The sequence below is a fragment of the Pseudomonas sp. ME-P-057 genome, assembly GCF_030208975.1.
Lineage (GTDB): Bacteria > Pseudomonadota > Gammaproteobacteria > Pseudomonadales > Pseudomonadaceae > Aquipseudomonas > Aquipseudomonas lutea.
Map to the genome: position 1 here is coordinate 1 of NZ_JARVSX010000046.1, position 57,671 is coordinate 57,671.

The 57,671-nt window shown below is 62.1% G+C and carries 45 protein-coding genes and 2 pseudogenes (1 of these 47 running past the window's edge); 27 read left to right on the forward strand and 20 right to left on the reverse strand.

The window, feature by feature from the left end:
* The first annotated feature begins 255 nt into the window (after positions 1-255).
* Entirely contained in the window at positions 256-1,035 is a 780-nt protein-coding gene (locus QRN48_RS23305) for a YkgJ family cysteine cluster protein (protein WP_285353588.1), read from the forward strand.
* A 72-nt stretch (positions 1,036-1,107) separates the two neighbouring features.
* On the opposite strand, the gene QRN48_RS23310 is transcribed toward QRN48_RS23305, so the two are convergent.
* The gene (locus QRN48_RS23310) at positions 1,108-2,064 is read right to left on the reverse strand and encodes a threonine dehydratase (protein WP_191943133.1); all 957 of its coding nucleotides are present in this window, start codon (positions 2,062-2,064) and stop codon (positions 1,108-1,110) included.
* A gap of 97 nt (positions 2,065-2,161) precedes the next feature.
* Here QRN48_RS23310 and QRN48_RS23315 point away from each other — a divergent pair, with 97 nt between their 5' ends.
* Entirely contained in the window at positions 2,162-2,977 is an 816-nt protein-coding gene (locus tag QRN48_RS23315; RefSeq protein ID WP_285353591.1) for a helix-turn-helix transcriptional regulator, read from the forward strand.
* 21 nt (positions 2,978-2,998) lie between these two features.
* On the opposite strand, the gene QRN48_RS23320 is transcribed toward QRN48_RS23315, so the two are convergent.
* Positions 2,999-3,625: a glutathione S-transferase family protein gene (locus tag QRN48_RS23320; protein WP_285353592.1), complete on the reverse strand. Its 627-nt coding sequence runs from the start codon at positions 3,623-3,625 to the stop codon at positions 2,999-3,001.
* Positions 3,626-3,636: 11 nt separating this feature from the next.
* On the reverse strand, positions 3,637-3,867 hold the full coding sequence (locus QRN48_RS23325; RefSeq protein ID WP_285353594.1) for a DUF6434 domain-containing protein: 231 nt from the start codon (positions 3,865-3,867) through the stop codon (positions 3,637-3,639).
* A 260-nt stretch (positions 3,868-4,127) separates the two neighbouring features.
* Between QRN48_RS23325 and QRN48_RS23330 the strand changes: the two genes are divergently transcribed.
* Positions 4,128-4,415, forward strand: a complete 288-nt coding sequence (locus tag QRN48_RS23330) for a hypothetical protein (protein WP_191943129.1) — start codon at positions 4,128-4,130, stop codon at positions 4,413-4,415.
* A gap of 64 nt (positions 4,416-4,479) precedes the next feature.
* Here QRN48_RS23330 and QRN48_RS23335 read toward each other — a convergent pair whose 3' ends face one another.
* The 3 genes from QRN48_RS23335 to gcvA all read right to left on the reverse strand — a co-directional run bounded on the left by QRN48_RS23335 (position 4,480) and on the right by gcvA (position 7,146).
* Positions 4,480-5,241: an SDR family oxidoreductase gene (locus tag QRN48_RS23335; RefSeq protein WP_285353597.1), complete on the reverse strand. Its 762-nt coding sequence runs from the start codon at positions 5,239-5,241 to the stop codon at positions 4,480-4,482.
* 68 nt (positions 5,242-5,309) lie between these two features.
* On the reverse strand, positions 5,310-6,137 hold the full coding sequence (locus tag QRN48_RS23340; RefSeq protein ID WP_285353599.1) for an EamA family transporter: 828 nt from the start codon (positions 6,135-6,137) through the stop codon (positions 5,310-5,312).
* A 103-nt stretch (positions 6,138-6,240) separates the two neighbouring features.
* A complete protein-coding gene (gcvA, locus tag QRN48_RS23345) occupies positions 6,241-7,146 on the reverse strand; it encodes a transcriptional regulator GcvA (protein ID WP_285353601.1) in 906 nt (301 codons plus the stop codon).
* Between the two features lie 1,518 nt (positions 7,147-8,664).
* On the opposite strand from gcvA, the gene QRN48_RS23350 reads away from it, so the two are divergent.
* From QRN48_RS23350 to QRN48_RS23380, 7 genes are all read left to right on the forward strand, one after another.
* Entirely contained in the window at positions 8,665-9,870 is a 1,206-nt protein-coding gene (locus QRN48_RS23350) for a transporter substrate-binding protein (RefSeq protein ID WP_285353603.1), read from the forward strand.
* Positions 9,867-10,451 carry an ANTAR domain-containing response regulator gene (locus QRN48_RS23355; protein WP_285353604.1) on the forward strand — a complete coding sequence of 195 codons (585 nt, stop codon included), beginning with the start codon at positions 9,867-9,869 and terminating at the stop codon, positions 10,449-10,451. The genes QRN48_RS23350 and QRN48_RS23355 overlap by 4 nt, the downstream gene beginning before the upstream one ends.
* Positions 10,448-11,296: an ABC transporter permease gene (locus QRN48_RS23360; RefSeq protein WP_037010048.1), complete on the forward strand. Its 849-nt coding sequence runs from the start codon at positions 10,448-10,450 to the stop codon at positions 11,294-11,296. The genes QRN48_RS23355 and QRN48_RS23360 overlap by 4 nt, the downstream gene beginning before the upstream one ends.
* Complete coding sequence (locus tag QRN48_RS23365) at positions 11,296-12,222, forward strand: ABC transporter permease (protein ID WP_285353607.1); 927 nt, start codon at positions 11,296-11,298, stop codon at positions 12,220-12,222. Before QRN48_RS23360 ends, QRN48_RS23365 begins: the two co-directional genes overlap by 1 nt.
* A gap of 26 nt (positions 12,223-12,248) precedes the next feature.
* On the forward strand, positions 12,249-13,856 hold the full coding sequence (locus tag QRN48_RS23370; protein ID WP_285353610.1) for an ABC transporter substrate-binding protein: 1,608 nt from the start codon (positions 12,249-12,251) through the stop codon (positions 13,854-13,856).
* A gap of 85 nt (positions 13,857-13,941) precedes the next feature.
* Positions 13,942-14,889 (forward strand): acetamidase/formamidase family protein, encoded by a 948-nt coding sequence (locus QRN48_RS23375; protein ID WP_285353612.1) that lies wholly within the window; start codon positions 13,942-13,944, stop codon positions 14,887-14,889.
* A complete protein-coding gene (locus tag QRN48_RS23380) occupies positions 14,886-16,628 on the forward strand; it encodes an ABC transporter ATP-binding protein (protein ID WP_285353615.1) in 1,743 nt (580 codons plus the stop codon). Before QRN48_RS23375 ends, QRN48_RS23380 begins: the two co-directional genes overlap by 4 nt.
* Positions 16,629-17,487: 859 nt before the next feature.
* Here the strand turns inward: QRN48_RS23380 and QRN48_RS25490 are convergent.
* Both QRN48_RS25490 and QRN48_RS25495 read right to left on the reverse strand, forming a co-directional pair.
* A complete protein-coding gene (locus QRN48_RS25490) occupies positions 17,488-18,342 on the reverse strand; it encodes a methyl-accepting chemotaxis protein (RefSeq protein ID WP_476239830.1) in 855 nt (284 codons plus the stop codon).
* Between the two features lie 6 nt (positions 18,343-18,348).
* Positions 18,349-19,431, reverse strand: a pseudogene (locus QRN48_RS25495) (cache domain-containing protein); the annotation flags it as partial.
* 273 nt (positions 19,432-19,704) lie between these two features.
* Between QRN48_RS25495 and QRN48_RS23390 the strand changes: the two are divergent.
* Entirely contained in the window at positions 19,705-19,944 is a 240-nt protein-coding gene (locus QRN48_RS23390) for a hypothetical protein (RefSeq protein WP_285353619.1), read from the forward strand.
* Between the two features lie 19 nt (positions 19,945-19,963).
* On the opposite strand, the gene QRN48_RS23395 is transcribed toward QRN48_RS23390, so the two are convergent.
* The 8 genes from QRN48_RS23395 to QRN48_RS23430 form a co-directional block, all read right to left on the reverse strand.
* Positions 19,964-21,118: a P-loop NTPase family protein gene (locus QRN48_RS23395; RefSeq protein ID WP_285353621.1), complete on the reverse strand. Its 1,155-nt coding sequence runs from the start codon at positions 21,116-21,118 to the stop codon at positions 19,964-19,966.
* Between the two features lie 498 nt (positions 21,119-21,616).
* A complete protein-coding gene (locus QRN48_RS23400; RefSeq protein ID WP_285353623.1) occupies positions 21,617-22,453 on the reverse strand; it encodes a phosphodiesterase in 837 nt (278 codons plus the stop codon).
* Between the two features lie 18 nt (positions 22,454-22,471).
* Complete coding sequence (locus QRN48_RS23405) at positions 22,472-23,503, reverse strand: ABC transporter ATP-binding protein (RefSeq protein WP_285353625.1); 1,032 nt, start codon at positions 23,501-23,503, stop codon at positions 22,472-22,474.
* Positions 23,500-24,294 (reverse strand): ABC transporter permease, encoded by a 795-nt coding sequence (locus QRN48_RS23410; protein WP_285353627.1) that lies wholly within the window; start codon positions 24,292-24,294, stop codon positions 23,500-23,502. Before QRN48_RS23410 ends, QRN48_RS23405 begins: the two co-directional genes overlap by 4 nt.
* The gene (locus QRN48_RS23415) at positions 24,291-25,145 is read right to left on the reverse strand and encodes an ABC transporter permease (protein WP_285353698.1); all 855 of its coding nucleotides are present in this window, start codon (positions 25,143-25,145) and stop codon (positions 24,291-24,293) included. Before QRN48_RS23415 ends, QRN48_RS23410 begins: the two co-directional genes overlap by 4 nt.
* A 15-nt stretch (positions 25,146-25,160) precedes the next feature.
* Positions 25,161-26,165 (reverse strand): ABC transporter substrate-binding protein, encoded by a 1,005-nt coding sequence (locus QRN48_RS23420; protein WP_285353629.1) that lies wholly within the window; start codon positions 26,163-26,165, stop codon positions 25,161-25,163.
* Positions 26,152-27,180, reverse strand: coding sequence for a LacI family DNA-binding transcriptional regulator (locus QRN48_RS23425; RefSeq protein ID WP_285353630.1), 1,029 nt, complete (start codon positions 27,178-27,180; stop codon positions 26,152-26,154). The genes QRN48_RS23420 and QRN48_RS23425 overlap by 14 nt, the downstream gene beginning before the upstream one ends.
* 1,256 nt (positions 27,181-28,436) lie before the next feature.
* Positions 28,437-31,019, reverse strand: a complete 2,583-nt coding sequence (locus tag QRN48_RS23430) for a M10 family metallopeptidase C-terminal domain-containing protein (protein WP_285353632.1) — start codon at positions 31,017-31,019, stop codon at positions 28,437-28,439.
* A gap of 519 nt (positions 31,020-31,538) precedes the next feature.
* Here QRN48_RS23430 and QRN48_RS23435 point away from each other — a divergent pair.
* Complete coding sequence (locus QRN48_RS23435) at positions 31,539-32,027, forward strand: hypothetical protein (RefSeq protein ID WP_037010025.1); 489 nt, start codon at positions 31,539-31,541, stop codon at positions 32,025-32,027.
* Between the two features lie 122 nt (positions 32,028-32,149).
* On the opposite strand, the gene QRN48_RS23440 is transcribed toward QRN48_RS23435, so the two are convergent.
* Positions 32,150-32,464: an RcnB family protein gene (locus QRN48_RS23440; protein ID WP_052075043.1), complete on the reverse strand. Its 315-nt coding sequence runs from the start codon at positions 32,462-32,464 to the stop codon at positions 32,150-32,152.
* Between the two features lie 488 nt (positions 32,465-32,952).
* Between QRN48_RS23440 and QRN48_RS23445 the strand changes: the two genes are divergently transcribed.
* On the forward strand, positions 32,953-35,403 hold the full coding sequence (locus tag QRN48_RS23445; RefSeq protein ID WP_476239832.1) for a PAS domain-containing protein: 2,451 nt from the start codon (positions 32,953-32,955) through the stop codon (positions 35,401-35,403).
* Positions 35,404-35,406: 3 nt separating this feature from the next.
* Here QRN48_RS23445 and QRN48_RS23450 read toward each other — a convergent pair whose 3' ends face one another.
* Positions 35,407-36,459 carry a GGDEF domain-containing protein gene (locus QRN48_RS23450; protein ID WP_285353637.1) on the reverse strand — a complete coding sequence of 351 codons (1,053 nt, stop codon included), beginning with the start codon at positions 36,457-36,459 and terminating at the stop codon, positions 35,407-35,409.
* Positions 36,460-36,722: 263 nt separating this feature from the next.
* On the opposite strand from QRN48_RS23450, the gene QRN48_RS23455 reads away from it, so the two are divergent.
* The gene (locus QRN48_RS23455; RefSeq protein WP_285353639.1) at positions 36,723-37,748 is read left to right on the forward strand and encodes a hypothetical protein; all 1,026 of its coding nucleotides are present in this window, start codon (positions 36,723-36,725) and stop codon (positions 37,746-37,748) included.
* A gap of 130 nt (positions 37,749-37,878) precedes the next feature.
* Here QRN48_RS23455 and QRN48_RS23460 read toward each other — a convergent pair whose 3' ends face one another.
* The gene (locus QRN48_RS23460; protein WP_037012886.1) at positions 37,879-38,178 is read right to left on the reverse strand and encodes an ArsR/SmtB family transcription factor; all 300 of its coding nucleotides are present in this window, start codon (positions 38,176-38,178) and stop codon (positions 37,879-37,881) included.
* Between the two features lie 84 nt (positions 38,179-38,262).
* Here QRN48_RS23460 and QRN48_RS23465 point away from each other — a divergent pair, with 84 nt between their 5' ends.
* Both QRN48_RS23465 and QRN48_RS23470 read left to right on the forward strand, forming a co-directional pair.
* On the forward strand, positions 38,263-39,354 hold the full coding sequence (locus QRN48_RS23465) for an NADH:flavin oxidoreductase/NADH oxidase (protein WP_285353641.1): 1,092 nt from the start codon (positions 38,263-38,265) through the stop codon (positions 39,352-39,354).
* 140 nt (positions 39,355-39,494) lie between these two features.
* On the forward strand, positions 39,495-40,373 hold the full coding sequence (locus QRN48_RS23470; RefSeq protein WP_191944030.1) for a LysR family transcriptional regulator: 879 nt from the start codon (positions 39,495-39,497) through the stop codon (positions 40,371-40,373).
* Between the two features lie 31 nt (positions 40,374-40,404).
* Here QRN48_RS23470 and QRN48_RS23475 read toward each other — a convergent pair whose 3' ends face one another.
* The gene (locus QRN48_RS23475; protein ID WP_037010021.1) at positions 40,405-40,830 is read right to left on the reverse strand and encodes a VOC family protein; all 426 of its coding nucleotides are present in this window, start codon (positions 40,828-40,830) and stop codon (positions 40,405-40,407) included.
* 308 nt (positions 40,831-41,138) lie between these two features.
* On the opposite strand from QRN48_RS23475, the gene QRN48_RS23480 reads away from it, so the two are divergent.
* The 11 genes and pseudogenes from QRN48_RS23480 to ligD all read left to right on the forward strand — a co-directional run.
* The gene (locus QRN48_RS23480; RefSeq protein ID WP_037010019.1) at positions 41,139-41,651 is read left to right on the forward strand and encodes an acyloxyacyl hydrolase; all 513 of its coding nucleotides are present in this window, start codon (positions 41,139-41,141) and stop codon (positions 41,649-41,651) included.
* 239 nt (positions 41,652-41,890) lie between these two features.
* Positions 41,891-42,925: pseudogene (locus QRN48_RS25500) on the forward strand (HAMP domain-containing protein); the annotation flags it as partial.
* Positions 42,926-43,015: 90 nt separating this feature from the next.
* A complete protein-coding gene (locus QRN48_RS25505; RefSeq protein WP_502944668.1) occupies positions 43,016-43,780 on the forward strand; it encodes a methyl-accepting chemotaxis protein in 765 nt (254 codons plus the stop codon).
* 126 nt (positions 43,781-43,906) lie between these two features.
* On the forward strand, positions 43,907-45,118 hold the full coding sequence (locus QRN48_RS23490) for a GGDEF domain-containing protein (protein ID WP_191943993.1): 1,212 nt from the start codon (positions 43,907-43,909) through the stop codon (positions 45,116-45,118).
* A 730-nt stretch (positions 45,119-45,848) separates the two neighbouring features.
* Positions 45,849-51,464 carry a putative Ig domain-containing protein gene (locus QRN48_RS23495; protein WP_285353646.1) on the forward strand — a complete coding sequence of 1,872 codons (5,616 nt, stop codon included), beginning with the start codon at positions 45,849-45,851 and terminating at the stop codon, positions 51,462-51,464.
* Positions 51,465-51,847: 383 nt separating this feature from the next.
* Positions 51,848-53,203 (forward strand): iron-containing redox enzyme family protein, encoded by a 1,356-nt coding sequence (locus QRN48_RS23500; RefSeq protein ID WP_285353648.1) that lies wholly within the window; start codon positions 51,848-51,850, stop codon positions 53,201-53,203.
* Entirely contained in the window at positions 53,200-54,198 is a 999-nt protein-coding gene (locus QRN48_RS23505) for a methyltransferase (RefSeq protein ID WP_285353650.1), read from the forward strand. Before QRN48_RS23500 ends, QRN48_RS23505 begins: the two co-directional genes overlap by 4 nt.
* Positions 54,195-54,524, forward strand: coding sequence for a hypothetical protein (locus QRN48_RS23510; protein WP_191943989.1), 330 nt, complete (start codon positions 54,195-54,197; stop codon positions 54,522-54,524). Before QRN48_RS23505 ends, QRN48_RS23510 begins: the two co-directional genes overlap by 4 nt.
* 164 nt (positions 54,525-54,688) lie before the next feature.
* Complete coding sequence (locus tag QRN48_RS23515) at positions 54,689-55,204, forward strand: DUF4142 domain-containing protein (RefSeq protein WP_191943988.1); 516 nt, start codon at positions 54,689-54,691, stop codon at positions 55,202-55,204.
* Positions 55,205-55,344: 140 nt separating this feature from the next.
* Positions 55,345-55,578, forward strand: coding sequence for a hypothetical protein (locus QRN48_RS23520; RefSeq protein ID WP_052075041.1), 234 nt, complete (start codon positions 55,345-55,347; stop codon positions 55,576-55,578).
* 18 nt (positions 55,579-55,596) lie between these two features.
* Positions 55,597-57,671, forward strand: the 5' portion of a protein-coding gene (gene ligD, locus QRN48_RS23525) for a DNA ligase D (protein WP_285353653.1). 616 nt of this gene lie beyond the right edge of the window; 2,075 of the gene's 2,691 nt are visible here — the first part of the coding sequence; it begins with the start codon at positions 55,597-55,599; its stop codon lies beyond the right edge, outside the window.

The window sequence follows — 57,671 nt, forward strand, 5'->3', positions numbered from 1 at the left end:
CCACAGGGTTCGCGCGGTGTTAGTAGGACTGGCTTCAGCCGGGAAGAGGCCAACACGGACACCTTCAGTTCCATGGCGTAACAACCGACGTCTTCCCGGCTAAAACCGGTCCCACAGGGTTCGCGTGGGGCTGTTTTAGGTGGCCAGGGGCGGTGTCGGCAGGGCTGGCAGGATGTCCGGGATGTGCCGTTAAGTTAACGGCATCCGGCCAAGACCCGTATGATCTCTTTTTGAAGAACAGATGGCAGCGGCCCCATGAGTAGCGATAGATCAGGCGAGTCCTCCACTCACTCCAGTGCAGGTGTGGACAGCAACGAGCGATTCGCCTGCGTCGGCTGTGGAGCATGTTGTCGGGGGCGCTTTGTGCCGTTGACCCTGAATGAGGCCGTGACGTGGCTCAAGCGTGGCCATGGGGTGGCGGTCATGCTTGAAGCATTCGACGAATCGCTCTGGCCAGCCGGCTCCCCCGAATTCACCTACAACGCCGGGCGCTCTGCGGCGGTGCCTTGTGCATCGGGAACACTGCGAGTGACGGTGATTCTCGCGGCGAACGCGCTGCCCGAATGCCCGAACCTTCAGCAGGATGGGCTTTGCGGCATCTATCTTGAGCGGCCGCTGGTGTGCCGCATTTATCCGATGGAGATCAATCCGTTCATTCGCCTTGAACCCGCAGCCAAGGACTGCCCGCCCGAAAGTTGGGAGCAAGGCACGTTGCTGGCCTCGGATCAGGGGCTGGCCACCCTCGTTCAGCAGTCGCGACAGGCTGACCGTGACGATGCCCTGCGCAAAGTCGCATTGTGTGAAAGCCTGGGGCTGATGGTTGCGGGCTGGAAAGGCAACGGCCTGGTGATCCACCAGCCCTCGGTCGAGGATCTTCTCGCCGCCTGCGAGAACATCGATGAGAACGCCGTGCCTGCCTCCTCGGCATGGCAAATCAGAGCCGACGATGCTTCATTGGTGCAATACCTCAAAGACCACGCCCTGCCCCTTGCCGACCCGGCAACCGACAGCTACATCTTTCACTCCACCCGCTGAGCCAACCCAGGCTGGGCAGCTCTCAGCTCTCAGCTCTCGGCTCACAGCTTTCCGCTAGCGCATGGCCCCTCCTCAACCCATCACCCGCGCATACACTGCCCGATCCACATTCCCGCCGGATAGAATCACGCCGACCGTTTTACCCGCCATGGCCGGGCGCTCCTGCATAAGCCCCGCCAGTGCGGCTGCACCCGCCCCCTCAGCCAGGTTATGGGTGTCGGTGTAATAGACGCGCATGGCATCGGCGATCTCGGCGTCGCTGACGGCAATGATCCGTGCAGCCCCCGTGCGGTAAATCGCAAAAGCTGAGGGGATGGGCCGGCGCACCGCCAGGCCATCTGCAAAGGTATCGGCTGACGGGGTTTGGAGCACGGCTCCGGCTTCAAACGACCATTTGGCCGCCGCCGCTTCAGTGGACACCACACCGACCACCTGGGTGCTCAAGCCCAGCGCATCGCGGGCGGCAATCACCGCGCAGATACCGGACCCGCAACCGATCGGTACATAGACGGTGTGCAGATCCGGCACGGCGGTAAACAGTTCCAGGGCATAACTGGCGATACCTTTAAGCATCTCCACATGAAACGGCGGGACCAGATAGTGCCCGTGCACGTCAGCCAGCCGCGCCGCCTCTTCACGCGCCTCGTCGAAATCCCGACCGCATTCGATCACCGTGCCACCGAGCGCGCGCATGGCGTTGTTCTTCTCCACCGAATTGCCTTGTGGCACCACGATCAGTGCACTCAGGCCCGCAGCGCTGGCTGCCAGAGCCAGGCTTTGCCCGTGATTGCCCCGCGTCGCCGTGACAATGCCCTGGACGCCAGGGTAAGTGCGTTTCAACCAGTGAATGAACGTGATCCCGCCGCGCACCTTGAACGCGCCGGTGGGCGTATGGTTTTCGTGCTTGACCCACACCGCACAGTTCAGCCGCTCGGACAGCAGCGGCCAAGCGTATTGAGGGGTGGCGGGCATGGCCTGGTAAACCAGACGCGCGGCCTCGGTGATGGTTTCGCGGGTCAGTCCGTGCATGGCGGGTCTCCAAAGAATTTCCGCCCAGTCTAGGCACGGGCCCGCCGAGCAGGCTTTCAGAAAACTGACCTGACTTTTCGCCCCGCGCTTGATTACCATGCAGACCATGAGCCCGACCAAATCCGTGTTGAATCCACCGCCCACTGAACCGGTACGCCGGGTCGAGGCAGGGCCGTGGATCCTCGAATTGCTGCCCGCCAGCCGCTATGCGACGCGATACGTCGCTGAGGCGTCGGCGATCGGCTTTGCCTTCGCCAGCCAGCGCGGGCTGCACGCCATCGGCAGCGACCGCGTGCAGCCCTTCGACGCCGTGCCCAACGGTCTGGCATTCGTCCCGGCGGGCTGCGATGTGTTGTCCGAATCACCCACGGGTGGGGAGTATCTACGCGTGTTGCGCACCGATGGGCTGACGCTGAAAGGTGAGCGCGCATTCAACAACCGCATCGATGCACGCGCGATCGTCCTGGCGATGAAGATCCGCGCCGCGCTGCTGCAGGGCTCGACTGAGGACGACTGGGAGGGCTGGGGGCTGGCGCTGGCTGAGCGGATCGATGACAAGCATAGACGGGATGCGCCGATGCACGGCTCAATCGATGCCCGGCGGATGCGCAGGCTTGACGAATTCATCGACGCTGGCCTCGACGGGCCGCTGGGCGTGCAGGCCATGGCCGACCTGCTGGAATTGTCCGAAGGATATTTCATGCGGGCCTTCAAGCACACCACCGGCCAGAGCCCGCACCGCTACCTCATTGACCGCCGGGTCGCCAAGGCCCGTGCGCTGATGCGCGACCCCACGGCACGGCTGGCCGCGATCGCCCATGACTGCGGATTCAGCTCGCAGGCGCACATGGCCACGGCGTTCAGGCTGCGCATGGGCATCAGCCCGGCGAAACTGCGCCAGGCGCTGCCCTAGCTCGTGCCGGCACGGCGACGCTCACCAGCCGTGGCGCTCCAGCACCAAAGCGATGCGCGGATGGCGGTCGACTTCCTCAAGCGACGCGTACCATTCCGGCCGGCAGACACGAAGATGCTCACGCGCCCCGCTCCACTGGCTCACCACACTGGCGAGAATTTCCACGGCGCCCGGCGCTTCCGGGTGCCAGGCCACCGGGTTGTGGAAGACATCGCTGAACACCTCCCATTGGCTGTGCAGCTTGCCTGTTGCCCCGGCGACCAGGCGGTCTAATTGCTGCTGATCGGCACCGGGCAGCCAGCGCTCCGGGTAGTCGATGAGGCCGATGGTCGCGTAGCAATTGGTGGTGATGTAAGCCAACGCCCTGAGTTGCTGGGCCCGCTCCAGTGAGTCGCCGGATAAAAGGCCGGACTGCGGAAATTCAAGCGCCAGGTGGGTAAGAATCGCCGCGCTTTCGGTGAGTACGGCATTGCCGGGCGCCACCAGCGTAGGCACCTGCATCAAAGGATTGAGCCGTTTAAGCTCGTCCTGCCCGACGCCTTCATTCCACGAACTCGCGGCCACCAGGCGAAAGTCCGCCCCGCACAGCCCAAGGGCCATTTCAATCGCCGCCGAGCCGGACCTGTCCGAACCGAATAACGTGTACATGTGGCCTCCAATCATGCCGTGGTCTTGTGAATAGCCTCGCAATGGCGCCGTTGCCACTCATCAACAACATCGCCCAGGGTTTTGGGAGTGTCGTTGCGTATCCAGGCCATGAAGTCCCGGTCGAACTTGAAGGCAGCGCCACACTGCCCGGTCAAGAAGCGCCGCACGTTCTGGGTATTGCGGTAGTCCTGAGTGACGGGAGTGTCTCTGCGCAGAGGCTCGCTGTGCCAGTCAAACGCCATGGAAGGCTCCTTTAAACGCTTACGATGGGCCAATTAATCGGCGGTTGCCGGCCCCCGCCCATGCGCCGAACGAGGGACCTGAACCGGCCTCCCGGGAATGATAGCCGCAGAACACGGCAATGCGATGGACTCATGGTTTTAGCGAACAACGCTGTGCTGCCGGCAACCAACGGCGCTGAGGCGGGTCAACCGAAACAGCAACGCTTGCAGTGCCAACCGGTCACCGCAGGGATCACCCGACTATTTCTCCTGGAGACCTCATGAATCCGGACATCACCCTGAGCGATGAGGACGGTTCCCCACCGCGGCCGGACTGGTTTTCAAGCGAACATCGCGCCCGGATCGACGAGTTGATCGGCAAGCTCAAGACCAGCGACACCCGGGAAGGTGTCTCGCGCTATCACGCGATGGCCGAGGGGTATCTGCTGGGGCTGTTGGACAGCAACCACGTCAGCGTCGAGCATCACGACGCCGTCCGGCAATACCTGCACACGCTAGCGATTGCGCGGTTGAAGGTGATCAAGCCAAAGGCGCGTCGACAGTGGTGATGAGATCGCGGTCGAAAGACTTCGTCCCTGGTCGCTCGCGGCAGCGGCAAGGGAACGGCAACCCTCATTTTCCGCCCGTGACGTCCAGAAACGTACCGGTGATGAACGATGCTTCCTCGCTCGCCAGCCAGAGAATGGCTCTGGCCACCTCGACCGGCTGTCCGCCGCGGCCCATGGGTATCGAGTCTTTTACACGGTTGACGCGATCCGGCTCGCCACCGCTGGCATGCATGTCGGTGTAGATGTGCCCGGGGCGTATGCAGTTGACACGGATGCCCTCCCGCGCGACCTCCTTGGACAAACCGATGGTGAAGGTTTCAAGGGCGCCCTTGGACGCGGCGTAGTCGACATATTCGTTCGGGCTGCCCAGTCTCGCGGAGGCTGAAGAAATGTTGATGATCGAGCCGCCGTGGCCGTTGTATCGATGCGCCATGCGCCGGATGGCCTGCTGCGCGCAGAGCATCGGCCCGATGGCGTTGACCGCAAAGATGCGCTGCATGCGCTCGAACCCCAGGTCTTCCAGCCTGGATTGGGGCCCAAGTACGCCTGCATTATTGACCAGCACATCGATGCGCCCGAACGTCTGGTCGATGGCACTGAACATCTGCGTGACCTGTTCCGGGTCGGCGTTGTCGGCACGGATGGCCAGGCCACGGCGTCCAAGCGCTTCGACCTCAGTCACCACTGCGAGGGCTGCGGACTCGTCGGCCACATAGCTGATTGCAACGTCATAGCCACTCGCTGCCGCCAACCGTGCCGTCGCGGCGCCGACCCCGCGGCTTCCGCCGGTGATCAGCATCACTGGAGCTTGCGAAACGTCTTCCATTGAAAAGTCTCCTTTCTGGCGCTGTGAAAAGGAACAGATGTGTCGTCAATCGGCGCTGTCCTGCGCAGTCAGCCAATCAGCAGAATGCCGGTCGCAATCACCGCGCACGCTATCAGCTTGCGCGCCGTCAGTGATTCGCCAAGGAAGAAATAGCCGATCAGCGCGGCAAACAGCACGCTGGTTTCGCGCAAGGCCGATACCGCGCCCATGGGCGCTTCGCTCATCGCGTAAATCACAATGCCGTAGGCCAGCAGTGACACCAGGCCGCCGCAAAAAGCCGTGAAGAAGCCAGGCCGGATAGTCACCAGACTGCGGGCGTCGCGCAGCAGCACATACGTCATCGGCATCAGCACGCCCCAAGACGCGCACATCCAGGCCGTGTAGGCCATGGGCGCGCCGGACAACCGCCCGCCGATGCCGTCCGTCACGCTGTAGGCCGCGATGAAACAACCGGTGCCCAGCGCGTATGGCAAACCGGGGATTTCCAGCTTGCGCCCCTTGAAGGCCAGCGAAATGATCCCCGCCGAAACCAGCGCAATGCCGATCATCGCCGTTGCGCCCACCACTTCGCCTGCAAACAGCGACGCACACACGGTAATCAACACCGGGGAGGAACCTCGGGAAACCGGGTACGTCTGGCCCAGATCGCCGCTGCGGTAGGTGCGCACCAGAAACAGGTTGTAACCCACGTGCAGCGACGCCGACAGCGCTGCATACGTCCAGCTTTCCGGCGCCGGCGCGACCATGAATAGCGCGCCCACGCTGCTGACGATGGCCACGGCCACGCACATGATTGTCATCGACCAGAGCTTGTCATCGCCGCCACGCAGCAACGCGTTCCAGCTGGCATGCAGCAGCGCGGCAAAGAGTATCAACAGGATGATGTGAGTAGGCATGGGCCATGTTAGGCAGCCCGCTTGCGCAAAAAGAAGCAAATTCTCCTCATCCGAAGATGAGTGAATGCTCATGCCCTACGTATCATACCTTGCGCATCTTGCCTCAGCCGTAAGCGAGACCGGCAGCCACTCCTTCTTCAATGAGCCAGGCGCGGAAACTGGCCACGTGCCGTTGGCGCTCGATGCCTTTCGGGCAAACGAAGTAATAGGCCACCGGCGACGGAAACGGTACATCGAACAGACGCAGCAAGCTGACGTCTTGCAATTCTTTCTCCACATGCCCGCTGCGCGCCAGCGCTATGCCTTGGCCCAGCAGCGCCGCTTCGACGGTCATGTTGGAGTCGGCAAAGCGCACGCTTTCCTTCAACGAAGTCACGCTGACCCCGACCTGCTGGAACCACACTTCCCATTTGGGCACCAGATCCGACCCGTCCCGGGTCAGCAGCGGATAGCGCAGCAGCTCCGCCGGCTCGCGGGGAGTGCCAAAGCGCCTGAGCAGATCGGGGCTGGCCACGGGAAAAATGTGCTCCCTGAACATGAATTCAGAATGCAACGCCGGGTAGTGACCGCCGCCCAGCCGGATCGCTACGTCAGCCTCGCCGCTGGCAAAGTTGACCGGCGTGTCGGTGCTGTCCAGCGTGACGAGGATTTCCGGGTGCAGTTCGGCCAACTTGGGCAGGCGCGGCAGCAGCCATTTGAGCGCGAAGGAATAGGTCGTGCTGACTTTCAGCCTGAAGCGTCCCTTCTCTTCCCGAAGGTCGGCGAGCGTTGCTTCCAGGTTCATGAAAAACGTCCGCACGATGGGCGCCAGCGCCGCACCGGCAGGCGTCAGGCTGAGGGTCTTGCCCCGCTGAAACAGCTGCACGCCCCAGATGTCTTCGAGATTCTTCAACTGATGACTGACCGCGCTTTGTGTGACGTGCAGTTCCTCGGAAGCTGAAGTAAACGTGGCGTGACGTGTGGCGACTTCAAACGCGCGCAGGGTGGCGGTGGGTGGCAAATCTCTCATCGCAGCGGGCCTCGTCGGGCACCAGCGACGCTGCCCTGAGTATGAATGTGGGCTCATGGTATAGCACTTGAGGTGTGATACGCGGATGCCGATCGCTTCCCGGCCAATTCGCAACGAGTGAAACCCACCGTAGAAGCGCTTGGTCTGGAACGCCTCCGGCCCCGCCAGGAACCCGAAAGCGAAATTGATCGCCTGTAGGAGCACGCTTGCCCGCGAAATGCATTTTGCCAGGCCCTGATGCATTGACGGACCCAATGCATTCGCGAGCAAGCTCACTCCCACAACGGTGTGAAGGCAACCGGAACCGTTCCCCCCCGCCACCCCCGCAGGCGGCCGATAGCGATCCATGTTTGCCACTGCTGCGGGCGCCCATCCAGGACGCCAGATCGCCGAGCACCCGCCTGGAGCCCCGAAGCGCAATTGATCGCCTGTAGGAGCGCGCTTGCGCGCGAAATGCATTTCTGCCAGGCACTGATGCATTGACTGACCCAGCGCATTCGCGGGCAAGCGCGCTCCTACAACGGTGTGAAGGCAACTGGAACCGTTCACCCCCCGCCACCCCCGTAGGCGGCCGATAGCGATCCATGTTTGCCACTGCAGCAGGCGCCCATCCAAGACGCCAGATGACCTGGCACCCGCCAGGAACCCTGAAGCGCGATTGATCGCCTGTAGGAGCGCGCTTGCCCGCGAAATGCATTTCTGCCAGGCACTGATGCATTGACTGACCCAATGCATTCGCTGGCAAGCGCGCTCCTACAACGGTGACGGCAACCGGAACCGTTCACCCCCGGCACCCCCGCAGGCGGCCGATAACGATCCATGCTTGCCACCGCTGCAGGCGTCTCTTCAACAGGCGCCAAATGACCGCGCACCCGCCTGGAGCCCCGAAGCGCAATTGATCGCCTGTAGGAGCGCGCTTGCCCGCGAAATGCATTTTGCCAGGCCCTGATGCATTGGCTGACCCAGCGCATTCGCGGGTAAGCTCACTCCTACAACGGTGTGAAGGCAATCGGAACCGTTCACCCCCCGGCACCCCGCAGGCGGCCAATAACAATCCATGCTTGCCACCGCTGCAGGCGTCTCTTCAACAGGCGCCAAATGACCGCGCACCCGCCAGAAACCCGAAAGCGCAGTTGATCGCCTGTAGGAGCGCGCTTGCCCGCGAAATGCATTTTGCCAGGCCCTGATGCATTGGCTGAACCAGCGCATTCGCGGGTAAGCTCACTCCCACAGGTGCGCCGCCTTCTGCCCGCTCATGCGCTGTAAAGGCTGCCCCTGTTTAAAGCACCATCGGGCGTAATCGCCCCACGCAAGAGCACAACCGGCAGCCAACCGACTGGAAAAAGCTGATTCAAGCGCTACAGTCTGGTTGGCATGTTTATTTCATACCCCCAAAACACACGACAAGCCGGACTCTGGTCCTTAAGTCTCGTCCACATACGCGCCTCGAATGCGCCAGGTATCGAAGCCTGATCGACCCCTACCGGGTTGATCGGGCTTTTTTTATGGATGCTTTTCATGCCGGACTTCTTCAGACCGAAGCCTTCACTGTCAGGGGTCGCCACCCAGGCGCCCTCTGCGCCAGACCAGCGTCCCACGGTAACGGTTGGCTTTTTGCTCTCGACCGAAGGCACCTATCGGCGCATGGGGCGCAGTGCCCTGCTCGGCCTGCAGGATGCGCTCGCCGACATCAACGCCGATGCGCAACGCAGCGTGCGGCTCGAAGCCATCTGCAGCGACCCGCAGGGCGACCCGGCGCGCTACAGCAGCGGTGTCGCCGAGCTGTTGGGCGCAGGGGTCCGGCACATCCTCGGCACCACGCTCTCGGCCAGTCGCAAGGAAATCATTCCTGATCTGGATCAGCACGGCGCCCTACTCTGGTATTCCAGCCCCTATGAAGGCTACGAGAGCAGCGAAAGCGTCTTGTACCTCGGCGGCTGCCCGAACCAGACGCTGCTGCCACTGCTGGGTTACGCACTGGGCGAGTTTGGTCATCGGGCGTTTCTGCTCGGCTCGAACTATGTCTGGGGATGGGAAAGCAACCGCATTGCCCGGGAAGTGCTGGAAGCCAACGGCGCTGAGGTGATGGGCGAAAAGTACGCTCACTTGGGCGCAACCGGATTTGAGGTGCTGATTGAAACGCTCATCCAGGACCCGCCGGCATTCGTCCTCAACAACCTGGTTGGCGAATCTTCCTACGGGTTTTTGCAGCAGCTGGACCTTGCCTGCAGCCGACAGGGTCTGCGCCTGCCGGTGCTTAGTTGCAATTTGACCGAAGCGGAGCTGGACGCGGTCGGGCCGATGCAAGCGCTGCGTCTGCTGTCCTGCGGTCCGTTCTTTGAAACCGTCGACCCGGCGTTTTGCCAAGCGCAGCAGCGCCATGGTCCACGGGTCTGTTCGCATTACTACACCAGCGCCTACACCGCGCTGCGGGTATTTGCCGACGCCCTGCAGGCCAGCAACGACGCGTCGCCCACGGCCATCTGCGAATACCTTTATGGCCACCCGGTCGCCAGCGTGCTCGGCACCGTAAGCCTGTCGTCGCGCAATCACCACAGCGCACTGGCCAGCCACATCGCCGAGCTGCGCGACGGCCGCTTTGAAGTGGTGCAGTCGGCGCATCAGCCGATTGCCGCCGACCCTTATCTCACCCATACGGATGTACACGCCGGCGTTGCCAGCCGACACGCCGCCCCGGCGCCGCGCCTGAGGATCGTCAAATGAAAACACGCGCTTTTCCTGCCCTCGATCAGGGCCTCCTGCTGTTGATCGACTGCGACGAACGCAGTCAGGCCAATCTGGGCAAAAGCCTTCATAGACTCGGCATTCACTCGCAAGCGCTGGCCCACGATGCGCCGTGTGAGACAGAGGGCTGCTTTGCGGCGATCCTGGAAATCGAGCACTTCGCCAGCCCGGTCGCGGTGCAGGCGTTGAACGCCGCCGGGGTTCCCATCATCGCGCTGACCGCCCACGAGACGCTGTCGCAAATCCAGCGCGCGTTGCAGCTGGGTGCCACAGCGCTGCTCAACAAACCCATCAGCCAGGGCTCGGTGTACACGACGTTGATGATGGCGGTGGGGCTGCGCGAACGGCAGCGCGCCGACGCCGAACGGCTCTGCGAGCTGCAGCAGCGGCTGGCCATGCGTCCGCTGATGGCCCAGGCGCTGGCGCGCTTGATGGTCACCCAGAACATCAACGAGGCGACTGCCTTTGAACGCTTGCGCAGCCTGTCGATGCAGCTCAACCGGCCGATTGAGGCGCTGTGCGTCGACCTGCTCGCCGTGCGCAACGAGGACCGCGCATGAGCACGTTGAAGGCCCTGCTGCGTCGTCCCGCTGTCGCTGTTTCGCTGTTGTTTATTGCCATGGTGGTGCTGCTCGCGGTGCTGGCGCCGTGGCTGAGTCCATTCGACCCGGACGAGCAGTTCGTCGAAGGCCTGTCGATGGAAGGTGCGCCTCTGGCACCGGCCACGCCGTACTGGATGGGCACTGACTTGCTGGGCCGTGACCTGCTGTCGCGGTTGATCTTTGGCGCGCGCACTTCACTGTTCATAGGTTTGCTGGCTAATGGCATGGCCGTGCTGATCGGCACGCTGGTCGGGCTGACCGCAGGCTTTGTGCGCGGGTGGCTGGGCAGCGTGTTGATGCGCGTGACTGACCTGATGATGGCCTTCCCCGCGCTGCTGCTGGCCATCGCCCTGTCGGCGATTTTCCAGCCCAGCGTGTGGATCGTCGCCATGGTCATCGCGATGGTCAACTGGGTGCAGATTGCCCGGGTCATCTACGCCGAAACCGTGGCGCTGAGTGCGCGGGACTTCGTAGCGGTAGAACGTACGCTGGGCGCCAGTTCGCTACGGATTCTGTTTTCACACCTGCTGCCGCATTTGCTGCCAACCATTCTGGTGTGGGCGACGCTGGGCATTTCCACCACGGTGCTGCTGGAAGCCACGTTGTCGTACCTGGGCGTGGGGGTGCAGCCGCCCACCCCGAGCTGGGGCAATATCATTTTCGAGAGCCAGACGTACTTCACCTCGGCGCCATGGCTCGTGTTCATTCCCGGGGCCGCGATCATCCTGCTGTCGCTGGCATTCAATCTGGTCGGTGACGCCCTGCGCGACGAACTCGACCCCACACTCAAGGGGCGTCGCTGATGCTGCCGTTCATTTGCCGCCGGGTCGGTTACGCGCTGTTGATCCTGCTCGGCGTGACCTTCATCACTTACCTGCTGCTGTTCCTGCTGCCTGCCGACCCCGCGCGACAAATTGCCGGGCGCAGCGCGACGCCGGAAGTCGTGGCCACCATCCGCGCGCAATTGGGGCTGGATTTGCCGTTCTACCAGCAATACCTGAATTACCTCGGCAACCTGCTGCATTTCGACCTTGGCCGCTCGTACATCCAGCGCACGGCGGTCAGCGAGCTGATCGGCGCACGACTCCGACCGTCCCTGGAACTGATGGCGGCCGGTATCGGTTTCGAGCTGTTGATCGGCATCAGCCTGGGCATGCTCGCCGCGCTCAAACGCGACAGCTTCGCTGACAAGTTGCTGATGGCGTTTTCCTTCGTGGGCGTGTCAGCCCCGCAATTCATTGCCGCGATGCTGTTTCTGTACTTCTTCGCGGTGCAGCTGGGCTGGTTTCCGCTGGGCGGTTACGGCGGCGCGAGCCATTTGATGCTGCCCGCATTGACGCTGGGGTTGCTGGGCAGCGGCTGGTATTCGCGCATGGTCCGCTCCTCAATGATCGAGGTGCTGCATCAGGACTTCATTCGCACCGCCCGGGCCAAGGGCCTGAGCCGGGCGCGGGTGGTGTTCGTGCACGTACTGCCCAATGCCATCGTCCCGGTGATCCCGATGATCGGCATCGACATCGGCGTATTCATGGGCGGGCTGGTGGTGGTCGAGTCGGTGTTCGGCTGGCCGGGCATCGGCCAACTGGCCTGGCAATCAATCCAGCAAGTCGACATTCCGGTCATCGTCGGCGTGACCACGCTGTCGGCAGTGGCCATCGTGCTCGGCAACCTGCTGGCGGATCTGGTGATCCCGCTGGTGGACCCGCGCATCGACATCAAGCAGCACTGAATTCATCAACACAACGGGGCATAACAATGAAGATCAACGCGCTGACCCTGGCCGTGGCGGCCACGCTGTTTACCACGCCACTGTGGGCTGATACGCCGAAAAGCGGCGGCGATGTGGTGGTGACTTACCAGAACGATGTAGCGACGCTGGACCCGGCGATTGGCTACGACTGGCAGAACTGGTCGATGATCAAAAGCCTGTTCGTGCGCCTGATGGACTACAAGCCCGGCACCACCGAACTGGTGAAAAGCCTGGCCGAGGACTACAGCATTTCGCCTGACGGTCTGGTCTACAGCTTTACTCTGGTCAAGGGCGTGAAGTTCCAGAATGGCCGCGAGCTGGTGGCCAGCGACGTCAAGTATTCACTGGAGCGCACGGTCAACCCGAAAACCCAGAGCCCGGGCGCAGGCTTCTTCAGCTCCATCGTCGGCTACGAAGACATGACCGCCGGCAAGAGCACCAGCCTTGACGGCGTCAAGGTGGTCGACGATCAGCACCTGACCATCACGCTCAGCGCGCCAAACGCCACCTTCCTGCACATCATGGCCATCAACTTTGCCTCGGTGGTGCCCAAGGAAGCCGTGGAGCAATGGGGTGCGGACTTCGGCAAGCACCCGGTCGGCAGCGGTGCGTTCAGGCTGGCCGACTGGAAACTGGGGCAAAAGCTTGAGCTGGTGAAGAACCCCGATTACTTCCAGAAAGGCTTGCCCTACGTCGACAAGATCACCTTCGAGATCGGCCAGGACCCGACCGTCGCGCTGCTGCGCCTGAACAAGGGCGAGGTGGATATCGCCGGCGACGGCGTGCCGCCTGCGCAATTCCTGCAATTCAAGAACGATCCGGCGTCCAAACCGCTGCTGGTCACCGGCAACCAGTTGCAGACCGGCTACGTGACGCTGAAAACCACCCTGCCGCCGTTCGACAACCTCAAGGTGCGCCAGGCCATCAACATGGCCATCAGCAAGGAACGCATCGTGCGTATCATCAATGGCCGCGCGGTGCCGGCGAACCAGCCATTGCCGCCGGCCATGCCCGGTTATGACACCCAGTACAAAGGCCTGCCGTACGACGTCGAAGGGGCGAAAAAGCTGCTCGCCGACGCCGGGCTGGCCAAGGGTTTCGACACCGAACTGTACGTGATGAACACCGATCCGCAGCCGCGCATTGCCCAGTCTATCCAGCAGGACCTGGCCAAAGTCGGCATCCGCGTGCAGATCAAATCCCTCGCGCAAGCCAACGTGATCGCGGCCGGCAGCTCAAAGGATCAGGCGCCGATGGTGTGGTCCGGCGGCATGGCGTGGATCGCGGACTTCCCGGACCCGTCGAACTTCTACGGCCCGATTCTCGGTTGCACGGGCGCAGTGGAAGGCGGCTGGAACTGGTCGTTGTACTGCAACAAGGCGCTGGATGAGCGTGCCGCCAAAGCCGACGCCATGGCGCGGCCGGAGCAGCAGGCCGAGCGCACCGAGGCGTGGAAAAAGATTTTCACTGACGCCATGGCCGACGCACCGTGGGTGCCGGTCTTCAACGAACAGCGCTTCACCGTGCGCTCCAAGCGCATGGGTGGCGACGACGCACTGTACGTCGATCCGGTCCATGTGCCGGTCAACTATGACTATATCTGGGTGAAGTGATTGCCCGTGGCCCGCTCCCGGCAACGCTGGAGAATGGGCCACTGCTCCCCTCACCCATCGCCTTTTTGCACCGAGGACCTTACTCATGTGCCAGAACTGCCTGGTCAAGACCATTCACAGCGTCAACAGCCACTTCGGTTGGGACCACAGCTTCACCCCTGTCGAGCGCGTGGCGCCCGGCACCACGCTGCAGATGAACTGCCGCGACTCGTCCAACGGTTATTTCACTGCGCACTCTCAAGTGGCCGACGTCAGCGTCATGCCCTTCGATCAGATCAACCCGGTGACGGGCCCTATCTATGTCAAGGGCGCAGAACCCGGCGACGTGTTGAAAATCACCCTGGACAGCTTCAAGCCGGGCGGTTTCGGCTGGACCGCGAACATTCCCGGTTTCGGCCTGCTCGCCGATCAGTTCCAGGCGCCGGCCCTGGCGTTGTGGCACTACGACACGCAGAGCCTGGCGCCTGCTGCGTTTGGTGACTTTGCCAAGGTGCCGCTCAAACCGTTCGCCGGCACCGTCGGGGTTGCCCCGGCCGAGGCGGGCCTGCATTCGATCGTGCCGCCGCGTCGGGTGGGCGGCAATCTGGACATCCGCGATCTGGCGGCCGGCAGCATTTTGTACCTGCCGGTGGAGGTTGCCGGTGCGTTGTTTTCGATTGGCGACACCCACGCGGCCCAAGGCGACGGCGAGGTCTGCGGCACGGCCATCGAGAGCGCCATGGACGTGGTCGTCAAGCTCGATCTGATCAAGCAGACGCCGCTGGCCACGCCACGTTTCAGCACCCCGGGCCCGGTGACACGCCACCTCGACAGTGCCGGTTACGAGGCCTTCACCGGCATCGGTCCGGATTTGATGCAGGCCGCCCGCCAGGCGGTGGCCAACACCATCGACTGGCTGTGCCGCGAGCATCACATGCCTGCTGAACAGGCGTACATGTTGTGCTCGGTGTGCGGCGATCTGCGCATCAGCGAAATCGTCGACCTGCCCAACTGGGTGGTGTCGTTCTACTTTCCGAAGGTGGTGTTCCAGTGAAACCCAACGACCAGCCCAGTCTGTCCGTAGAGCGGCTGAGCATCGATGTCGGCGGCGGTGCCTCGCGCCGGCGGGTGGTCGAGGAGCTGAGTTTCGCCTTGTACCCGCGCCGCACCCTGTGCATCGCCGGTGAGTCGGGCAGCGGCAAATCGCTGTCGTCGCTGGCGATCATGGGCCTGCTGCCCAAGGCAGCCAGTGTCCCCAGCGGCGCGATCCTGTTCGACAACCGCGATTTGCTGGGCCTGCCGGAGCGCGAAAAGCAACAGCTGCGCGGCAAGCGCATCGGCATGATTTTCCAGGAGCCGATGACCTCGCTGAACCCGCTGCTGACCGTCGGCCAGCAATTAGGGGAGACGTTGCGCCGGCATGAGGCATTGAGCCGGGACGAGATCCGCCAGCGCTGCAGGGCGATGCTGGATGCGGTGCGGATGCCGCAAGTGGACAAGCGCCTGACCCAGTACCCGCACGAACTGTCGGGCGGCATGCGTCAGCGGGTGATGATCGCGATGGCGATGCTGTGCCAGCCGGAAATCCTCATCGCCGACGAACCGACCACGGCGCTGGATGTGACCATTCAGGCGCAAATCCTTGAGCTGATGCGGGAATTGCAGCAGCAGTTTTCCACCAGTTTGTTGCTTATCACTCACGACATGGGCGTCGTGGCTGAGATGGCCGATGAAGTGGTAGTGATGAATCAGGGGCGCATGGAAGAGCGTGGCTCCCTGCATCAAGTCTTCACCAACGCCCAGGCGCCCTATACGCGCAAGCTGCTTGGCGCCGTGCCGGTTTTGGGCAGCGCGCCGCCGCCCGAAGTTTTGACCGGGCAGCCGGTGGTGTTGGCGGTGCAGGACCTGTGCGTGCGCTTTGCGTTGCGCCACGGCTGGTTCGAGGCACCGCGCACGGTGCATGCGGTCGAGGGCGTGAGTTTCGAGCTGCGTCAGGGCGAAACCCTGGGGCTGGTGGGTGAAAGCGGCTGCGGTAAATCCACCACCGGCAAGGCGTTGATGAACATGCTGGACTATCAGGGCAGCGTGAAATTGCTCGGCCAGGAGCTCAACGGTCTGCAGGGCGATGCCTTGCAACGGGTGCGCCGGGACGTGCAAATGGTGTTTCAGGACCCCTACGCCGCGCTCAATCCGCGCAAAACGGTGTTCGATCTGGTCGGCGAGCCCTTGTTGATTCACGACAAGATGCCTGAACCGCAGCGACGCGAACGCGTAGCCGAGCTTCTGCAGCAAGTCGATCTGCCCCGGGAAACACTGGAACGCTATCCGCATCAGTTCTCCGGTGGTCAACGGCAACGCATCTGCATCGCCCGGGCATTGGCGCTGAACCCCAAAGTGATCATCGCCGACGAATCGGTCTCGGCGCTGGACGTGTCGGTTCAAGCGCAAGTGCTGGAACTGCTGGAGCGGCTGCGTGGCGAGCATGGCTTGAGCTATCTGTTCATTTCCCATGACATGGCGGTGGTCGAGCGCATCTGCCATCGGGTGGCGGTAATGTACGGCGGGCGCATCGTCGAAATCGGTGCCCGCGATCAGGTGCTGCACAACCCGCAGCATCCTTACACCCGACGCCTGCTCGCCGCGGTGCCCGTCCCTGAAGTCGGCCGCCGTCGCGATTTCAAAAGCCTGCTGAAAGAACTGGAACGTCCCGACCCGATCAAACAGGCAGGCTTCATCGCCCCGGCGCAACGTTTTGCGGCGGTGGCAACGGATCATTGGGTGGCGGTGGAGTGACCAGCGGGCGGTCAGCGCTTAGGGGGTGTCGTCAACCGCCCAGTAATTCGTATGGCCGTGGAGGAACGCGAGAGGCTGCGGGAGCCGGCTTGCTGGCGAACCCGATGGATCAGCACCGGACCTGTTGACTGACCCAACGCCTTCGCCAGCAAGCCGGCTCCTACAGTCGTGTAAGCCGCAGGTTAAGCGGCGGGCGTGCAGTTTGATGTTCGCCGCGCATTGGTGGGGTTGCCACAGTTTGATGTATCCATACATCGATGGGTGCCACGGTCTGGGATACCCATACATTGATGGGTGCCACCGTTTTATGCATGCCACACATCGGTGGGTTGCCGCCGGTCATTGTAGGAGCGCGCTTGCCCGCGAAAGCGTCGGTAGGGGCGATAGAAATGCGTCAAATTCGCCGACCAATTCGCGGGCAAGCGCGCTCCTACAGTTTGGTGCAGGCCGTAGATTGAGCGGTCGCCACCGTTTGGTGCAGGTCACGGGCTTGAGCGGCGGGCGTGCCGTTTGATGTTCGCCGCGCATTGGTGGGGTTGCCACAGTTTGATGTACCCATCATCGATGGATACCACGGTTTGAGATACCCATACATCAATGGGTGCCACCGTTTTATGCATGCCACACATCGGTGGGTCGCCACCCGTCATTGTAGGAGCGCGCTTGCCCGCGAAAGCGTCGGCGGGGACGATAGGGATGCGTCAAATTCGCCGACCAATTCGCGGGCAAGCGCGCTCCTACGGTTCGGTGTCAGCCGCAGGTTGAGCGGTGCTCCTGCAGTTTGGTGTTGGCCGCGCGTTGGGGGCAGTCTGGATCTAACGCGGGTCGCGGCCATCCCTGGCCTGCTTCGTGTCCGCTGTCAGAACTTGAAGCGTCCCACCAGGCCGTTGAGCTGACCGGAGATGTCGGTCAGGCGACCCGAGCCTGCCTGCGCGGTGTGGGCGAATTCTTCGACCAGCTGGGCGTCGGTGTGGATCTGCGAGATGTGGCGGTTGATCTCTTCGGCCACTTGATGCTGCTCTTCAGCGGCCGTCGCGATCTGGGTGTTCTGATCGCGGATCGAATCCACGGACGAGCGAATCTTGTCGAAGCTGTCGCGCGCCTGCTGGATGCACTCGACGCTGCTGTGGGACACCTCCAGGCTGCCGCGCATCTGCACCGTCACCTCTTGAGTACGCCTGGCCAGGTTACCCAGCAGGCTGTCGATTTCCCCGGTGGAGTCGGCGGTGCGGCGTGCCAGCGCGCGAACCTCATCCGCCACCACTGCAAAGCCCCGACCCTGATCCCCGGCACGGGCTGCTTCGATCGCGGCGTTTAGCGCCAGCAGGTTGGTCTGCTCGGCGATCGAGCGGATGGTGTCCAGAATGCCGTTGATGTTCTTGCTGTCCTGCTCAAGCAACTGCATGGTTTCGGTTGACTGTTGCAGCTCCTTGCTCAGTTTCAGCACGCTGCCGTTGGCCTCGCTGATGTGTTGCTGACCGGCATGCACGTCGCGATAACCCGCATCGGCGCTGGACGCCGCGTTGCTGCACGAGCGCGCCACTTCGTTGGCCGTGGCGACCATCTCGTTGAACGCGGTGCTGACCAGTTCGACTGCCTCGCGCTGACGCCCGGCGGCCTCGTCCATGTTGCGCGCCACTTCACTGGTGTCTGCAGCTGCACGCTGCAAATCCGAAGACGCCCCGCCAATGCGCTGCATCAATTGCGCGATCATGCCCAGGAACTGGTTGAACCAGCCGGCCAGGGTCGCGGTTTCATCGTTGCCACGCACCTTGAGCTGGCGCGTCAGGTCGCCCTCGCCTTCGGCGATTTCCTGCAAGCCATCGGCCACGCCGCTGATAGGCCGGACAATGACGCCGGCAAAAGTGGCGCCGACGATGGCAAAAATGATCGCCAGCACAGCGGCAATTCCAGCGATCAGCCACGTCAGGCTGGACGCCTGCGCCATCACTTCGTCACGCTCGATCAGGCCGATGAAGCGCCAGCCCAGCCCTTTGGAGGTGATGACATTGGCCATGTAGACCTTGCCGTCGATCTCGATCTGCGTCGAGCCATCCCCGCCCTTGGCGAGTTCGGCGTAATTAGTACCTAAATCGGCCAGCGGTTTGAAGTTGTGTTTGGCATCGCTGGGGTCAACCAGCACGTTGCCATTGGCCTCCACCAGCATCAGGTAACCGCTGTGGCCCAGCTTGATGTTCTTTACCAGCTCGGTGAGCTGCTTGAGCGATACGTCCAGGCCCACCACTCCGACCACGGCGCCACTGGCATCGGCAACGGTATGCACGGTGCCGATCAACGACACGTCATCCGGCGCCCAGTAATAAGCGCCGGTGCGTACGGTAGTGCCCGGTGCGGCAATGGCGGCTTTGTACCAGGGACGCTGGCGCGGATCGTAGTTGCTGATTTTCGGGTCATCCGGCCAGCTCGCATAGCCGCCGTCGCTCAGACCGACCGACAGGTACGCGGTGGTCGGGTGGGTTTTGGCGAAACCGTCGAAAATCTCCAGCATGCGGACGTTACTGTCGGTCAGGGGAAGCTTCGCGGCGTCGGCGCTGGTGTAATTTTTTAGGTCCTTGACTGCGACGATCCGGGGATCACGGGCCAGGTAGTCGACGTTCTGACTGATGGCGTCGAAGAACTGCGTCATGCCGTTATCGATCTGGCGGATCTCGCGGCCGCTGCTGTCAACGAAGTTGGCCTCAGCGGAGTCCCGCGCGTTAAACACCACCAGCCCCGCTACCACCAGCACCGGAACGCACGCGATGGCCGCGAACCCCCACGTCAGCTTCTGTTTGATGTTCATGAGACCTTCCGCATAGGTTGTAAGAGTTGTGGGCAGAATGGGTGACGACGCGTGGTGTTCTATTTGTGAAAGCGTCCACGGTGACCTCGATTTTATCGGCCGATGGCGGCCGAACCTGAGGCGATAATCTTCGCGAAAGACAATGGATACGGGGCTTTGCCGACTGTCGGCGCGTTACCAGCGGTCTAGAGGGTCGCGACACCGTCCAGTTGTTGGCACACTGTGCGGCATTCCCCTCAGGTGCAACGCGCCTAACCCTTCTCCGGACGTCACATGACACCCAACGCAGAACGCTATAGCCCTTCGACCGAATATGCCGACAAGCTGATTTCGCAGATAGGACAAACACCGTCGTGGATCGCCAAGCGGATCGGTGTGACGGACAAGCGCATCCGCTACATCCTGGATGGCGAACGGACCGTCAAGGGAGAAACCACGCCCATCCAGATGACCTACACAGAGCAGTTCGCCCTTGAGTGCCTAGTCGCAGAGGCCAAGGCCCTGAAGCGATAAGGATCCGGGCTGCTGCGGGTTACAAGCCCTCAAGCAGCCCGTCGGCACGCAGCAGATCGACGATCACGTGCTCGTCCACCGCATAAACCCCCCGAGACGCCTTCCACACCAGATTCTTTTCCTGCAGGGCGATCAGCGCCTGTTGCACGCCTGGCACCTCCACTTTGATGGTAGTTTGCGCAATGCCTGCCTGCTTCATTGCTGCGGCGTACAAGTCCATGGTCGGTGCCTCGAACGGGGCGTAGCTGTCGCCCATGCTGCCCATGACGCGGATCACGGCAGACTGGATCGGCGTGAGGCTGTGGAGCACCTTCTTCAGATTCGCATTGAGTTCATCCGCCTGGGCGCGAACCAGCTCTGCAAACCGCTCACGGACGTTTTCAGGGTCGATAAAGAAGTCAAAGCGGATGGCATCCGCCGCGGCACCGAGCATTTCGGGGCGATAGCCGCTCTCTCTGAACAGCTCGTATACCTCAGCCGGGTCAAGCGGGGTTGGCAGGTCAATATGCTCGCACAGCCAGTCGATGTAGTTTCGATCCAAGGTCGGGAACGGCACCATTGAAGCGCCGAAGAACGCCTGATCCTTGCTGTTGCGCAGCATGGCCAGCTTGTCCCGGTTCGAGCCGGTGCAGACGACACGAAGGCCATGGTGCCGTGAGCTGTTGAGCTCGTCCCTCGCCGCCTTAAGTGCGAACAGCGCCGCGACGCCTGCCTCGGTGGTGATCGCATGCTGCGCTTCGTCGATCATCAGCACGATCAGCTTCTGCGATTCGTCGGAGAGGGCCACCAGCGCGGTGGAGAGATCGATGTCTTTGCCCAGACCGATTTTATCCAGGCTGAAATTTAGGCCGCCCACGGCAACTTTCTCTATTCCCGAGGCCTTGGCCAGCCGCGTAATGAAACCATCGTTGCGTCCCACCGCTTCGCGGATGGCTTCGACGATGACAAGGCCCGGGTCTTTGGTCAGGTCTTGCCAGAGGTCGGCGTACAGCACGATCGCCCCTGCGTTCTCCAGTGCCGGACGCAGGTCTTCACGCGCAAATGTGGACTTGCCCGTGCGCCGTGGCGCTGCCAGGAAGACGCCGGAGCTGGCCGAACTGCCCACAGCGACCTGCATGATCAGTTTGGCGAGTCGGGCAGCCAACTCGGGGCGGTGGTAGACGACTTCGTTCATGGGCAAACCTCAATACGGCTTTATAGCGGATTATAGACCGACTATAGACCAATTATAGGCAGCGCGGGATTGTCATTTATAGCAAATTATAGAACGACTATAGACCGATTATAGATTCGCCTTGATGCAACCTCGCGTTGCCCGCCAGGGCGTGCGTCTTAAACAAACCCCAGGGGTCACCGCTTGATTTGCGGCTGCTCCCGGTTTGTAGGAGCGCGCTTGCCCGCGAACTGGCCGGCGAATTTCACGGATTTCTATCTTCAGCACCGATGCCTTCGCGAGCAAGCTCACTCCCACAGTCATCATCGGCCGATGCCTTTGCGGCGTAGCGATGGTCGATGAGCGCGCTTGGCCGCGAACTGGCCGTCGAATTGACGGATCTCCATCGTCAGCACCGAAGCCTTCGCGGGCAAGCGCGCTCCTGCAATTTTCCGTTGCCTATCGTTGCGCCACGGCGAAACGCATTTAAACGCCGGTCTAGCACCCGCCGCACGGGCTCTAATCGATCAGTCCCTGGTCGTCATAAAACGGATACGGCCCCGGGTAATCGCCAAACACGCCGTTATGGGTCACCAGCCCCTGGCCGGGCTCCCAGCGATGCAGCAAATACCCAGGCGGTTCAAGATTGAAATGCGCGGGTGCGTCTGGGCGCAGATCGAGCACGATCTGGTGCGAGGTGCCTGGGCAGGTGCAACTGATGCTCCCGCTGAAACGTTGCTGCATCGGCCGATGCAGATGCCCGCAGAGCAGACGCTCCACTTGCGGATGGCGCCTGATGACCTGTTCCAGGGCTGCGCCGTTGATAAAGGCTTCGCGGTCCATGTGACCGATCCCGGTCACGAACGGCGGATGGTGCATGACCACCAGCGTCGGCACCTCGGGCCGGCGGCCCAGCACGTCGTCCAGCCAGACCATCTGGCTGTCCAGCACCCGGCCGCCATGAGCCCCCGGGATCGTCGTATCCAGACCGATCAGGCGTAGCGGGTGCTCTTCCACCACCCAGTCCAGTGGCGCTTCAGGGCAGAGCGGCAAATACACGTGATCGGCGAACTCGGCCAGCAGGTGCTCGCGCACGTCGTGGTTTCCGGGCACGAGGTAATACGGCATGTTCAGGCGCGCCAGTTCTGGATGCAGAACCGCGTATTCGTCCGGCCGGCCGAAGTCCACAAGGTCACCGCTGATGACCACGATGTCCGGGCGCGGCTGGCTGGCGTTCAAATGATCGATCGCGCGGCGCAGCGCACCGAGGGTGTCAACCACGCCGTAGGTCAGCTTGTTGCCGGCTTTGAGGTGCAGATCGCTGATCTGCGCAATGAGAAACGGAAGACTCGACATGAACTCGCTCGATAATGCTCAGGGATGCAGGGCAAACAGCGCCTGTGGCGCAACGGACAGGGCAATCAGGTCGCCCGGGGTATGGACGGTGCCGTCGGGGCTGTCCACCAGCAGCGGTTGCGCGGCGCCGACCTCAATCAACAGTCGACTTTGCGCGCCCTGAAAGAACTGCCCCAACAGACGCCCGCGCACATGCCCCGCGCCGCTCACCACCCGCAGATGCTCGGGCCGGCAGTACACCGTCGCCGGCGCATCGACCTGCGACCACGGCAGCTCGCCCCCGCTGACAGTCAGCCCGCCGGCCGTTCGGCCAGACACCGTAAACGCATTCAAATTGCCGACGAAGCCCGCCACAAACGCGTTGGCGGGCCGCTGATAAATCTCGCGCGGAGTGCCGAGCTGGGCGATGCGCCCCTCCTGCATCACCAGAATCCGGTCGCCCAGAGCCATGGCTTCGCCCTGATCGTGGGTAACGAACACCGAGGTGATGCCCAACCCGCGCAGCAGTTGATCCAACTCACTGCGCAAGCGCTCGCGCAACTGCGCATCCAGCGCTGCCAGGGGTTCGTCGAGCAGCAAGACCTTGGGCCTTGGCGCAAGGGCGCGCGCCAGGGCCACTCGCTGCCGCTGCCCACCCGAGAGTTCATGGATGCCGCGTTTGGCGTGTTCCTGCAGGCCGACCAGTTCCAGCAGCTCGGCGCAACGCCGGGAGCGCTCGGCCGCCGGCATGCCCCTGACCTTTAGTCCGTAAACGACGTTGCCCTCCACACTGAGGTTGGGGAACAGCGCGTAGTTCTGGAACACCATGCCGACATCGCGGCGCTCGATGGGCAGACGGGTGACGTCCTGATCGCCGAACCACACCTGACCGACGTCGGGCTGCTCCAGCCCGGCAATCATCCGCAGCGTGGTGGTTTTGCCGCAGCCGGACGGGCCGAGGATGGCCAGGGTCTCCCCCGCTTCAATGGTCAGATTGAGGTCGTGAACAGCGACGGTGCCATCGGCAAAGGCCTTGCGGCAACCGATCAGGCGCAGCGTGGTTCCAGTCATCTTTGTGCTCCACGGGACAGGCGTGTGCTGATGGCCTGCAACGCCACCAGCAGCGGCACGATCATCAACAGAAATATGAGGGTGTAGGCGCTGGCGACTTCCAGCCGCGCCGAGGCGTAACTGTCGGCCAGGCCCACCGGCAGGGTTTTGGTCATTGGCGTGTGCAGCATCCAGGTCAGGTTGAATTCGCCCAGCGAGAGCGTCACCACCATCAGTACACCGGCAAGAATGCCGGCCCGACAGTTGGGCACCACGATGCCGAAAAACCGTCGCAGGGGTTCGGCGCCGAGGCTGGCGGCGGCTTCTTCCAGCACGGGCAGGTGCTGGCGCTGCATCACTGCCATCACCGGCCGCACCAGAAACGGCAGCGTGAACAGCACGTGGCCCACCAGAATGAACAGCCAGCTGCTGCGAAAGCTGCCGAACTGGCCGTAGGTCAGCAACAGCGCCAGCGCACTGGCCAGGCCCGGCATGGCCACCGGCAAGACCATCAACTCTTCAAAGGCACGGCTGAAGCGGTTGTTCATTCGGACCAACGCATAGGCCGCAGGCACGCCGATCACGCAGACGCACACGGCGCAGGCCGCGGCCAGTTGCAGAGACAGCCACACGGTCGGCGCATACGCCTCCCACACCTGCACGATCCAGTCGAAGGTCAGTCCGCTGGACAGGCCTTGAAAGTAATTGCGGGTCAACCCGGCGAGCAGTGACATCACCACCGGCACCAGCATGAACGCGCAGACCAGCAGCGTGAACAGCAGTTGCGCGCCGAACAACCAGGGACGCTTCACAGGACTGTCCCCGACTGTCTGACCATGCGCCGTGCGAGCAACAGCACGGCCCACGTCAGCGCACCGAGCACCACCGACAACGCAGCAGCGACGGTGAAATTGGCGTAATTGGTGAACACGTTATAGATCGCCACCGGCGTGACGTTCAGCTGCGTGCCGAGGGTGAATGCGGTGCCGAAGGCGCCCATAGACGTGGCGAAGCAAATCGCGCCGCAAGACACCAGCGCTGGCGCGAGCCCGGGAATGATCACGTCGTTTACCACTCGCCATGGGCTCGCACCCAAAGATTGAGCGGCTTCTTCAAGGCTTCGGTCGAGGCTTTCGCACGCCGCCATCACGGTCAGAATGACCCGCGGAATCGAGAAATACAGATAGCCCAGAAACAGCCCCGCCAGCGAGTAAGCAAACACCCAGCGTTCGCCCGCGATTTTAAGGCCGAGCATGGCGAACAGACCCTGTCGCCCCGCCAGCAGAATCACCAGAAATCCGACAACCACGCCGGGGAATGCCAGCGGGAAGGTCAGCAGTGCCACCAGCGTCGAGCGACCGAAAAAACGCTGGCGCGCCAGGAACACGCCGGTGATGCCACCCACCAGCAAGGAAGCCATTGTGACGACGGCGGCGAGCAGACAGGTTTGCGCCAGGCTCCCCAGGTACTGGGCACTGCCCAGCACCTGCCAATAGCCGCTGCCGGCGGCATCGCGTGCCTGCCCGCCGAGCACGATCAAGTGCGCCAGCGGCAGCAACCAAAACGCGGCCAGCACCGCTGCCGCAGGTGCCAGCGCCCATGCCGCCGTCGGGCGCAACCGCCAGCGCGGTGCTCTACTTCCTTCCAGCCCTCGGGCTGGCAATACACGGCTGCTCACTTACTTGACCTCGCTCAGGTAACGCGCGGCAAAGGCTTCCTGCACATCGGCCATGTGCTGATAATCCACCACGCCAGCCCGGGCGTAATCGCTGTCCGGCAAAAACTGCGCAGCCACCTCGGCGGGCATCTGCATGGCGCGTACCGGACGCAGATACGCCTTGGCCCACAGCGCCTGGCCCTGCTCGGAAAGCACGAAATCCAGGACTTTCTCGGCGTTGGCCGGATGCGGCGCGTTGGCGACCAGGCTCATCACGTAAGGGACGCTGATGCTGCCCTCTTTCGGGATGACGAACGCGACGTTGGCCTTGTCCTTGTAGCGGGCGCGGTAGGCGTTGAAGTCGTAGTCCACCAGAATCGGCAGCTCGCCGGACAGTACTCGGGCGTAAGCGGTTTGCTTGGGCACGATGGGCGCATTTTTCGCCAGCTTCTGGAAGTAGTCGATGGCCGGTGCGAAGTTATCCAGCGTGCCGCCCATGGCCTGATTGATCGCCACGGCCGAGACGTAGCCGACGAAGGCGCTGGAGGGATCGAGGTAGCCGACCATGCCTTTGTATTCCGGCTTGAGCAGGTCCGCCCAGCTCTGCGGAACCGGCAACCCGCCCAGGGCATCGACGTTGACCATGATGCCCAGGGTTCCGGAATGAATGGCGAACCAGTGACCGTCCGGGTCCTTGAGCCCTGCGGGAATCTGTTCCCAGCCTTTGGGTTTGTAGGTGCCGACCACGCCGGCTTTCTGCGCCTGCAGCCCGAACGTCACCCCGTAATACACCACGTCGGCCACCGGCGCGGCTTTCTCGGCCACCAGTTGCGCCAGCGCCTGACCGGAGTTCTTGTTGTCCAGCGGCACCTGCACGCCGGTTTGGTCGGCGATGGCCTTGAGCTGGGTGCCCCAGTCTGCCCATTCCGGCGGGCAGTTGTAGCAAATCGCGCTGTCGGCGGCCTGGGCGAGGCTGGCAACGCCGCACAGCAGCAGTGCCGCCAGGGTTTTACTAAAGCGGATCATGGAGCGTCTCCTCGTAGGGCTGATTGTAGGGCTGAGTACTTTCGCCCGGCCGGATGTGGCACGGCAGGCAGTGGGATGTCGGGGCGCCGCCGGCAATCTGCGCCAGCAGTTGATCGATGACCGTGGTCGCCAGCGCGGCAATCGGCTGGACCACGCTGCACAGCGTCGGGTGCATCTGCGCGCCGATGGCGATGCCGTCGAAGCCGATGATCGACAGCCGCTGTGGCACAGGCCAGCCGTGGCGGCGCAGTTCGGCGATCAGGCTGATGGCGAGCAAGTCGTTGGAACACACCAGGGCGCTGGGCGCCTCTACACCGTTCAACCACGGCGCGAGTGCCGAGAATTCGGCCTGGGTGTGGCTGGGCATTTCGATAATCGGCATGGCGGGCAGTTGTTGTTCGCCCATGGCATCGCAATAACCGGCGTAGCGCTGGCGCGCCCGGTCGGACTGCAAGGTCGGGCCGGCGACCATGCCGATGCGGCGGTGTCCGGCGTCGAGCAGGTAGCGCGTGGCGAGTGCCATGCCGGCGCGATTGTCCACCGACACCGCGCTGTACTCGGTGCTGTCGGGCTGGTGATAGGCGAGCACGAATGGGGTGTCTTCCGAGCCGAGGTCTTGCAGCACGCGATTGCTCTGGGCGTCGGTCACGGTGAGGACGAGGCCGTCTACGCGCTGACGCAGCAACTCCTCCACCACGGCGCTTTCGCGCTCGGCGCTGTAATCGGTAGTGGCCAGCAGCAAGCTGTAACCGCGTAACCGTGCAGCGCGCTCCATGGCCTGAAGCTGTTCGGCGAACACAGGGTTAAGCAGGCTGGGCACGACCACGCCAATCAACTGCGTGGTTTGCAGTCGCAGCTGGCGGCCCAGCAGGTTGGGGCGGAAACCGAGCTCCCGGGCAGCAGCAAACACTTGGTCGCGGGTGCCGGGACGTACCACTTCAGGGGAGGAAAAACAGCGCGCGGCGGTGGCTCTTGATACACCGGCCACCCGCGCGACTTCTTTCAGGTCACTCATGTTCACTCGCTTGAGATCGATCTCATTGGCGAGGACATTACGGAGTCAATATGGCATTTGAACGGCGGGGGTGTGACAGATTGAAGACGGGTTGGCGAGGGTCGTGGCGACTGGCAGGAATGGATTCAGCCGGGAAAGGGTCTTGCGACACCCCGAGCAATGGAAATGGTCACACCGGCCTCTTCCCGGCTGAAGCCGGTCCCACTGGGTAGCGTTCGCCTTGAGAGCGCCGTCAATGTGGGACTGGCTTTAGCCGGGAAGGCGTCATGAGACACACCGAGCGATTGAGGAGATCACACCGGGCCCCTTCCCGGCTTAAGCCGGTCCCACTGGATAGCGTTCGCCTTGAGAGCGCCGTCAATGTGGGACTGGCTTTAGCCGGGAAGGCGTCATGAGACACACCGAGCGATTGAGGTGATCACACCGGCCCCTTCCCGGCTGAAGCCGGTCCCACTGGATAGCGTTTGCTTTGAGAGCGCCGTCAATGTGGGACTGGCTTTAGCCGGGAAGGCGTCATGAGACACACCGAGCGATTGAGGTGATCACACCGGCCCCTTCCCGGCTGAAGCCGGTCCCACTGGATAGCGTTTGCTTTGAGAGCGCCGTCAATGTGGGACTGGCTTTAGCCGGGAAAGCGTCATGAGGCACACCGAGCGATTGAAATGATCACCCCGGCCCCTTCCCGGCTGAAGCCGGTCCCACTGGGTAGCGTTCGGCTTGAGAGCGCCGTCAATGTGGGACTGGCTTTAGCCGGGAAAGCGTCATGAGACACACCGAGCGATTGAAATGGTCACACCGGCCTCTTCCCGGCTGAAGCCGGCCCCCCTGGCTAGCGTTCGCTTTGAGAGCGCCGTCAATGTGGGACTGGCTTTAGCCGGGAAGGCGTCATAAGACACACCGAGCGATTGAGGTGATCACACCGGCCCCCTTCCCGGCTGAAGCCGGTCCCACTGGGTAGCGTTCGCCTTGAGAGCGCCGTCAATGTGGGACTGGCTTTAGCCGGGAAGGCGTCATAAGACACACCGAGCGATTGAGGTGATCACACCGGCCCCTTCCCGGCTGAAGCCGGTCCCACTGGCTAGCGTTCGCTTTGAGAGCGCCGTCAATGGGAGACTGGGTTTAGCCGGGAAAGCGTCGTGAGACACACCGAGCGATTGAGGAGATCACACCGGCCCCTCCCCGCTGAAGCCGGTCCCACTGAGTAGCGTTCGCCTTAAGAGCGCTATCGATTGTGGGGCCGGCTTGGAGCTTGGGGATCAGGCGTGGGTGATGACCGCAGGGTCCGTCGCTGTAGCCACACCCACCACCGTGATTTCACCTGCGCCTGCGCCAGCGCTGAACACGAACGCATCGGAATTCAAGGTGTGGCTGTAATCGCCGGCCAGGGTGACCTGGAACTTGTGCCCGGCGCTGTCGGCGTCGTCGCTGCGCACGTAAGTGCGGTCGTTGCCGGCGTTGTAGCTGACTTTCAACGTGCCGTCGTGACCGTCGCCCAGCCCGGTGAAGCCGAGGGCCGAGACGTCCAGTGTGTCGTGACCGGTGGTGAAGTCAGTGATCAGATCTGCGGCACCGAGGTAGCTGTCGCTGATCTGATCGAAACGGAACGTGTCTGCACCCGAGCCGCCGGTCAGACGGTCACCGCCGCCGCCGCCCACCAGCAGGTCATCACCGACACCGCCGCCCAGCACATCGTTGCCGGCCAGACCGTACAGCGAGTCGTTGCCCCAGTTGCCATACAGCGTATCCACGCCTGCGGTGCCGGTTGCGTTCACCGATGTCAGCGGCTGCGACGAATCGGTGCGTGCGTCGTCGGGGTTGGCGAACAGCACGTTGGTCGCGGTCAGGTCGTACAGGTGATTGCCGTTGAGCAGAATTTCAAAGCGGTTGCCGTCGGCGTCCGGCTCCAGCGATTTGAGCGCCGTTTGATCGCCCGCCAGGTTCAGCACCACCTTGAGCGTGCCGTCATAGCCGTTGCCCAGGCCCTTGAAGTTCAGCGCGGTCAGGTCCAGACGGTCATGGCCGTTGCTGTTGAAATCCATGATCAGGTCGCGTTGCGCGTAGCTGCCGCTGGCGTCGTTGCGCAGGCTGTCGCTGACGCTGGTGTAGACAAAGGTGTCGGCGCCAGCCCCGCCGATCAGCGTATCGCCGCCGCTGCCGCCCAGCAGCCGGTCCGCGCCGCCGTCACCGGACAGCGTGTCGCGCCCTGCACCGCCCATCAATACGTCATCGGCCAGGGTGCCCAGCAGCTTGTCGTCGCTGGCGGTGCCCGTGATGGCCGAGAAAAAGTTGTCGGCACCCAGAGTGCTCAGGTGATCGCCGTCGAGTGCCAATTGAAAGCGATTGCCACTGGCATCAGCGTCCAGACTCGACAGGTAGGTGGTGTCGCTCGCGGCGTTATACGTCGCTTTAAGGGTGCCGTTATGGCCATTGCCCAGACCGGACAGCCCGAGCAGAGTGAGGTCGAGACGGTCAGTGGCGTCGTTGAAATCAGTGATACGGTCACTGTAGGAGGTGGTTGCCGTGCGATAGCTGTCGGTCACGGAGGTGAAACGGAACACATCGCTGCCCGTGCCGCCGCTGAGCCGGTCGGCCCCTGCTCCGCCGTGAATCACGTCGTTGCCTGCGCCGCCATCGATGCGGTCACGGCCGGCGCCGCCGCTGATCAGTTCATCCGAGCGGCTGCCAATCAGCGTGTCGGCGGCGGCACTGCCGCGCACGATCAGCACATCGCTGTTGTTGTACACCTGACTTTCGCTGCCGGCCGCACTGATGTCGCCGGCGGGCGTGCCGTTGATCACGTTGCCAAAGATCACGCTGCCTTCCACGCCTACGACTTCCGACGGCACCTCGGCCACGCCCCACGTCGAACCGTCACCGCCGGTGATCAGGTTGTCGTACACGAAGTTTTGCGAACCGGGTTCGCCGCCCAGGGTGCGGATCGCCACTTCCGGAACGTCGCTGCTCTGCGCGTTGGTATGGATGACGTTATCGGAGACCTCGATGTGGGTCGTGCCTTGCAGGTTTACCCCCGAGCCGCCGTTGTCGTGGATATCGAGGCGGTAAACGCCGCCGTACTCGATACCGCGCATGTGCACGCCATCCCCGCCATTGCCGTGTACGTCGCCGCCGATAACGGTGAAAAAGCCGGTATCCACGCCGCTTTGTTCATGAACATAGATACCGTCGCCAGCGTTGCCGGACACCAGGTTATCGGTCAATGACATCGGCATGCCGCCGAGCCCGACGTTGATGCCGTGGCCGCCGTTGTCCACCGCGCGGTTGTCCTGAAAGGTCAAGGCCGACAACGCGCCACCCAGCACAAAGCCATCCGAGCCATTGTCGGTTGCCGTGCTGTTGCGCACCACCAGCCCGGTGGCCGCGCCGCTCAAGTCGAAACCGCTGCCGCTGAAGTGGGTCGCGGTCACGCCGTCGATCAACAGATGAGAAACGCTGCCACCCGACTGTGACCAACCGCTGACCTCGCCGCTCGAACCGGAGGCATTGCCCTCCAGCGACAGGTTGCTGACGGCAGCGTCCCGCACCGTGCTACCCGCCACCACACCCAAAAGGGCTGTCGTGGAGGCCCCCGGACCTTCGCCAAGTGTGAGCACACTGTTCGCTGCGCCGTCGCCGGTGAGGGTCACATTGCTCTTCAACGACAGCGCGTTGCCTGAACCATCGGCGTCCGACACCCGCCAGGTTCCGGCCGGGATATACACCTTGCCCCCACCCGCAGCGCTGGCGGCGTCGATGGCCTTCTGGATGGCCACGGTGTCATCCGTGACAGCGTCGCCCTTGGCGCCATAGGTACGGATATCAAAAGTGGGGATGGTGCTCATGCGCTGCTCCTGCCTGGAAAAATACTGACGACCTGTGAACCTGTTGCCGTAACCGGTTCGGCGAACAGCTTGGACCGACAGAGTTCATGATTGTTAGAGACGTGGAGCGGGCTTTCGTCGGATCGGCTTCAGCATCAACCAAGCCTGTCCTCCCGGGCCTTTGCACGCGGGAGCGTTGCGATAATGGGTATTCGCTTGCGCGACGCCTGATCAAGGTAAAAGCGGCAGGAAACGAACATTTAGTCATTAAAAAAGGAGGATCGGGGAACTTTTTTGCGGCGGATACATTTGCGCTGAGGCGAGGTGTCGAAATCCGTGCTAAAAGCCTTACCGCCTCGGTGAAGTTTCCGCATGATCGGCACAAAAACATGGATTTATGGCGTTGCCAGTCGAGCGGGAACACGGAAACCGGGGCGCGAGCTGATCGGCAGACAGGAATGCAGTGACAGGCCTTGTGCGCAGCGCAGCCAGACACCGTCACTCCCTCTGCCAAACCGTCTACTGACCAGGAAGGCTGCCTTGATACTTCGTCCCATTTGCGGCGCCGTTGCGCTGTTGTTGTCCCTCAACTGCGCGGCGGAACTGCGCGTCAAATCCCCCGTTCAGATCTGCCGGCTGCTGGCTGATACGCAACTGCGTGCCGGGGACTGGCGCCAGGACGACACGGGCAGTCAGGGCTGTTCAAGCGGCACTCGACCGGTATCTGCCGACGTGCCCGCCGGCAGTCAGATCGGGTATGCCGCAGAGGGGGCGGATGACATTCCCACTCGAGTCACACTGACGCTTGGCGGCATCTCCAAAGCGGATGATGACCTTGCCAAGCGTGAGCTGGTGAGAGCCTCCAAGCGACTGGCCGTGCGAGTACTGGGCTTGTCGATGCCGCACAGTGCTGAAGAATCGATCATGAAAGGCGCCCCGGCCAAGCTTGAGTTCGGCAGCGGCACCCTCACCATCATTCGTACCGCAAAGGCCGAGGGTCGTTATGAGATGAAAGTCGTGATGCAGTGATTGCTCCAGCGGATCTGGCCACGTTTTGAGCAGTGGCCCCTCAACCCGACAAACCGTGGCTGGCTGGTGACCGCCCTAGTGCTCGGCCGGCCCGCTCAACGAGCCCTTGAGGCAACCCGTTTTTACTTATGGGCCTTGGCTTTAGGGACCATCTTCCTGATGGTGCCGGTCGGAATGTCGATCAAAGCGTATTGATCATGGATCTCAACCCACTGTTTGTCGTCGCCCGGCTCGCTCAGGTGACGGGCGCGCCAATCCTTGAGCGCCAGATCCGGCCGTTGATACTGATCAGGCGCGTTGTCGCCTTCCTTGAGTTCCTTGACGCCATAGCCGGGGCGATCCAGTTTCACACTGGGCTCTTCGGCTGCGTGGGCAAAACTGCCCACGGCGCAAAGGGCGGTGAACATCAAATGAGGGAGGTATTTTTTTGCGAGCATGATCAGGTCCTTTGGCAAAAATGTGCAGCGGGCGGCGTTTTGATTAACGGTGCCCCCGTATTCCTCTGACCGTGGCCGTTTAGAGGGAGTTCGATCCAATCGCGCCCCGTCACGAAGCCCGTCCCACAGCGCATCCTGCCTCCTGTCTTCCCCCCGTCCGGCCTGCTTGACCGAAACTTTATCTGTACGGCCCAGTCCTCTTCTAAACCCGTATTGCGTTCTGCCAGTACCCGGCGTAAAACGCTGTGCGCCGCATCCTCCGGACGCCGGCGACCGAAAACCAGCACGCCACGGGTCAATACGGCCTCAGGTCACGACGTTATTTCGCAGGTGAAATCTTGAAGCATCTGACCCGGGAAGAGCTTGAGGCTGAAGTGCAGCGGCTGCGGTTGGCATTGCAAGCACGTGAAACGGCGTTCCTCGGCGCGTCCGCCACGTGCGAAAGTCAGAACATCGCCGCCGCTGCGCAACACTCGTCCGAGGACAGCGTGCCTTCACTCGCAGACCTCACCCACGATGACGCCCAGTTACGCTATCGCCTCGCTGTCAAAGCCACCAATGACGCCATTTGGGACTGGGACCTCAGAGCGGATCACGTGTTGTGGAACGACGCGCTGGAGCGGGTGTATGGGCACTCTCTCGCGACTATTGGTAAAACCGGGGAATGGTGGCTTGCCCAGATTCACCCGGAGGACCGTGACCGCGTCTCTGTTTCCATCCACAACGTCATCGACGGTGCGGACACCGGCTGGAACGAGGAGTACCGGTTCCGTCGCGCCGACGGCTCGTTCGCCCAGGTCCTGGACCGGGGACACGTCAGCCGGGACGCTGACGGCAACGCCGAGCGGATGATCGGCGCCATGCTCGACCTCTCGGCGATTCGCGACACGCAGGCGGCGTTACGCCAGAGTGAGGAGCGATTCAGGACCATTCTGGAAACGGTCGAGGCCGCGTTTGCGATTGTTCAGGTCAAATTCGATGCCGAAGACAAACCGGTCGATTACCGCTTTGTCGAAGCCAACCCTGCCTTCGAGCGCGAAGCCGGGGTCAACTTGCGCGGCAAGTGGGTAACGGAGTTTGCCCCCGATCTGGAGCAGTTCTGGTTCGACACCTATGGACGCGTGGCCAAGACCCGTGTGCCGACCAACTTCGAGAGTTACGCCAAAGCGTTCGAGCGCTGGTTCGACGTGCGCGCCGTTCCGGTGGGCGACCCGGACGAGCGCCAGATCGCGATCATCTTCAACGACGTGACCGGAAGACGCGACGCCGAAGAGCGCCTGCGCCAGAGCGAAGCCATCGCCCGGGCCAACGTGGAACGCGTGCAACTGGCGCTGGAAGCCGGGGCAATCTTTGGCACCTGGCACTGGGACTTGAGCAGCGACAGCTTCACGGTGGACGAGGCGTTCGCTCGCGCTTTCGGACTGGACCCTGCCCTGGGCCACGAAGGGCTGACCCTTGACCAGGTCATCGTCACGGTGCACCCCGAAGACAAAGCCGGGCTGATGGCCGCGATTGAAGAGGTCATCGCCCGCGGCGGGGCCTATGCGCACCAGTATCGGGTGCGCCGGGCCGACGGCAAGTACTATTGGATCGAGGCAAACGGCCGCGTCGAACTGAGTGAAGAAGGCGTTCCGCTGAGGTTCCCCGGCGTGCTGATCGATGTCCAGGAACGGCGATCAGTGGAGGCGCAGCGCGACCTGGCGACTGCCGCGCTGCGAGCGCTCAACGAAACACTGGAGCAACGCGTAGCCGAACGCACCACTGCGCTGATGCAGTCTGAAGAAAAGCTGCGCCAGTCGCAGAAGATGGAGGCCGTCGGGCAACTGACCGGCGGGCTCGCCCATGACTTCAATAATCTGCTGGCCGGCATTTCGGGATCGCTGGAACTGCTGGGTGCGCGCATGGCCCAGGGCCGCCTGGCGGATGTCGACCGCTACCTGACCACCGCGCAAGGCGCAACCCGACGCGCCGCCGCCCTGACCCACCGTTTGCTGGCATTTTCTCGCAGACAAACCCTGGATCCCCGTCCCACCGACGTCAATGCATTGGTCGCCGGCATGACAGAACTGATCCAGCGCACCGTGGGGCCGAGCATCCAGGTGCAAACACTGGGGGCGGCCGACGGCTGCGTTGCCCAGGTCGACGCGAGCCAGCTGGAGAATGCGCTGCTCAATTTATGCATCAATTCGCGCGATGCCATGCGCGACGGCGGGCTGATCACCATCGAAACCAGTCATCACCGGGTCATTGACGCTGAAGCCGCTGCGCTGGATATCCCCGAGGGTGACTACCTGACCCTGAGCGTCACCGACACCGGGACCGGCATGCCCGAGGACGTCGTGGCCAAGGCGTTCGATCCATTCTTCACCACCAAACCCATCGGCCAGGGCACCGGCCTGGGCTTGTCGATGATTTACGGTTTCGCCAAGCAGTCAGGTGGCCAGGTGCGTATTACCTCGGTGGTCGGCCAGGGCACGACGCTGTGCATTTACCTCCCTCGCTATCACGGCGCGGCGAGCGCAAGCGACGGCGATGCGTCACAGTCGACCAACGAGGGCACCGGTGTCGGTGAGACAATCCTGGTGGTCGATGATGAGCCCACGGTGCGCATGCTGGTGACCGAGGTATTGGCCGATCTGGGTTACACGCTGATCGAAGCGGCTGACAGCGTGGGCGGGCTGAATCTGCTGCGCTCGGACATGCGCATCGACATGCTGGTGACCGATGTCGGCCTGCCGGGCGGCATGAACGGCCGTCAGATGGCTGACGCTGCCCGGGAAATCCGGCCCGGGCTGAGAACCCTGTTCATCACCGGCTACGCTGAAAGCGCGGCCGTCGGTGCAGGCCAGCTGGAGCCCGGCATGCAGGTGCTGACCAAACCGTTCGCCATCGAAACGCTGACGGCGCGCGTACGGGAAATGATGAACCTGCCCGCCTGACGGCTACTGCGCCAGCATCACGCGGTTACGCCCTTCCTGCTTGCCCTCGTACAAGCGCTGATCCGCACGGTTCAGCGCGTCCCGGAAGGCTTCTCCCTCCTCCACTGTCGCCACGGCCAGTGTCGCGGTCAGGGTCAGGCTGACCTGGCGGATCGCACCGCCCTGCTCCCGCAACTGCGTGAGGATGCGTTCGGCAATCAGCCGCGCGTCTTCCAGAGGAGTATCCGGCATCAGCACCAGAAACTCTTCCCCGCCCCAGCGCGCCGCGATGTCCGTGGCGCGCACGCAACTGGCGATGATGTCGGCCACCTGCTGCAACACCACGTCGCCCAAATCGTGGCCGTGCTGATCGTTGATCTGCTTGAAGTGGTCGATGTCGATCAACACCAGCGCGGTGGGAACCTCGCGCCGGCTTGCGCCCAGCTGACGAAAGCGCTGCAGCACCCGGCGTCGGGTGTAGAGGTTGGTCAGGCTGTCGCGGTGGGCGGAATGGTAAAGATTCATGTGCATCGACAGGTTGAAACGCACCGAGAGCGCGGTCGCATGCAGCAGCAGCGCGGTCGCGGTCAGCGCGTTGATGGCGCCGAACAGGTCTTGCGCGTCTTCGCTGATGCTGGTCACCGGCACTTTGTTGCGCATCAGGTAGCCACCGACGGTGACGAGGAGCACGGCGGCGCTCAGGCATCCCCGACGCACCGGTGAGGAATGAAACCCGAACGCAATGATCGGCACGATACAGAACACATACAGATGGAAGTTGCTGTCCCAGCCGAGCCGCCAGGTGGCGATGGCGGCGTGGGCAATGATCTCGATGCTGATCAGCATGCCGGCGCAGCGGTACAAACGGTGCTTGATGGCCAGCAGGCAGGCGATGTAGGCCAGGACGCTGACGGCGTTGGTGATCCACATCACCCGCAGCCCGACGATCAGGAACAGCCCCAGCAGCAATACGTGGATCGCAAAGGCGATCTGCACGATGGGGATGATGTGTCTCCAGTATTCGGCGGTGGCTTCCCGAGTGACCTGAGTGCGGTCATCGGCGGTAAGGCTGTTCATCAAGGTGTCTCGGCGCGAATTAATACGATAGGTGGCAGGGAGTAGCTAAGAACAGTGTCGGGGAAGCTGCAACGCGGGGCTAAAAATTAGCTTTAGATCAAATGAGATGCGCTTGCAGGTCGCTGATAATCAGGCAGTTTTCCACTTGGGCATTTTGCCAGCCTTTTATCTGCTGACCGAATAAAACTATTTGAAAAGCGGAACGGTCACTCATTTAACGCACGCATCCTTGTGCCCTGCCTCGAAAAAAAGGAACTGCCACCATGATCCGCGATGACCAACTGACCCCCACTGGCTATGACGACCCTGTTTATCGAGGTACTGCGGTAGCGCCGCTGCTCAAACGCATCTCATGGGGGGCGATTCTCGCCGGGGTGGTACTCGCGCTTGTGGTGTCGCTGATGCTCAGCCTGCTGGGCACAGCCATCGGCACTGCCAGCATCGATCCCCTGCAGGAAGCCGACCCGCTGGCGGGCATGGGCAAGGGCACCGGCATCTGGCTGGGCGTCAGTATGGTCATCTCGCTGTTCGTCGGTGGCTGGGCTGCCGGCCGGCTGGCGCACCGTGAGGGCGCCTTCCACGGCATTCTGGTCTGGGCGAGCGTCTCGTTGATCAGCGTCTACCTGGTGTCGAGCGCTGTCACCGGTGTGGTGCGCGGCGGTCTCAACCTGGCCGGCAGCGGCCTCTCGGCAGTGGGCAGCGGCATTGCTCAAGTCGCTCCTGCCGTCGGCAGCAAGATCCAGGATCAACTGCGTGCGCAGGGCATCGATTTCAATCTGGACGACATCCAGGGCGAGATCGAGCAAGCCATGCGCCAGACCGGCAAGCCCGAGCTGGACCCCAATGCGGTCAAGCAGGATGTGACAACCACACAGGAGGACGCGAAGAACACCGCGCAACGCAGCGCCGAAAACGCTCAGCAGGCGGATGAGCAACTCAGCGGCCTGCTCGACCGCTTGAAGGCCAAGGGCGACCAGGCCTGGGACGCGGCTGACCGTCAGGCCTTCGTGAACCTGATCAAGGCCCGCGGCAACAAGACTGATGCCGAAGCCAACCAGATCGTGGATCAGGCACAGGCGAGCTATCGTCAGGCATACGCCCAATACCAGCAGCTCAAGGCGCAGGCCGAACAGAAAGCCCGTGAAGCGGCGGATGTCGCGGCGAAAAACATTTCGCGCGCGGCGTGGATTTTGTTGATCACTCTGGTGGTCTCTGCGTTGGTGGCCGCGGGCGCCGGAGCATTGGGTCGCCGCACCCAGCCCGCCGCGAAAATCGTCGGCGCGATCTAAACGCCAACGCGCTGCCCGTCCACGCTGCCCGCAGAGAAGCTCAAGCGCGGGCCGGCTGGCGGAAAAAAAATGGCCCGATCGAGTGATCGGGCCATTTTCGTTTCAGCGCCAGTGCATCGTTACCGCAACGTCAGTGCTGAGCCAGGATGCAGCGAAGCAAACCGGGGAAGCGCACTTCCAGCTCGTCCGACCGCAAAGAGTTCATGTGCGTGGTGCCAATATTTCGCGTGTGCACCAGGCCCGCGTCGCGCAGCACCCGAAAGTGATGGGACATGCTGGACTTGGGTCGCCCGCCGTCGAGTTCGCCGCAGGTGGCTTCGGCGACAGACGAAAGACAGCGAACGATGTCGAGGCGCACAGGGTCACTTAAGGCGTAAAGCAAACGCTCAAGTGTGAGTTCGGTAGGTGACGGATGTTTGAAGGCGCGCATGCGCACATCATAGCGGGGGGTTTCCTCCTGCGCCATATTTCGAATACTATCGAACAAGCGAATTCAATCATCAGGAGTATTTCCATGTCTGCACTGTTCGAACCCTTCACGCTGAAGGACGTGACCCTGCGTAACCGCATCGCCATTCCTCCAATGTGCCAGTACGTCGCAGACAACGGCGTCATTAACGATTGGCACCACGTGCACCTGGCGAGCATGGCACGCGGCGGCGCGGGTCTGGTGGTCGTCGAGGCGACTGCGGTCTCCCCTGAAGGCCGGATCACCCCGGGCTGCGCCGGTATCTGGAGCGACGAGCACGCCCAGGCGTTCATCCCTGCGGTGCAGGCGATCAAGGCAGCGGGCTCGATCCCGGGCATTCAGATTGCCCACGCCGGTCGCAAGGCCAGCGCCAACCGTCCCTGGGAAGGTGACGACCACATGGCAGCCGACGATACCCGCGGCTGGCAGACCATCGCGCCCTCGCCCATCGCTTTTGGTGCAAACCTGCCGAAAGTCCCGCAGGAAATGACGCTGGACGACATCGCCCAGGTCAAGCAGGACTTCGTCGATGCCGCACGGCGCGCACGCGAAGCTGGCTTCGAATGGATCGAGCTGCATTTCGCCCACGGTTACCTGGGCCAGAGCTTCTTCTCCGAACATTCCAACCAGCGTACTGACGCCTACGGCGGCAGCTTCGACAACCGCAGCCGCTTCCTGCTGGAAACCCTTGCCGCCGTGCGCGAAGTCTGGCCGGAAAACCTGCCACTGACCGCACGCTTCGGTGTGATCGAGTACGACGGTCGTGACGAGCAGACCCTCACCGAATCCATCGAACTGGCGCGGCGCTTCAAGGCCGGCGGCCTGGACCTGCTGAGCGTCAGCGTCGGCTTTACCATCCCGGAGACCAACATTCCGTGGGGCCCGGCGTTCATGGGCCCGATCGCTGAGCGCGTGCGCCGCGAGGCCGATATCCCGGTGACCTCGGCGTGGGGCTTTGGCGATCCGAAACTGGCCCAGGCGGCCGTGCAGAATGGTCAGCTGGACCTGGTGTCGATCGGCCGTGCGCACCTGGCTGATCCGCACTGGGCGTATTTCGCCGCCAAGGAACTGGGCGTCGACAAAGCGTCCTGGACCCTGCCAGCACCGTACGCGCACTGGCTCGAACGCTACCGTTAAGCGTCTTGCCACTGAAAAATGCCGCCCTCCGGGGCGGCATTTTTATTTGCGCGCGCAGCTGGGTATGATCCGCTGCCGGCCGCTTGAAGGCCGCTGTGCAACGGCTCACACCCGACTTCACCACCTCCCAGGACCTGACGATGATCAGAGAGCTGAAAACCTTCGTCTGCGTCGCCCGCCGAGGCACCTTCGCGGCTGCGGGCCGTGAAGTGGGGCTGACCCAGTCGGCGGTCAGCGCGCAAATCAAGAACCTGGAAGACGCTTTGGGTGTCAGCCTGTTCGACCGCACCGGTCGCGCTGCCACGCTCAATGCGGCCGGGCAACGCGCGGTGACGCTGGCCGAAGAGATGCTTCAGCTGTTCGGGCGAATGGGCAGCCCCGACAGCGCCAATGACTTTCGGGGCTCATTGCGCATTGGCGCAATCAGCACCGCGCAGACCGGCATCCTGCCTCAGGCCCTGGTGGCCCTGCGCAGCAAGGCGCCGTTCATCGAAGCCAGCCTGATACCCGGCGTATCGCTGAACCTGCTCAGCCAGGTCGACGCCGGCGAGCTTGACCTGGCGATCATGATCAAACCGCCGTTTGCGTTGCCCAAGGAATTGCACGCCGAGGTGATTGCCCGGGAGCCCTTCGTGCTGGTCGCACCGCTTGATCTGGAGGGAGACGACCCGCGACAGTTGCTCAGCGAGCAACCGTTCATTCGCTACGATCAACGTTCGTTCGGCGGCCGGCGGGTGACGCAGTTTCTGCGCGAACGCAAACTCGAGGTGCGGCAAACGCTGGAACTCGACGAACTGGACGCCATCGTCAAAATGGTTCGAGCAGGCCTCGGCGTGGCGCTGGTGCCGATGGCCGGCTTATGGCTTGAGCATGCCCGGGACGTGCGGGTTATCGATCTGGGCGAGATGGTGTTCTTTCGCGAAATCGTGCTGGTGACCAAATACCTGCAGCGGCAGTCGCCGCTTCAGGCGCTGTTCCGCACCTGCGTGATCGACACGCTGACGGGCCAGGCGCGCTAGCGGCGTCAGGCCCGATGCTTCAATGGCGCGACTACTTGGCGAACAACTGGCTCATGTCCTTGAACGCCTTGAATTCAAGCGCATTGCCACAGGGATCGAATAGAAACATCGTCGCCTGCTCCCCCACCTGCCCCTGAAAGCGGATGTACGGTTCGATCACAAAGGAGGTGCCGCGATCGCGAAGACGCTGCGCCAGCGCCTCCCACTGCTCCCAGTGCAGAATGATGCCGAAGTGTGGCACCGGCACGTCATGGCCATCCACGGCGTTGGAATGCACTGATTCCTGGGAGGTGGTTTTCGGGTGTTCATGGATGACCAACTGATGGCCATAGAAGTCGAAATCCACCCATTGCTCGCTGGAGCGGCCCTCCGAGAGCCCGAATACGTCGCCGTAGAAATGCCGCGCGGCCGCAAGGTCATAAACAGGGATAGCGAGGTGGAACGGCGAAAGGCTCATCGTAGGGTCCTTGGGTCGGAACTAAGTAAGCCCATTGTTGAGATTTAATACGTTTGACGAAAGCGGAATTTTTTGCTGCCGAGCCCCAATATTATTGATCAATGCAGAGCATCACCGCGGCATCCGTTCGTTAGGAAAGTGTCGGGGCGATGGCAAAACTGTTAGCTCGACGGGTTTGGCAGAAGCACGGAACGCCGCCGAGCAGGAAAAATGTAAACCAAAAAGGAACTTAGTAGTGGCACTATGCCTCATATCCGTTCGAGTGAGCTGTACTCCGGGTCCCATTTACAATTTTCGGCAGTTAAATCATGAAAAAATTATTGCTTGCTGCGCTGTGCCTGTCCTCACTGGCAATGAATGCCAACGCAACCCAGATGTCCGGCGCCCTGGGTGCCACCAGTCAAGGCGGGGTCACTGCCCGCGTGGGACTGGGTTTCGACTGGGACAAGGCCTGGCTTGAAAGCTCGACGGGCAAACTGACCGGCTACTGGGACTTGGGTTACACCTACTGGGAAGCCGGTAAACAAGCCGGTGCACGTCACTCGGTGTCCTTCGCTCCGGTGTTCGTGTATGAATTCGGCAGCGGCCAGATCAAGCCGTTTATTGAAGCGGGCGTCGGTGTTTCCATGTTCACCGGTGCCAGTGCCGGCGATCAGAAGTTCGGCTCCGCTTTCAACTTCGAGGACCGCCTGGGCGCCGGCCTGAAGTTCGGCGACACCCAACGCGTGGCCCTTCGGGTCACCCACTACTCCAATGCCGGCATCAAAGAACCAAACGACGGTATCGAATCCTACGCGCTGGTCTACAGCCATACGCTTTGAGTGATTAACCCAGCTAAACGCTATCAAGCGGTGTGCCACTCGGCTGCCGCTTGCTCCCTGTCTCACCCTCGCTTTTTCGCCCAATGGGCCTCCTTCTCCCTCCCCTCCCGCGACCGGTTGTCCGATTCCAATCAAATAGAGGTGATTAGTTGGAGGACGGTCTTCATCTATAGAAACCCCAGCCGATAGCCCCGTTGACTGTGTTTTTTTCCCTGCAACACCTTGAAGGCTCGTACGGCATGACCAAATCCCTGAAATTCAGCCACAAAATCCTGCTGGCGGCCTCGCTGGTGGTGATCGCGGCGTTTAGCTTGTTCACCCTTTACAACGATTATCTGCAACGCAATGCCATCCGGAATCAGCTTAGGGAAAGTCTGAACCAGATGGGCGAAAGCACGGCGGGTAATATCCAGAAATGGATGTCGGGACGCATCCTGCTGGTGGAAAACGTGGCCGAAGCGGCCGCCACATCGCAATCCCAGGACGCGCTTAACCGCCAGCTCGGCCAGCCGACCCTGATCTCGACATTCATGAGCATCTATCTGGGCAAAAATGACGGCTCGTTTTTTACCCAGCCGCCTGACGACATGCCCGGCGACTACGACCCGCGCACCCGTCCGTGGTACACCGACGCGGTGAAGGCTGGCAAAACCACGCTGACCGAACCGTATCTGGACGCCGTGACCAAAGGCCTGATCGTGACCATTGCCACGCCGGTCAAAGGCCCGTCCGGTGTCAGCGGTGTGGCCGGTGGCGACTTGAGCCTCGAAGTGCTGGTCAAGATGATCAGCGCGTTGCACCTGCAAAACGACGGCCACGCTTTTCTTGTTGACGCCAACGGCCGCATCCTCGTCCACCCGGACACCTCGCTGGTCATGAAAACCCTGGCCGAGGTTTACCCCGATGCGACGCCTCGCCTGTCACAGGACATCAGCGAGAGCGAGCACGCCGGCCGCACGGAGATCATCACCTTCGCCCACGTCAACGGCCTGCCTTCAGTGAACTGGTACGTCGGCATCGCCGTGGACAAAGCCCAGGCCTACGCCGCGCTGGGCGACTTCCGTACTTCGGCCATCGTCGCCACGGTGATTGCCGTGGTGCTGATCATCCTGCTGCTCGGTGTGCTGCTGAACGTGCTGATGCGTCCGCTGAACACCATGGGCCGGGCGATGCACGACATCGCCGCCGGCGAAGGTGATCTGACCAAGCGTCTGGAAATCCTCAGCCAGGATGAGTTCGGTTACCTGGGCAACGGCTTCAACCTCTTCGTCGGGCGAATCCATGATTCGATGCGTCAAGTGGCCTCCTCCACCGTACAGCTGAATGAAGTGGCCCTGCGCGTGGTGAGTGCATCGAACTCCTCGATGCTGAACTCGGATCAACAAGCCAACCGTACCAGCAGCGTGGCAGCGGCAATCAACGAACTCGGCGCCGCGGCGCAGGAAATCGCGCAGAACGCCGCGATGGCTTCGGGGCATTCCAGCGATGCGCGCAATCTGGCTTCGAACGGTCAGGCGGTGGTGGGTCAGAACATTCAAGCGATGAACCGGTTGTCCACGCGCATCAGCGGCGCCAGCGAACAGATTGAACAGCTCAACGCCAAGACCGCCAACATCGGGCAGATTCTCGAAGTCATCACCGGGATTTCCCAGCAGACGAATCTGCTGGCGCTCAACGCGGCCATTGAAGCCGCGCGTGCCGGTGAAGCCGGCCGTGGGTTCGCCGTGGTGGCTGACGAGGTCCGCAGCCTGGCTCATCGCACCCAGGAATCGGCGAGCCAGGTGCAGAAGATGATCGAGGAGCTGCAACTGGGTGCGCGTGAAGCGGTGGCGATCATGAACGACAGTCAGCGCGAGAGCCATGAAAGCGTCAGCATCGCCAATCAGGCCGGTACCAGTCTGGAGAGCGTGACCGTGCGCATCGGCGAGATTGATGCCATGAACCAGTCGGTGGCCACTGCAACGGAGGAGCAGACGTCGGTGGTCGAGGCCATCAATGTCGACATCACCGAGATCAATACGCTTAACCAGGAAGGCGTTGAAAATCTGCAAGCGACGTTACGCGCCTGTGCTGACCTGGAAAGTCAGTCGGCACGCTTGACTCAACTGGTCGGCAGCTTCCGCATCTGAGTTGGCGCCTGTGTTTTCGGGTGACCGGTGAGGATCAACGGCACCCGAAACGTATTCCGACGAAATGATGGCACTAAGGCATCACTCATCTGTCATAGTCCGGTCAACTCACCCTTTTGGTGCATCATGCTTTCCTTTGTCCTCGACCGCCCTGGCCCCAACGATGCGCAAGTCCTCGCCGAGGTCGACCGCACCATCGCGTCGCGCTTCCGTGGCCTGCGTTTCAGTGCCGAGCTGGAGTCACGGTATGAGGCCGAAACCCTTGAACAGCGGCGGCGGTTTCTGACAGCGGTCGGCATTACCGGCGGCATCATTTACAACGTGTTCATGGTCAGCGACTGGCTGAGTCTCAACGACATGTTTGCCTACGTGGCGCTTGGGCGGGTTTTCCTGATCACCCCCTTGTTTATCTTCCTGACGGTGATCGTGCTTCGCGCCAAGACCCGTGCGGTTGTGGAAGCGGCCGCCGGGACCGGCACTGTGCTGTGCTCGCTGATGCCGCTGGTGGTGATGATCTTCAGCGAGAGTCCGTTCCGGCTGCATTACCAGCTGGGCATGCTGTTGATCATGGTGTACTGCACGGTGATTCAGCAGTTGCCGGTCCGCTACTCGGCCGTAGCGATGGCATTCATGCTGACGTTCCAGCTGGTGACCACTTACATCGCCGACTTCGCCGACTTTCAGATCTGGCAGGCCAACGCGCTGCTGTTTGTGTCGACCGTCGCGTTGCTGCTGATGGCGTCATGGTTTCTGGAGCACGGCAGTCGGCTGAGTTATCTGTTTGCGCTGCGTGGGCGGTTGCTGCAAAAGCAACTGCTGGAACTGGCGCGCATCGATTCCCTTACGCAGCTGTTCAATCGGCGGTTTCAGGGTGAGGTGCTGGCGTCCCTGTGGAGCCGGGCTGCGGAGGTGCCGATGAATGTCGCGGTGATCCTGCTGGACATCGATCACTTCAAATCCTACAACGACAATTATGGGCACCTGCAGGGCGACACGTGCCTGCGGCTGCTCAGCGGGGTCATTCAGCGCACTGCGAACAAGGCTGACGCATTAACCTTCAGGTTTGGCGGCGAGGAAATACTGGTGTTGATGACCCATGCCCATCCGGCTCAGGCGCGGGCGCTGGCGGAAAACCTGCGTTCGGCAGTGTCAGCGCTCAACGTGCCACACCCGGCGCTGGGCGCTGGCGCCAAAGTCACCATCAGCCTCGGGGTCGCGGTTGCCAATGCGCCGCAGATCAGCGCCGAAGCACTGATCGCCATGGCCGACAAAGCCTTGTACGCCGCCAAACGCGAAGGCCGCGACTGCCTGCGCTGCGCCCCGGCGGAAGTGGCCTGATCGTCAATCGCGACCGCTAACGCCTTCCCGGCTGAAGCCGATCCCACGAAAAACGCACAAACCACCCCAATGCGAACGTGTCACCCCGATGCGGACGTGTCCCCAATGCGAACGTGTCACCTGATGCGTACGCCTAACCCGAAACGGCGGACCTGTTGGATGCACACGGTCCCACTGTAGGAGCCGGCTTGCTGGCGAACCCGCTGTGTCAAGCGCTGCAGCAGCGAAAGCCAAAACCCTCGCGCCAGCTTCCACCATAACCAGCCATCGCCACGACTAACTTTTCGCGGGCAAACGCGCTCCTACAGTCGATCCCGCCAAAACATGCAACCGGCGACGTTCAAATGACCCGTAGGAGCCGGCTTGGTGGCGAACCCGCCGGGGCAGACGCTGCAGCGGTGATAGCCAGAACCCTTTCGCCAGCATCCACATACATCGCCGTCGACCGCATTTACCCCTTCGCGGGCAAGCGCGCTCCTACAGAAACGTGCACGGCGTAGCTGTACGGGCCAGTTGATGAGTCCAAACCCCCTCGCCGTGCCAGAAAAGCGCACCCTTAATTCGTCAAATACCTGACGTAAAAATTAACCGAAATGTGCCGGTCGTCACAAAACGACGGTTTCCCGACATACGGCTACAACTTTCCCGTTCAGTTAGGTCATACCTGCGGTGCAAGCCGATTGGAAATTGGCACGCAGTACGACCACAGCCTGGAACCGGAGATAAGTACATGATTTTTAACGTCCAAAATTTTGGCGCCAAAGGAGATGGCGTCTCTGACGACACCGCGGCGATTCAACAAGCGATTGATGCAGCCGCGGCGGCCGGCGGAGGACAAGTGTACGTACCGCCCGGGACCTACATCGTGACGGGCGGCGAAGAACCGTCTGACGGTTGTCTCATGCTCAAAAGCAACGTCTACATGTACGGCGACGGCATGGGCGTTTCGAACATCAAAGTGGCCGACGGCTCCGACACCAAAATCACCGGCGTCATCCGCTCCGCCTATGGCGAAGAAACCCACGACTTCGGCCTCAGCAACCTGACCATCGACGGCAACCGGGACAACACCACCGGCAAGATCGATGGCTGGTTCAACGGTTTCATTCCTGGCAAGGAAGGCTACGACTCCAACGTCACGCTGGACGGCGTCGAAATCAAGGACTGCTCCGGTTACGGTTTCGACCCGCATGAACAGACCGTCAACATGGTCATCAAGAACAGCGTGTCCCACGGCAATGGCCTGGACGGTTTTGTTGCCGACTTCCTGAGCAACAGCACCTTCGAAAACAACGTCGCCTACGACAACGACCGTCACGGCTTCAATGTGGTGACCAGTACCCACGACTTCACCCTCAGCAATAACGTTGCCTATGGCAACGGCGGCGGCGGAATCGTTGTGCAACGTGGCAGCGAGAACATCCCCTCGCCCAATAACATCACCATCACCGGTGGCGAGGTGTATGACAACGGCGCAGAAGGCGTGCTGATCAAACTGTCCGGCGGCGTCATCCTTACCGGCGTCGACATCCACGACAACAGCAGCGCTGGCGTGCGCATCTACGGCAGCAACAACGTCGACGTCATCAACAACACCCTGAGCAACAACGCCCTGGGTGGCGGCGTGCCGGAAATCATCATTCAGTCCTACGACGACACCAAGGGCGTTTCCGGCAAATATTTCAACGGCAGCGACAACACGGTCCAGGGCAACACCATCAATGGCAGCGCGTTGTCCACCTACGGCGTCGCCGAGCGCAACGAAGACGGTACTGATCGCAACGCCATCATCGGCAACACCATCAGCCACACCACCAAGGGCGACACCCTGGTGTACGGCGATGGCAGCTACGTCAGCGACACCGTGCCGGTCATTGCAGTCCAGGGCACCGATGGCAACGACACCCTGCTGGGCAGCGACGCCAACGAGATTTTCTACGGCGCGGCCGGCAATGACACCATCAACGGTGGCGCGGGTGATGACATCGTGATTGGCGGCGCCGGCGTCGACAAGCTCAGCGGCGGCACGGGCGCAGACATCTTCCGCTTCACCAGCGAAACGGACAGCTATCGCAACGCGACCACCAGCTTCGATGACACCATCACCGACTTCGACCCGACCAAGGACAAGATCGACCTCGCCGACCTGGGCTTCACCGGTCTGGGCAACGGCCGTGGCGGCACCTTGCAGGTCAGCTACAGCGCGAGCAACGACCGCACCTACATCAAAGATTACGACGCCGACGCCAACGGCAACCGGTTCGAGCTGATTCTGGCGGGCAACCTGGTCAGCTCGCTCACCGCCGGCAATTTCATCTTCAACCGCACCCTCACCGGTACCGCCAACAACGATTCGCTGCAGGGCACTGATGGCAAGGACACACTTCTGGGTCTGGCGGGCAATGACAGCCTGGCGGGCGGCGGCGGCGATGATCGCCTGGACGGCGGCGCCGGTCAGGACACCCTGAGCGGCGGAGCGGGCGCTGACACGTTCGCCTTCTCCAGCCGGCTCGACAGCTACCGCAACTACAATGAAGGCGGCGCTAACCTGGGTGATCTGATCACCGATTTTGATGTCACCGCCGACAAGATCGACCTGTCCAAGCTGGGCTTTACCGCGCTGGCCGACGGCATGAACAACACCGTGTATGCGGTCCTCAACGACGCTGGCGACAAGACCTACATCAAGTCGCTGACGGCCGATGCGGACGGCAACCGGTTCGAGGTTGCGCTCGCGGGCAATTATGTCGACAAGCTGACCAGCGCCAATTTCGTCTTCGCCACCCCGCCGACGGTCAACCAGGCACCTGTGGTCGCCAATCCACTGCTGGATCAGAACGCCACCGAAAACACGCCATTCAGCTACGTGGTACCGGGCACCAGCTTTACCGACCCGGACAACGACAACCTGAGCTACACCGCGACCCTGGAAGACGGCACCGCCTTGCCGGCCTGGCTGACGTTCGATGCCGCCACGCGCACGTTCAGCGGCACACCGGGCAACACGGCTTCGGGCACCTACGCGATCAAGATCACCGCAAGCGATGCCAGCAACGCCGTGGTCAGCGACAGCTTCACCCTCGCAGTGCAGGACGTCCCGCTGACCCCGGGCGTAATCAACGGCACGCCGGGTAACGACACCCTCACGGGCACTGCGGGCAACGATCAATTGTTCGGGGGCGCGGGCAACGACGTACTCAATGGCGGTGACGGCAACGACGTCATCATCGGCGGTGCCGGCGCAGACAAACTGACCGGTGGCGCGGGTGCGGACGTGTTCCGCTTCACCTCTACCCAGGACAGCTATCGCACCGCCACCAGCAGCGTCAGCGATCAGATCCTTGATTTCGATGCCGCCGCCGACAAGATCGACGTGTCAGCCCTCGGCTACACCGCGCTGGGCAACGGCCAGAACGGCACGCTGCAGGTGACCTACAACGCCGGCAACAACCGCACGTACATCAAGGACAGCGTGGCCGACGCCAACGGCAACCGTTTTGAGCTGTCCCTGGCCGGCAACCTGACCGGCAGTCTCAATGCCAGCCATTTCATCTTTGCCAACCAGAACGTGCCGGTTAACGTCGCACCCGTGGTGGTGATACCGCTGCTCGACCAGAACGCCACCGAAAACTCGCCGTTCACGTATGCCGTCACCAGCAACAGCTTTACCGACGGCAATAACGACACGCTGAGCTATACCGCGACCTTGGCCGATGGCAGCGCCCTGCCCGACTGGCTGACCTTCGACAGCACGCTGCTGACCTTTAGCGGCACGCCGACCAGCACTGCGGCGGGCACTTACACGCTGCTGATCAAGGCCACCGACCCGTCAGGCGCCTCTGTCAGTGACAGCTTTGCCCTGGCGGTGGCCGATGCACCGGCGAGCACCCTCACCGGCACCGACAACGGAGAGACGATCGCCGGCACCGCAGGTGCCGACCTGATCCTGGGCCTGGGTGGCAGCGACACTATTCGCGCCGGCGCCGGGGACGACATCATCGACGGCGGCCTGGGACGTGACGCGCTGTACGGCGGCGAAGGCGCCGACACCTTCCGCTACACCAGCGTCCAGGACAGCTATCGCGACTACAGCACCGGCGGCGTCACGGCCACCGACACGATCTACGACTTTACTCACGGCGTAGACAAGATCGATGTGTCCGGCCTGGGCTTCCTCGGTCTGGGTGACGGCAGCAACGGCACGCTGTACCTGAGCCTGAACGCCGCTGGCGACAAGACGTACATCAAATCCAGCCAGCCCGACGCTGACGGTCATCGCTTCGAGATCGCCCTGAGCGGCAACTACCTCAATACCCTGACCGCCGACGATTTCGTGTTTGGCTCCCGGGCCGATCAGGAGATCTTGTTCCTGCCAACCCTCGGCCAGTCCAATGCGCGTCTGCTGCGCATGACCGAAGATGACAGCCAGTCCGGCACCTCCATGCTGGTGGACGGCTTGAGCAAGTACACCACCTACGACGTGCGCAGTCAGTTCAACGACGCCGACGGCAACGGGATCGACATTGCAGTGGGCGGCAGCACGGTCAACGGCATGTCCACCCTTGGCGCCGAAGAACTGAAGCTGTGCTGGTGGCTGACCGATATCGACCAGCCGGGCCCTGCCCTGTTGCGTGCCGTCGCCCTGCTGAACGATCAGCTCACTGAGCTCAAGTCAATCGACAAGGTGACCATGGGCATCATCTGGGGCCAGGGCGAGGAAGCGGCGCAGGAAATCGCCCGCGCCTCGGACAAGGACGCTGCTGCAGCCGCCTACAAGGCGGCGACCCTGTCGGTGTTCGATTACCTGCACACCCAGTTCGGCAACTTCAACGTGTACATGATGGAAACCGGTCACTACGACCAGGATGCGGCGCGCGCTCGCGGTTTCTCGGAAGAAAAAATCGCCGGCATCGTTGAGGGCGTTGGCTATGTCCGCGCCGCGCAAGAGGCGATTGCCGCCCAGCGCGACGACGTCAAGCTGGCGGTGGATTACACCGACCTGCCACTGCGCCATGAAGTCGACCCGCTGGTCTACCCGGACGACGTCTGGCACCTGCACGAAGAGTCCGCCGAGATCGTCGGCCAGCGTCTGGCTGACTACATCGCCGATGACCTGGGCTTCCATGGCGACCCGAGCGACAACAACAGCGTGCAGGCAATCTTCGACGGCGCGCAGAACGAAGGTGGCATGATCTTCGGTACTGACCAGGACGACACCCTGATCGGCTCGGCAGGCAACGACACGCTGGACGGCGACCTCGGGGCCGACACCATGAGCGGTGGCGACGGCAACGACATCTATATCGTCGACAACGCCTTTGACAGCGTCACCGAATCCAGCGACTCCCCTTCGCAGATCGACACCGTGCAGGCGTCGGTCAGCTGGACCCTCGGCGCGAATCTGGAGAACCTGGTACTGACGGGCGTTTCCGCCATCGACGGCAACGGCAACGACCTGCGCAACTTCATCACCGGTAACGCGGCAGCCAACGTGATCAACGGCGCAGGCGGGGCCGACAGCATGAGCGGCGGCAACGGCAACGACACCTACTACGTCGACAACAGCGGCGACAGCGTGATCGAAACCAATGCCGATCGTATCTCTGGCGGCATCGACAGCGTGCACAGCACCCTGGCGACCTTCACCCTGGGCAGCAACGTCGAGAACCTGTACCTGGACAGCAGCGATGCGGCCAACGGTATCGGCAACGCGCTGGACAACGTGCTGTTCGCCGGCATCGGCAACAACGTGCTGGATGGACGTGACGGTAACGACACGGTCTCCTACAGCGGCGCTCAGTCGGGGATCACCGTGACGCTGTCGACCTCGGCGCAGCAGAACACGCTGGGCTCGGGGCTGGATTCGCTCAAGAGCATCGAAAACCTGATCGGCAGTGCCTTTGGTGACACCCTGACCGGCAACAGCGGCGCCAACGTGCTCAACGGCGGCGCGGGCAATGACACGCTGGTGGGTGGTTCAGGCAATGACCGTCTGATCGGTGGTCTGGGCACTGACACGCTGACCGGCGGCACCGGAGCCGACACTTATGTGTTCAATTCCGTTGCGGACATGGGTGTGGGCGTATTGCGCGACGTGATCAATGGCTTCAAGACCGCCGAAGGTGACGTGCTCGACTTCAGCGGCCTGGACGCCAATCCGCAGACCCCGGGCATGGACCACTTCACCTTCATCGGCAACAACGCCTTTGACAGCAACGATGCGACCGGTCAGCTGCGTTTCGCCGACGGGATTCTCTACGGCAGCGTCAACACCGATGCGACCCCTGACTTCGAGATCCAGCTGGTGGGCGTCAAGGAGCTGCATGCCACTGACCTTGTGGTCTGATAAACCGCTGTGAACCCAGACGGCCTCCGCAATGGAGGCCGTTTTTTTGTCTGGCAGTTGTGCGACATCCTTCTAATAGGAGGGCGCACATACCGGCGTCTTCCCGGCTGAAGCCGGTCCCACTAAGTTGGTGCCACCCACACCGCATATCGGTGTAGGAGCGCGCTTGCCCGCGAACCTCAATCAACCTGCGCCATTCATGCGCCTGACCCTCCCTCTCGCAGGAACGCGAGCCCCAACCCCGTCGGGCGTACTCACACTCAGCACTAACTTCGCCTTTCATCGGCAACAGGTGTCGATCATCGACTGCACTGCAACTCTTTTGAATTTTCGGGAAGCGGCTCCCTCTGACATACATATCAAGAAAAGTCAGCAGGCTATCCATGACCTCTTTACAGCTACTTTCCGAGCGTTCTGCCACGGCGCATGTATCCACCGGCGCCCACTACTCGCTGTACTCCCGTCTGTTGCGTGGACAGGTTGAAGGCGAGCAGGACAACGTGCGTGACTTTCTCCATGAGCAACTGGAGATCGCGAAAAAGCTTCCGTCGAACCTGCCTGCTGACTTGGCCGACCTGTCCGGATGGGTGGCGAGCAACAGCCACTCGGTAGCCGAGCGCTACCGCGTGTATCTGGAAGAGCGCCGCGCAGGCGGCCCTCGCAAATTCTTCACCAACAAAGCCCATGCCCTGTACTTTCTGCAGAGCGTTGCGCCGAGCAAGCTGGTCGATGGCGCCTGGCTCTACGGCACTGTGAAGCACGCCGATGACTGGCGCTATCACGGCCTGATTCGCACTTATCTTGAAGAGTTGGGTGACGGCGAACCTGCACTCAACCACGTGGTGCTGTACCGCAACCTGCTCACCGAACACGACTGCGCACCCATCGCTGCGCTGGACGATGCGTTGTACTTGCAGGGTGCGATTCAACTGGGCCTTGGTCATCTGAGCGATGAGTTTCTGCCCGAGGTGCTGGGCTACAACCTGGGCTACGAGCAACTGCCGCTGCACTTGCTGATCACCTCGTTCGAGCTGAGCGAGCTGGGCATCGACCCTTATTACTTCACCCTGCACGTCACCATTGATAACGCCAGTTCGGGCCATGCCCACAAGGCCGTGCAGGCTGTGCTGGACTTGCTGCCCAACGACGACAGCAAAGGCGAATTCCTGCAGCGCCTGCAGGCGGGTTACCTGCTCAACGACTTGGGCCTGGGTTCGACCGACATCGTTCGAGCGTTTGATCTGGAAGAAGAAGTGGTGTCGATGCTGGAGACCAAGAGCACCTTTGGTCAACACATGCATTCGGACTACTGCCGCCTCGAAGGCCGCACCATCAACGACTGGCTGGCCACGCCGGGCCAAAGCCGCCAGCTGTTGACTGCTCTGGAAGACCGAGGCTGGATCAAGCGCAATCAGGACCCTCAGGACAGCCGTTTCTGGCAGCTGATCGACGGGCCGGGCGCCGTGATGTTTGGCGTTTTCAGCGGCTACGAAATGCAGTTGCTCAAGGACTGGATCGCGGGCGACTGGCAAGCGCCGGGCCAAAACAATCCTTTCCGTACGCGCTTTCGCCGCCGCCACGTGGCATCCACCGACACCGGCCGACCAGACGCCTCGCCTGCCCTGCCGTTCGCTGAACTGGTCCGGTTGATCGCACCCGATTCACACCCGACGCCCGAAGGCCTTGCCGCCACCCGGATCTACGCCCGCCAACTGGCGCAAGGAAGCCTGACCCGATGAATCAGCAGAACGTACTAGAGCCGCAAATCGACACTGAACTCGACGCCCCGGAACTGACCGATGAGAGCCACGACCTCGCGCTGCTGCAACTGGGTCAGCATTTGCAGGCCGAGGATTATCGTTTCGTCACGGTTACGCCGCTGACTCACCAGCGGGTTAACGCGCGGGATGAAAATCGGGTAGCCCGCACGCTGCGCGATGTGTTCGGCTGGAGCCGGCCCTTCGAAACCGGCCTGCTCGATGAAACCGAACTGGAAACCCTGCTCGCCAGCGGTATCCTCCGCGCCCACGCTGGCATGTGGGTCAGCGAAGTGCGCTGGTCAAGCCTTGACGATCTGTTGTTCGTCCACTCCGCCTTCCCCACGGTGGCGCATGACTCGGTGTTCTTCGGCCCCGACACCTACCGCTTCGCCCAGGCGATTGAAGACCATTTGCGCACGTCCACACACCCGATCCGCACCGCCGTCGACATCGGCTGCGGCAGTGGCGTCGGCGCGATTCTGATTGGCCGGGCCCGTCGCGATGCACACGTACTCGCGGTGGACATCAACCCGACTGCCTTGCGGTTTACCGCCGTCAACGCGTCTCTCGCCAAGGCCGATAACGTGGTTGCCTATCACAGCGACATCCTGGCAGGCACCACGGGCGAATTCGACCTGATCGTCGCCAATCCGCCCTACATGAAAGACACCCAGGAGCGCGCGTACCGCCATGGCGGCGAGCATCTGGGCTCGGAACTGTCGGTGCGCATTCTCGGGCAGGCCATTGAGCGACTGGCGCCAGGCGGCAGCGTGCTGTTGTACACCGGCGCGCCTTCCATCGACGGCGAAGATGTCTTTCTGCAACAGGCTCGAGGGTTGATCGACCGGCCCGATCTAGCCTGGTCCTACCGCGAGATGGACCCGGACGTGTTCGGTGAAGAGCTGGAAACCGAGACCTATCAGCAGGCTGACCGCATCGCCGCCGTTGTGCTGACGGTCACGCGCACACGGTGAGATACCCATCGACGCCAGACGGGCGTTACTTCGTCGTCAAGGGTCAGCTGTGGCGCTGCAGCAATCCAGCGCTGGATGAAAATGAACGCCAGCGCTGGGTCAACAACTTGATGGCAGCGCGTCAGGCGGTCAAAGCGGCGAAGCGGCAGGACGATGCATCGGCCCTCAAAGCCGCCCGCGCCGAGGTGAATGCAGCGAAAATCGCCCTTGGCGAGCGCGGTCCGGTCTGGTGGACGGACGGCTCACCAGACTTCAATCGATACAAGGCAGTTAATACTCCCTACCGCGAGTGGTTCGAGTCGCAAGTGGATCTGCAACTGCACTAATCGGCCGTATCAAGATGCTCTTGATATCCGGTTAACCCGTCGACGAATCCATCCGGGCGATCTGTTTAAAAATTCGCTGAACGTTTTACAAATGGCCTCGTCGGAAAGAATACGGGCGCTTAAAGCGGCTCCTACGAATCAATACACTGAAGAGGAACTTCACGATGAACAAACTATTCAAGACTTCCGCACTGGCTCTGTTGATGGCTGTGGGCAGCCAGGGCGTATTCGCTGCGCAGGATAACGATGACTTCGTGGAAGACGCTTCTGCCAAGGGCGTTGCTGAAGTTGAAGCCGGCAAGCTGGCGCAAGAGAAAGGCACCGCTGCCGACGTTAAAACTTTCGCTGCGATGATGATCCAGGCTCACACCGAGGCAAACACCAAGCTCAAAGGCATTGCTGACACCAAGAAGCTGGAGGTGTCCGACAATGCGATGCTGGTGGACAAAGCCAAGTCGATGATTCTGGAGCTGCGCAGCGCCAAGTCGTTTGACCAGGCCTATGCCAATAACCAGGTTGTTGCCCATGAGCAGACCATCAAACTGTTCGAGAAAGAATCCACTGATGGCAAAGATCCAGAGCTGAAAGCCTTCGCAACTCAGATGCTGCCCAAGTTGAAAGAGCACCTGGTTCACGCTAAAGAACTGGCCAAGGCTCACGGCGGCGACGCTGCCAAGTAAGCCGATTAATCCTTTTAAGGATTAGTACCCGGTTTAGTTGATGAAGGCAGGGTGAAAGCTCTGCCTTTTTTGTGTCTGATGCCATAAAAATGCGGGCCTGATTCATAGCCCGATCGTTGCACCACAAGCAGGAGCCGGACATGAGCGATGCGATACGCAATCAGATGGCAATCGTGCTCAATCAGCTGGACACACTGCGGGCCTGTGTCGAGGCACTTGCCCGTCTGGAACTCAGCGAGGTACCCGAGCTTGCCGGGCACCAGACCGTCGACAATTCGCAAAGCATCGCTCAAGGCTTCGTGACACTTGAGGCCTCCATTGTCGAGATGGAGCAGACGTTGGCGATGCTGGCGGAGGCCACCGAGCAGCGTTAGGTAAAGGGAGAGAATGTCATGAGTGCCGGACTCGACGAGTACAACCGCAAGCGCGATTTCGACGCGACGCCCGAGCCGTCAGGCAGCGCAAAACCCAAGCGCACGGCCGCCAAAAAGCGCGGCCAGTCGCATGCCCTGCAGTTCTGTATCCAAAAGCATGACGCAACCCGCCTGCATTACGATTTCCGCCTCGAAATCGACGGCACGCTCAAGAGCTGGGCCGTGCCCAAAGGTCCGTCGCTGGACCCGAAGATCAAACGCCTGGCTGTTCACGTAGAGGACCATCCCCTCGATTACGCCAGCTTTGAAGGTCACATCCCCGAAGGGCATTACGGTGCAGGTGATGTCATCGTCTGGGACCGTGGGGTGTGGACGCCGCTCTCCGATCCTGCCGAGGCCTACGCTAAAGGCAAACTCAAATTTGAGCTGCAGGGCGAAAAGCTTGGCGGCGTCTGGAACCTGGTCAAAACCCATATTCCCGGCAAGCAGGAGCAATGGTTCCTGATCAAGCATCAAGACGAATCGGCCCGCCCGGAAGCCGACTACGACGTCGTCAAAGCGCTGCCGGACAGTGTGCTCAGTGACCGGACGCTGATCCCTAAAAAACGCGGAGGGAAAGCCGCCGCTCCCAAACCCGTCGAGAGCGTTCCGGCTACGCGCAAGAAGCCTGCCAAGGCACAGCTGTCAGGCGCCGCGCCGGGTGAACTGCCCGCACTGCTCAAGCCTGAGCTGGCCACGCTGGTGGACTCGGCCCCCGAGGGCGACTGGCGTTACGAGATCAAGTTCGACGGTTACCGGGTCATGGCGCGGGTCGCGGATGGTGACGTCGAGCTGTTCACCCGAAATGGCCATGACTGGACCCACAAACTGCCCCGCCAGGCCGAAGCCATCGCAGCGCTGGGACTGGAATCAGCCTGGCTTGACGGCGAAATGGTGGTGGCCAACGAACAAGGCGTGCCGGACTTTCAGGCCCTGCAAAATGCCTTCGAAGCGGGCCGCAGCGGCAACATCGTCTATTACCTTTTTGACATGCCCTTTCTCAACGGCATGGACCTTCGCGAAGTGCCGGTCGAGCAGCGCCGCACCGCCCTGGCGACGGTGCTCGAGCGCAGCGAGGACGAAGTCCTGCGTTATTCGCAAGACTTCGACGAAGTGCCCGACGCCCTGCTCAACAGTGCCTGCCAGATGCAGATGGAGGGGCTGATTGGCAAGCGAACGGGCAGCCCGTACGTGTCACGCCGCAGCGGTGACTGGATCAAACTCAAGTGCAAGCGTCGTCAGGAGTTCGTGGTGGTGGGCTACACCGATCCCAAAGGCGCACGAAGCAAATTCGGCGCGCTGCTGCTGGGGCTGCACGATGCCGACAGCGGCGAGTTGCGCTACGCGGGCAAGGTAGGCACCGGGTTCAACGAGGCGACCCTGGGGACCATCTTCGATCAGTTGACGCCATTGCAGGCCAAGCAGGCTGCGGTAGTCAATCCGCCCACCGGCTTTGAGGCCAAGGGTGTGCACTGGCTTAAGCCGGTCCTGTTGGCAGAGGTCGCCTTTGCCGAGATCACCAAAGAGGGATCAGTCCGGCACGCCGTGTTCCACGGGTTGCGCAACGACAAGCCTGCCGAGTCGATCACCGAGGAGCTCCCTGCCCCGGCCCCCACTGCCGGCGAAAGCGCTGAAGCTGAGGCTGAGACTGCTGCATCGCCGAAGCCTGCCAAGCCAGCCAAGGCGGCTAAACCCGCCAAAGCTGCAAAATCCGCCAAGGCTGACACGACAGGGTCACCGAAAGCTGCCAAAGCCAAGGCCGCAGCCAAGCCTGCGCAACCGGCGGTGACCAGCGGCAAGATCCGCCTGACCCATCCCGAGCGGGTCATCGACCCCACCACCGGCGCAACCAAACGCGACCTCGCTGATTACTACATCCGCATTTCCGAGTGGCTTCTGCCGCAGCTGGCCCAACGGCCCGTGGCGTTGGTCCGCGCCCCCGAAGGCATTGGCGGCGAGTTGTTTTTCCAGAAGAACGCTGATCGCCTCGCCATTCCGGGCATCGAGACCATGGGAAAGGAATACACCGGCCACCCGGTGATGCTGATCAACAA

Bases quoted from the DNA above. Each gene is read 5' to 3' on its own strand.
- QRN48_RS23305 (WP_285353588.1), top strand. From the start codon at position 256: ATGAGTAGCGATAGATCAGGCGAGTCCTCCACTCACTCCAGTGCAGGT.
- QRN48_RS23310 (WP_191943133.1), bottom strand. From the start codon at position 2,064: ATGCACGGACTGACCCGCGAAACCATCACCGAGGCCGCGCGTCTGGTT.
- QRN48_RS23315 (WP_285353591.1), top strand. From the start codon at position 2,162: ATGCAGACCATGAGCCCGACCAAATCCGTGTTGAATCCACCGCCCACT.
- QRN48_RS23320 (WP_285353592.1), bottom strand. From the start codon at position 3,625: ATGTACACGTTATTCGGTTCGGACAGGTCCGGCTCGGCGGCGATTGAA.
- QRN48_RS23325 (WP_285353594.1), bottom strand. From the start codon at position 3,867: ATGGCGTTTGACTGGCACAGCGAGCCTCTGCGCAGAGACACTCCCGTC.
- QRN48_RS23330 (WP_191943129.1), top strand. From the start codon at position 4,128: ATGAATCCGGACATCACCCTGAGCGATGAGGACGGTTCCCCACCGCGG.
- QRN48_RS23335 (WP_285353597.1), bottom strand. From the start codon at position 5,241: ATGGAAGACGTTTCGCAAGCTCCAGTGATGCTGATCACCGGCGGAAGC.
- QRN48_RS23340 (WP_285353599.1), bottom strand. From the start codon at position 6,137: ATGCCTACTCACATCATCCTGTTGATACTCTTTGCCGCGCTGCTGCAT.
- gcvA (WP_285353601.1), bottom strand. From the start codon at position 7,146: ATGAGAGATTTGCCACCCACCGCCACCCTGCGCGCGTTTGAAGTCGCC.
- QRN48_RS23350 (WP_285353603.1), top strand. From the start codon at position 8,665: ATGCCGGACTTCTTCAGACCGAAGCCTTCACTGTCAGGGGTCGCCACC.
- QRN48_RS23355 (WP_285353604.1), top strand. From the start codon at position 9,867: ATGAAAACACGCGCTTTTCCTGCCCTCGATCAGGGCCTCCTGCTGTTG.
- QRN48_RS23360 (WP_037010048.1), top strand. From the start codon at position 10,448: ATGAGCACGTTGAAGGCCCTGCTGCGTCGTCCCGCTGTCGCTGTTTCG.
- QRN48_RS23365 (WP_285353607.1), top strand. From the start codon at position 11,296: ATGCTGCCGTTCATTTGCCGCCGGGTCGGTTACGCGCTGTTGATCCTG.
- QRN48_RS23370 (WP_285353610.1), top strand. From the start codon at position 12,249: ATGAAGATCAACGCGCTGACCCTGGCCGTGGCGGCCACGCTGTTTACC.
- QRN48_RS23375 (WP_285353612.1), top strand. From the start codon at position 13,942: ATGTGCCAGAACTGCCTGGTCAAGACCATTCACAGCGTCAACAGCCAC.
- QRN48_RS25490 (WP_476239830.1), bottom strand. From the start codon at position 18,342: ATGATCGCGCAATTGATGCAGCGCATTGGCGGGGCGTCTTCGGATTTG.
- QRN48_RS23390 (WP_285353619.1), top strand. From the start codon at position 19,705: ATGACACCCAACGCAGAACGCTATAGCCCTTCGACCGAATATGCCGAC.
- QRN48_RS23395 (WP_285353621.1), bottom strand. From the start codon at position 21,118: ATGAACGAAGTCGTCTACCACCGCCCCGAGTTGGCTGCCCGACTCGCC.
- QRN48_RS23400 (WP_285353623.1), bottom strand. From the start codon at position 22,453: ATGTCGAGTCTTCCGTTTCTCATTGCGCAGATCAGCGATCTGCACCTC.
- QRN48_RS23405 (WP_285353625.1), bottom strand. From the start codon at position 23,503: ATGACTGGAACCACGCTGCGCCTGATCGGTTGCCGCAAGGCCTTTGCC.
- QRN48_RS23420 (WP_285353629.1), bottom strand. From the start codon at position 26,165: ATGATCCGCTTTAGTAAAACCCTGGCGGCACTGCTGCTGTGCGGCGTT.
- QRN48_RS23425 (WP_285353630.1), bottom strand. From the start codon at position 27,180: ATGAGTGACCTGAAAGAAGTCGCGCGGGTGGCCGGTGTATCAAGAGCC.
- QRN48_RS23430 (WP_285353632.1), bottom strand. From the start codon at position 31,019: ATGAGCACCATCCCCACTTTTGATATCCGTACCTATGGCGCCAAGGGC.
- QRN48_RS23440 (WP_052075043.1), bottom strand. From the start codon at position 32,464: ATGCTCGCAAAAAAATACCTCCCTCATTTGATGTTCACCGCCCTTTGC.
- QRN48_RS23450 (WP_285353637.1), bottom strand. From the start codon at position 36,459: ATGAACAGCCTTACCGCCGATGACCGCACTCAGGTCACTCGGGAAGCC.
- QRN48_RS23455 (WP_285353639.1), top strand. From the start codon at position 36,723: ATGATCCGCGATGACCAACTGACCCCCACTGGCTATGACGACCCTGTT.
- QRN48_RS23460 (WP_037012886.1), bottom strand. From the start codon at position 38,178: ATGCGCGCCTTCAAACATCCGTCACCTACCGAACTCACACTTGAGCGT.
- QRN48_RS23465 (WP_285353641.1), top strand. From the start codon at position 38,263: ATGTCTGCACTGTTCGAACCCTTCACGCTGAAGGACGTGACCCTGCGT.
- QRN48_RS23470 (WP_191944030.1), top strand. From the start codon at position 39,495: ATGATCAGAGAGCTGAAAACCTTCGTCTGCGTCGCCCGCCGAGGCACC.
- QRN48_RS23475 (WP_037010021.1), bottom strand. From the start codon at position 40,830: ATGAGCCTTTCGCCGTTCCACCTCGCTATCCCTGTTTATGACCTTGCG.
- QRN48_RS23480 (WP_037010019.1), top strand. From the start codon at position 41,139: ATGAAAAAATTATTGCTTGCTGCGCTGTGCCTGTCCTCACTGGCAATG.
- QRN48_RS25505 (WP_502944668.1), top strand. From the start codon at position 43,016: ATGCTGAACTCGGATCAACAAGCCAACCGTACCAGCAGCGTGGCAGCG.
- QRN48_RS23490 (WP_191943993.1), top strand. From the start codon at position 43,907: ATGCTTTCCTTTGTCCTCGACCGCCCTGGCCCCAACGATGCGCAAGTC.
- QRN48_RS23495 (WP_285353646.1), top strand. From the start codon at position 45,849: ATGATTTTTAACGTCCAAAATTTTGGCGCCAAAGGAGATGGCGTCTCT.
- QRN48_RS23500 (WP_285353648.1), top strand. From the start codon at position 51,848: ATGACCTCTTTACAGCTACTTTCCGAGCGTTCTGCCACGGCGCATGTA.
- QRN48_RS23505 (WP_285353650.1), top strand. From the start codon at position 53,200: ATGAATCAGCAGAACGTACTAGAGCCGCAAATCGACACTGAACTCGAC.
- QRN48_RS23515 (WP_191943988.1), top strand. From the start codon at position 54,689: ATGAACAAACTATTCAAGACTTCCGCACTGGCTCTGTTGATGGCTGTG.
- QRN48_RS23520 (WP_052075041.1), top strand. From the start codon at position 55,345: ATGAGCGATGCGATACGCAATCAGATGGCAATCGTGCTCAATCAGCTG.